Origin of the sequence: Mesorhizobium sp. C120A (assembly GCF_030323105.1) — a bacterium.
Classification (GTDB): Bacteria; Pseudomonadota; Alphaproteobacteria; order Rhizobiales; family Rhizobiaceae; genus Mesorhizobium.
The window spans coordinates 901479-957338 of sequence record NZ_CP100476.1; the positions used below are offsets into that span (position 1 = coordinate 901479).

General features: G+C 64.0%; 59 protein-coding genes and 1 pseudogene (2 of these 60 running past the window's edge). 38 read left to right on the forward strand and 22 right to left on the reverse strand.

What is annotated here, in order from left to right:
- Positions 1-745, forward strand: the 3' portion of a protein-coding gene (gene lpdA, locus NL532_RS04455) for a dihydrolipoyl dehydrogenase (protein WP_023828732.1). Its footprint begins 662 nt before the window's first position; 745 of the gene's 1407 nt are visible here — the last part of the coding sequence; its start codon lies off the left edge, out of view; the stop codon is at positions 743-745.
- Between the two features lie 848 nt (positions 746-1593).
- Here lpdA and NL532_RS04460 read toward each other — a convergent pair.
- Both NL532_RS04460 and NL532_RS04465 read right to left on the reverse strand, forming a co-directional pair.
- A complete protein-coding gene (locus NL532_RS04460) occupies positions 1594-2658 on the reverse strand; it encodes a TraB/GumN family protein (protein WP_023828731.1) in 1065 nt (354 codons plus the stop codon).
- 73 nt (positions 2659-2731) lie between these two features.
- Entirely contained in the window at positions 2732-3670 is a 939-nt protein-coding gene (locus NL532_RS04465) for a tyrosine recombinase XerC (RefSeq protein ID WP_023706731.1), read from the reverse strand.
- 96 nt (positions 3671-3766) lie between these two features.
- Between NL532_RS04465 and rimM the strand changes: the two genes are divergently transcribed.
- Together rimM and trmD are read left to right on the forward strand one after the other, a co-directional pair.
- A complete protein-coding gene (rimM, locus tag NL532_RS04470; protein ID WP_023828730.1) occupies positions 3767-4366 on the forward strand; it encodes a ribosome maturation factor RimM in 600 nt (199 codons plus the stop codon).
- The gene (gene trmD, locus NL532_RS04475; RefSeq protein WP_023726048.1) at positions 4363-5061 is read left to right on the forward strand and encodes a tRNA (guanosine(37)-N1)-methyltransferase TrmD; all 699 of its coding nucleotides are present in this window, start codon (positions 4363-4365) and stop codon (positions 5059-5061) included. The genes rimM and trmD overlap by 4 nt, the downstream gene beginning before the upstream one ends.
- Here the strand turns inward: trmD and NL532_RS04480 are convergent.
- A complete protein-coding gene (locus NL532_RS04480; protein ID WP_023828729.1) occupies positions 5043-5795 on the reverse strand; it encodes a sulfite exporter TauE/SafE family protein in 753 nt (250 codons plus the stop codon). The two genes, trmD and NL532_RS04480, sit on opposite strands and share 19 nt — an antisense overlap.
- Before the next feature lie 326 nt (positions 5796-6121).
- Between NL532_RS04480 and rplS the strand changes: the two genes are divergently transcribed.
- The 8 genes from rplS to leuC all read left to right on the forward strand — a co-directional run bounded on the left by rplS (position 6122) and on the right by leuC (position 12205).
- Complete coding sequence (gene rplS / locus NL532_RS04485; RefSeq protein ID WP_023683875.1) at positions 6122-6661, forward strand: 50S ribosomal protein L19; 540 nt, start codon at positions 6122-6124, stop codon at positions 6659-6661.
- A 154-nt stretch (positions 6662-6815) separates the two neighbouring features.
- Positions 6816-7244, forward strand: coding sequence for an organic hydroperoxide resistance protein (locus NL532_RS04490; protein WP_023683876.1), 429 nt, complete (start codon positions 6816-6818; stop codon positions 7242-7244).
- Entirely contained in the window at positions 7241-7738 is a 498-nt protein-coding gene (locus NL532_RS04495) for a MarR family winged helix-turn-helix transcriptional regulator (RefSeq protein WP_023683877.1), read from the forward strand. Before NL532_RS04490 ends, NL532_RS04495 begins: the two co-directional genes overlap by 4 nt.
- A 237-nt stretch (positions 7739-7975) precedes the next feature.
- The gene (locus tag NL532_RS04500) at positions 7976-8776 is read left to right on the forward strand and encodes a transporter substrate-binding domain-containing protein (protein WP_023687705.1); all 801 of its coding nucleotides are present in this window, start codon (positions 7976-7978) and stop codon (positions 8774-8776) included.
- Between the two features lie 241 nt (positions 8777-9017).
- Entirely contained in the window at positions 9018-9824 is an 807-nt protein-coding gene (locus NL532_RS04505) for an amino acid ABC transporter permease (protein WP_023683878.1), read from the forward strand.
- Between the two features lie 58 nt (positions 9825-9882).
- On the forward strand, positions 9883-10518 hold the full coding sequence (locus NL532_RS04510) for a class I SAM-dependent DNA methyltransferase (protein WP_023828728.1): 636 nt from the start codon (positions 9883-9885) through the stop codon (positions 10516-10518).
- A complete protein-coding gene (locus tag NL532_RS04515) occupies positions 10515-10724 on the forward strand; it encodes a hypothetical protein (RefSeq protein ID WP_196813720.1) in 210 nt (69 codons plus the stop codon). The genes NL532_RS04510 and NL532_RS04515 overlap by 4 nt, the downstream gene beginning before the upstream one ends.
- A gap of 71 nt (positions 10725-10795) precedes the next feature.
- Positions 10796-12205, forward strand: coding sequence for a 3-isopropylmalate dehydratase large subunit (leuC, locus tag NL532_RS04520; RefSeq protein ID WP_023670518.1), 1410 nt, complete (start codon positions 10796-10798; stop codon positions 12203-12205).
- Between the two features lie 108 nt (positions 12206-12313).
- Here leuC and NL532_RS04525 read toward each other — a convergent pair whose 3' ends face one another.
- Positions 12314-12625: a hypothetical protein gene (locus NL532_RS04525; protein ID WP_023706723.1), complete on the reverse strand. Its 312-nt coding sequence runs from the start codon at positions 12623-12625 to the stop codon at positions 12314-12316.
- Positions 12626-12788: 163 nt separating this feature from the next.
- Here NL532_RS04525 and NL532_RS04530 point away from each other — a divergent pair, with 163 nt between their 5' ends.
- Positions 12789-13985, forward strand: a complete 1197-nt coding sequence (locus NL532_RS04530) for a GGDEF domain-containing protein (RefSeq protein WP_023815322.1) — start codon at positions 12789-12791, stop codon at positions 13983-13985.
- A gap of 37 nt (positions 13986-14022) precedes the next feature.
- Here NL532_RS04530 and NL532_RS04535 read toward each other — a convergent pair whose 3' ends face one another.
- Positions 14023-14394 (reverse strand): hypothetical protein, encoded by a 372-nt coding sequence (locus NL532_RS04535; protein WP_023687709.1) that lies wholly within the window; start codon positions 14392-14394, stop codon positions 14023-14025.
- 252 nt (positions 14395-14646) lie between these two features.
- Between NL532_RS04535 and NL532_RS04540 the strand changes: the two genes are divergently transcribed.
- From NL532_RS04540 to NL532_RS04565, 6 genes are all read left to right on the forward strand, one after another.
- Positions 14647-15117, forward strand: coding sequence for a hypothetical protein (locus tag NL532_RS04540; RefSeq protein WP_023828727.1), 471 nt, complete (start codon positions 14647-14649; stop codon positions 15115-15117).
- Between the two features lie 240 nt (positions 15118-15357).
- The gene (gene sdhC, locus NL532_RS04545) at positions 15358-15777 is read left to right on the forward strand and encodes a succinate dehydrogenase, cytochrome b556 subunit (RefSeq protein ID WP_023683884.1); all 420 of its coding nucleotides are present in this window, start codon (positions 15358-15360) and stop codon (positions 15775-15777) included.
- Complete coding sequence (sdhD, locus tag NL532_RS04550; RefSeq protein ID WP_023683885.1) at positions 15777-16175, forward strand: succinate dehydrogenase, hydrophobic membrane anchor protein; 399 nt, start codon at positions 15777-15779, stop codon at positions 16173-16175. Before sdhC ends, sdhD begins: the two co-directional genes overlap by 1 nt.
- A gap of 1 nt (position 16176) precedes the next feature.
- On the forward strand, positions 16177-18006 hold the full coding sequence (gene sdhA / locus NL532_RS04555) for a succinate dehydrogenase flavoprotein subunit (RefSeq protein WP_023828726.1): 1830 nt from the start codon (positions 16177-16179) through the stop codon (positions 18004-18006).
- Positions 18007-18046: 40 nt separating this feature from the next.
- A complete protein-coding gene (locus NL532_RS04560; RefSeq protein ID WP_023670510.1) occupies positions 18047-18826 on the forward strand; it encodes a succinate dehydrogenase iron-sulfur subunit in 780 nt (259 codons plus the stop codon).
- 241 nt (positions 18827-19067) lie between these two features.
- A complete protein-coding gene (locus NL532_RS04565; protein ID WP_023752699.1) occupies positions 19068-19697 on the forward strand; it encodes a YceH family protein in 630 nt (209 codons plus the stop codon).
- A gap of 208 nt (positions 19698-19905) precedes the next feature.
- Here NL532_RS04565 and NL532_RS04570 read toward each other — a convergent pair whose 3' ends face one another.
- The gene (locus NL532_RS04570) at positions 19906-20331 is read right to left on the reverse strand and encodes an OsmC family protein (protein WP_023683888.1); all 426 of its coding nucleotides are present in this window, start codon (positions 20329-20331) and stop codon (positions 19906-19908) included.
- A gap of 219 nt (positions 20332-20550) precedes the next feature.
- On the opposite strand from NL532_RS04570, the gene NL532_RS04575 reads away from it, so the two are divergent.
- Positions 20551-20766, forward strand: a complete 216-nt coding sequence (locus tag NL532_RS04575; protein ID WP_023698372.1) for a hypothetical protein — start codon at positions 20551-20553, stop codon at positions 20764-20766.
- On the forward strand, positions 20763-21119 hold the full coding sequence (locus NL532_RS04580; protein ID WP_023698373.1) for a YciI family protein: 357 nt from the start codon (positions 20763-20765) through the stop codon (positions 21117-21119). Before NL532_RS04575 ends, NL532_RS04580 begins: the two co-directional genes overlap by 4 nt.
- 12 nt (positions 21120-21131) lie before the next feature.
- Here the strand turns inward: NL532_RS04580 and NL532_RS04585 are convergent, their stop codons facing one another.
- Together NL532_RS04585 and NL532_RS04590 are read right to left on the reverse strand one after the other, a co-directional pair.
- A complete protein-coding gene (locus NL532_RS04585; protein ID WP_023828724.1) occupies positions 21132-22739 on the reverse strand; it encodes a GMC family oxidoreductase in 1608 nt (535 codons plus the stop codon).
- Positions 22736-23326 (reverse strand): annotated as a pseudogene (locus NL532_RS04590) (FGGY-family carbohydrate kinase); the annotation flags it as partial. The gene NL532_RS04585 and the pseudogene NL532_RS04590, both read right to left, overlap by 4 nt.
- A 197-nt stretch (positions 23327-23523) precedes the next feature.
- On the opposite strand from NL532_RS04590, the gene NL532_RS04595 reads away from it, so the two are divergent.
- Together NL532_RS04595 and plsY are read left to right on the forward strand one after the other, a co-directional pair.
- Positions 23524-24054, forward strand: coding sequence for a hypothetical protein (locus tag NL532_RS04595; RefSeq protein WP_023698376.1), 531 nt, complete (start codon positions 23524-23526; stop codon positions 24052-24054).
- Positions 24055-24070: 16 nt separating this feature from the next.
- Entirely contained in the window at positions 24071-24709 is a 639-nt protein-coding gene (gene plsY, locus NL532_RS04600; protein ID WP_023670502.1) for a glycerol-3-phosphate 1-O-acyltransferase PlsY, read from the forward strand.
- Positions 24710-24731: 22 nt separating this feature from the next.
- Here plsY and NL532_RS04605 read toward each other — a convergent pair whose 3' ends face one another.
- Complete coding sequence (locus tag NL532_RS04605) at positions 24732-25988, reverse strand: ubiquinone biosynthesis hydroxylase (protein ID WP_023756505.1); 1257 nt, start codon at positions 25986-25988, stop codon at positions 24732-24734.
- Between the two features lie 112 nt (positions 25989-26100).
- On the opposite strand from NL532_RS04605, the gene tesB reads away from it, so the two are divergent.
- The 6 genes from tesB (at position 26101) to xth (ending at position 33836) form a co-directional block, all read left to right on the forward strand.
- The gene (tesB, locus tag NL532_RS04610; protein WP_023755626.1) at positions 26101-26976 is read left to right on the forward strand and encodes an acyl-CoA thioesterase II; all 876 of its coding nucleotides are present in this window, start codon (positions 26101-26103) and stop codon (positions 26974-26976) included.
- 218 nt (positions 26977-27194) lie between these two features.
- Entirely contained in the window at positions 27195-27533 is a 339-nt protein-coding gene (locus NL532_RS04615) for a P-II family nitrogen regulator (RefSeq protein WP_023670499.1), read from the forward strand.
- A 13-nt stretch (positions 27534-27546) separates the two neighbouring features.
- Positions 27547-28995: an ammonium transporter gene (locus NL532_RS04620; RefSeq protein WP_373420142.1), complete on the forward strand. Its 1449-nt coding sequence runs from the start codon at positions 27547-27549 to the stop codon at positions 28993-28995.
- Between the two features lie 347 nt (positions 28996-29342).
- Complete coding sequence (locus NL532_RS04625; protein WP_023755625.1) at positions 29343-32012, forward strand: DNA translocase FtsK; 2670 nt, start codon at positions 29343-29345, stop codon at positions 32010-32012.
- A 138-nt stretch (positions 32013-32150) separates the two neighbouring features.
- Positions 32151-32831 carry an outer-membrane lipoprotein carrier protein LolA gene (locus tag NL532_RS04630; protein WP_023683897.1) on the forward strand — a complete coding sequence of 227 codons (681 nt, stop codon included), beginning with the start codon at positions 32151-32153 and terminating at the stop codon, positions 32829-32831.
- A gap of 198 nt (positions 32832-33029) precedes the next feature.
- The gene (gene xth, locus NL532_RS04635) at positions 33030-33836 is read left to right on the forward strand and encodes an exodeoxyribonuclease III (protein WP_023698380.1); all 807 of its coding nucleotides are present in this window, start codon (positions 33030-33032) and stop codon (positions 33834-33836) included.
- Between the two features lie 159 nt (positions 33837-33995).
- On the opposite strand, the gene NL532_RS04640 is transcribed toward xth, so the two are convergent.
- Positions 33996-34451, reverse strand: coding sequence for a cyclic nucleotide-binding domain-containing protein (locus NL532_RS04640; protein WP_023670494.1), 456 nt, complete (start codon positions 34449-34451; stop codon positions 33996-33998).
- 177 nt (positions 34452-34628) lie between these two features.
- Positions 34629-35312, reverse strand: a complete 684-nt coding sequence (locus tag NL532_RS04645; protein ID WP_023670493.1) for a response regulator transcription factor — start codon at positions 35310-35312, stop codon at positions 34629-34631.
- A 145-nt stretch (positions 35313-35457) separates the two neighbouring features.
- On the opposite strand from NL532_RS04645, the gene NL532_RS04650 reads away from it, so the two are divergent.
- Positions 35458-35994, forward strand: a complete 537-nt coding sequence (locus NL532_RS04650) for a L,D-transpeptidase family protein (protein ID WP_196813612.1) — start codon at positions 35458-35460, stop codon at positions 35992-35994.
- A 127-nt stretch (positions 35995-36121) separates the two neighbouring features.
- Here the strand turns inward: NL532_RS04650 and NL532_RS04655 are convergent, their stop codons facing one another.
- The gene (locus NL532_RS04655) at positions 36122-36361 is read right to left on the reverse strand and encodes a hypothetical protein (protein ID WP_023670491.1); all 240 of its coding nucleotides are present in this window, start codon (positions 36359-36361) and stop codon (positions 36122-36124) included.
- Between the two features lie 135 nt (positions 36362-36496).
- Here NL532_RS04655 and gcvA point away from each other — a divergent pair, with 135 nt between their 5' ends.
- A complete protein-coding gene (gene gcvA, locus NL532_RS04660; RefSeq protein WP_023702380.1) occupies positions 36497-37417 on the forward strand; it encodes a transcriptional regulator GcvA in 921 nt (306 codons plus the stop codon).
- 15 nt (positions 37418-37432) lie between these two features.
- On the opposite strand, the gene NL532_RS04665 is transcribed toward gcvA, so the two are convergent.
- From NL532_RS04665 to tsaD, 6 genes are all read right to left on the reverse strand, one after another.
- A complete protein-coding gene (locus tag NL532_RS04665) occupies positions 37433-37852 on the reverse strand; it encodes a DUF1761 domain-containing protein (RefSeq protein WP_023702381.1) in 420 nt (139 codons plus the stop codon).
- 105 nt (positions 37853-37957) lie between these two features.
- A complete protein-coding gene (locus NL532_RS04670) occupies positions 37958-38656 on the reverse strand; it encodes a class I SAM-dependent methyltransferase (RefSeq protein ID WP_023702382.1) in 699 nt (232 codons plus the stop codon).
- Complete coding sequence (locus NL532_RS04675; RefSeq protein ID WP_023683904.1) at positions 38611-39036, reverse strand: EVE domain-containing protein; 426 nt, start codon at positions 39034-39036, stop codon at positions 38611-38613. The genes NL532_RS04670 and NL532_RS04675 overlap by 46 nt, the downstream gene beginning before the upstream one ends.
- 88 nt (positions 39037-39124) lie before the next feature.
- Positions 39125-39421 carry a YciI-like protein gene (locus NL532_RS04680; RefSeq protein WP_023687732.1) on the reverse strand — a complete coding sequence of 99 codons (297 nt, stop codon included), beginning with the start codon at positions 39419-39421 and terminating at the stop codon, positions 39125-39127.
- Between the two features lie 24 nt (positions 39422-39445).
- Positions 39446-40462: an NAD(P)H-dependent glycerol-3-phosphate dehydrogenase gene (locus tag NL532_RS04685; RefSeq protein WP_023710204.1), complete on the reverse strand. Its 1017-nt coding sequence runs from the start codon at positions 40460-40462 to the stop codon at positions 39446-39448.
- Positions 40459-41544: a tRNA (adenosine(37)-N6)-threonylcarbamoyltransferase complex transferase subunit TsaD gene (tsaD, locus tag NL532_RS04690; RefSeq protein ID WP_196813837.1), complete on the reverse strand. Its 1086-nt coding sequence runs from the start codon at positions 41542-41544 to the stop codon at positions 40459-40461. The genes NL532_RS04685 and tsaD overlap by 4 nt, the downstream gene beginning before the upstream one ends.
- A 101-nt stretch (positions 41545-41645) precedes the next feature.
- Here tsaD and hemC point away from each other — a divergent pair, with 101 nt between their 5' ends.
- The 8 genes from hemC (at position 41646) to NL532_RS04730 (ending at position 48925) form a co-directional block, all read left to right on the forward strand.
- The gene (gene hemC / locus NL532_RS04695) at positions 41646-42569 is read left to right on the forward strand and encodes a hydroxymethylbilane synthase (RefSeq protein ID WP_023710202.1); all 924 of its coding nucleotides are present in this window, start codon (positions 41646-41648) and stop codon (positions 42567-42569) included.
- A gap of 1 nt (position 42570) precedes the next feature.
- Complete coding sequence (locus tag NL532_RS04700; RefSeq protein ID WP_023710201.1) at positions 42571-43284, forward strand: uroporphyrinogen-III synthase; 714 nt, start codon at positions 42571-42573, stop codon at positions 43282-43284.
- A 112-nt stretch (positions 43285-43396) separates the two neighbouring features.
- A complete protein-coding gene (locus NL532_RS04705) occupies positions 43397-44887 on the forward strand; it encodes a COG4223 family protein (RefSeq protein WP_023821973.1) in 1491 nt (496 codons plus the stop codon).
- A gap of 10 nt (positions 44888-44897) precedes the next feature.
- Entirely contained in the window at positions 44898-46496 is a 1599-nt protein-coding gene (locus tag NL532_RS04710; RefSeq protein ID WP_023828723.1) for a heme biosynthesis protein HemY, read from the forward strand.
- 75 nt (positions 46497-46571) lie between these two features.
- A complete protein-coding gene (locus tag NL532_RS04715) occupies positions 46572-47051 on the forward strand; it encodes a tellurite resistance TerB family protein (RefSeq protein ID WP_023702389.1) in 480 nt (159 codons plus the stop codon).
- Positions 47052-47065: 14 nt separating this feature from the next.
- Positions 47066-47782, forward strand: a complete 717-nt coding sequence (locus NL532_RS04720; RefSeq protein WP_286487908.1) for a glutamine amidotransferase — start codon at positions 47066-47068, stop codon at positions 47780-47782.
- A 187-nt stretch (positions 47783-47969) separates the two neighbouring features.
- Positions 47970-48233, forward strand: coding sequence for a YMGG-like glycine zipper-containing protein (locus NL532_RS04725; RefSeq protein ID WP_023670477.1), 264 nt, complete (start codon positions 47970-47972; stop codon positions 48231-48233).
- 56 nt (positions 48234-48289) lie between these two features.
- On the forward strand, positions 48290-48925 hold the full coding sequence (locus NL532_RS04730; protein ID WP_023828722.1) for a LolA family protein: 636 nt from the start codon (positions 48290-48292) through the stop codon (positions 48923-48925).
- A 30-nt stretch (positions 48926-48955) separates the two neighbouring features.
- Here the strand turns inward: NL532_RS04730 and NL532_RS04735 are convergent, their stop codons facing one another.
- The 4 genes from NL532_RS04735 to NL532_RS04750 all read right to left on the reverse strand — a co-directional run.
- The gene (locus tag NL532_RS04735) at positions 48956-52159 is read right to left on the reverse strand and encodes an efflux RND transporter permease subunit (protein ID WP_023732914.1); all 3204 of its coding nucleotides are present in this window, start codon (positions 52157-52159) and stop codon (positions 48956-48958) included.
- On the reverse strand, positions 52156-53262 hold the full coding sequence (locus tag NL532_RS04740; protein WP_050588141.1) for an efflux RND transporter periplasmic adaptor subunit: 1107 nt from the start codon (positions 53260-53262) through the stop codon (positions 52156-52158). Before NL532_RS04740 ends, NL532_RS04735 begins: the two co-directional genes overlap by 4 nt.
- 361 nt (positions 53263-53623) lie before the next feature.
- The gene (locus NL532_RS04745) at positions 53624-54865 is read right to left on the reverse strand and encodes an MFS transporter (protein WP_023730214.1); all 1242 of its coding nucleotides are present in this window, start codon (positions 54863-54865) and stop codon (positions 53624-53626) included.
- Between the two features lie 158 nt (positions 54866-55023).
- A protein-coding gene (locus NL532_RS04750; protein WP_023828721.1) for an aminotransferase class I/II-fold pyridoxal phosphate-dependent enzyme crosses the window boundary here: on the reverse strand, positions 55024-55860 show its 3' portion. Its footprint extends 264 nt past the window's final position; the window shows 837 of its 1101 coding nt (coding positions 265-1101); its start codon lies off the right edge, out of view; the stop codon is at positions 55024-55026.

The following is a 55860-nucleotide window of genomic DNA, read 5'->3' on the forward strand; positions in this document are numbered from 1 at the left end:
GTTCCAGCGCCTGCTTTCCAAGCAGGGTTTCGAGTTCAAGCTCGGCGCCAAGGTGACAGGGGTGACCAAGGCCAAAAAGGGCGCCGCCGTTACCTTCGAGCTGGTCAAGGGTGGTGCGGCCGAGACCATCGAGGCCGACGCGGTGCTGATCTCGACCGGACGCCGGGCCTATTCCGACAGCCTCGGGTTGAAAGAAGCCGGCGTCGAGGTCGACGAGCGCGGCCGGGTCAAGACCGACGGGCATCTCAGGACCAACGTGGCCGGCATCTACGCCATTGGCGACGTCATCGCCGGGCCGATGCTGGCGCACAAGGCCGAGGATGAAGGCGTGGCGGTGGCCGAGACCATTGCCGGCCAGGCCGGCCATGTGAATTACGACGTCATTCCGAGCGTCGTCTACACCAGCCCGGAAATCGCTTCGGTCGGCAAGACAGAGGAAGAGCTGAGGAAGGCCGGCATCGACTACAAGATGGGCAAATTCCCGTTCACCGCCAACGGCCGCGCGCGCGCCATGCTGCACACGGACGGCTTCGTGAAGATCCTCGCCGACAAAGCCAGCGACCGCGTGCTCGGCGTCCACATTGTCGGCTTCGGCGCCGGCGAGATGATCCATGAGGCGGCGGTGCTGATGGAGTTCGGCGGCTCCTCGGAAGACCTCGCCCGCACCTGCCACGCGCATCCGACAATGTCGGAAGCGGTGAAGGAAGCAGCGCTGGCGACGTTCTTCAAGCCGATCCATATTTAAGGAAACGCTGGAGGGACAGCACCCCCCTCTGGCCTGCCGGCCATCTCCCCCTCAAGGGGGGAGATTGGACTTCACCGCCGCGTCGCGAGCTTTCAAGTTTCTCACGTTTCTAACCTGGCGCTGTTCGTGAACTGCCGATCTCCCCTCTCGAGGGGGAGATGTCCGGCAGGACAGAGGGGGCGGTGAAGAATCGCGACGCTCGCCGATAGGTGCCCCAAACAAAACGGCCCGCTTTTCAGCGGGCCGTTCTTGGCTGGAATCAAGATGCCAGATCAGTTGGCCAGATTACGGGCTCGGCGCCGGAGCGGGCGCGGGTGCCGGGGCTGGCGCAGGAGCCGGTGCGGGAGCAGGGGCTGGTGCGGGAGCCGGTTCGGCGGGCTTCATCGGCTCAGCCGGTGCAGGTGCGGGCGCCGGTGTGCTGGCTGCCGGCGGCTCTGCGGGTGCAGGATGTTCGCCGCTTCTGCCGAAAACATAGTACGCGACAATCGCAAGGATGACGACGACCAGCGCAATCAGCCAGCCGCTGCCACCACCCGACCTGGGCGCTGGATCGTTAGGGTTCGCCATAAAAGTGTCCTCCGTGGATGAAAAGCATCAATCAACACCCCTCAACGCGCAACCGTTGAACGGGTTCATACTAGGCCTTCAAATTGACGAACGCAGGAAAATTCTGATTCGCAACCGCTCGTTGGCCTGTATTTCCCCCGCAAAATCAATCACGAACGAGGTAGAACGAGCTTAGCTGGCCTTTTCCGCCAAAAATAGGGCCAACCGCCTCCGCTTTGCGAATCAGTTGCGCACCGCACAGAGCCGGGCTTACGTGATTCGGTATTCAAGACGGGCGCTGCTCAGTCGACGGCGGTGACGGTATAGCCGGCCTTGCGAAAATCCTCGACCAGGCCTTCGGGGCCGGGAAGATGCATGGCGCCGACGGCCATGAAGGCATTGCCCTTGGCCAGGATCGGTGCGGCATGGTCGGCCATGACCTTGTTGCGGCCGGTGATCATCGTCCGGTCGAATTCGGCGTAACCTGCGTCGTCGTCTTCGTCGGGCGAGATCGAACGCAACAGCGGCCAGAAGGTGCCGGTGTCGCCGCGCTGGTAAAGCACGATCATGGTTTCGTTGATGTCGTTTATCTTGTCGCCGAGCTTCAGGGTCTCGACCAGCCCTTTGATGTGGAACGCAATCGGCAGCGAGGCCATGGCGCGCAGCTGGCTGGCAGCGGTCTCCAACCCTTCCACCGGCTTCCCCAAGGCCTTGGCGTCCTGCGCCAGCTTGACGTCCAGAACCGGTGCGCCGCCTGCCTGACGGGCGACCTCACAGACCGGCAGCGCGACCATGGCCGACAGCAGCCACGGCTTCATCTTGGAGACGCTCGCCGGCGGAATGCCGCGCGCATCGAGCCCTTTGTTCACCACCGCCGCATCCTCCGGCGACAACAGCGACGACAACGTCGTGTTGTCGGTGAACATCATCAGCTCGGGTTCCTTGAGCATGGCCTCCATCATCTTCTGCTTGTCGAGCACGTCGGTGGTCTCGATGATGATGGTGCCGGCGGCGTCATAGGCTTTCCTGGCTGCCGGCGGCAGAGTGGTCACGCGCGGGTCGGTCATGTGCATGGTGCCGAACAGGAAGGATGCCTTTTCGCCTGATTTCTCCAGCTTCCACAACAGGCCCTTGCCGTTCAGCGTCGCTGCTGCTTCCGTCTCGATCCTGGCATAGGCGGCGGGGTCTTCCTTCTGCAGGGCCGATAGCAGATCGGCGCCGGCGCAGGCCGGGGCTTCGGCATGCGCCTTGCCCATGGCAAGCAGCAACGCGACGAGAAAAGACAGGAAAAACACTGCGTTGAGCGCGACGAGCAGCTTCAGCGACACAAGGGCCGCGCGGTCGGCGATGGCAAGGGCGCGTTTCATGGTGCGGTTCTAGGACTGAAAAGCGGCGAAACGGTTAACCGGCGTGGGGAAATTGTCCTGGACTTATACAGTGTCACGCGCGGGGATGGGCGGATTCGTAGATCTCGAGCAGCCTTGCCGTGTCGACGCCGGTATAGACCTGCGTCGTCGACAAGCTGGCGTGGCCGAGCAGTTCCTGGATGGTGCGCAGGTCGCCGCCGCGCCCGAGCAGATGGGTGGCGAAGGAATGGCGCAACGCGTGCGGCGTCGCGGTGTCGGGCAGGTTCAGCGCCGAGCGCAGCCTGGCCATGTCGCGCTGGACGATGGCCGGGTTGAGCGGCCCGCCCCGGGCGCCGCGAAACAGCAGGCCCTTGGGATCGAGATGGTAGGGACACAGTTTTCGGTATTCGGCGATGGCCCGCAGCGCCACCGGCAGCACCGGCACCAGCCGTGTCTTGCCACCCTTGCCGGTGACGCGCAGCACGGTGTCGGCTTCCGATGCCAGGTCGGCGGCGCTGAGGCCCAGCGCTTCGGAAATGCGCAGGCCCGATCCATAAAGCAGCGTCAGCACGGCGGCGTTGCGGGCGGCGATCCAGGGCTCTTCAGCCAGCTGGCCTTCCACCGACACGACATGTTTGGCATCGCTGGCGGTCAGCGGCTTGGGCAGCGATTTCGGCTGGCGCGGCGCGCGCAACGCAGCGGCACCGGCGGCATTGGCGAGACCGCGCCGTTCGAGGAAGCGCAGCAGCGAGCGGATGCCGGCGAGGCCGCGTCCGAGCGTGCGGGCGCCGGCGCCGGCGTTGCGCCGCGCGGCAAGAAAGCCGCGCAGATCGGCCGGGCGGAGAGTGGCGATGTCGGAAAGACCAGGCGAGCCGCCGCAATGCCCTGTGAGGAAATGCAGGAACTGGCGCGTGTCGCGCTCATAGGCTTCGACGGTCGCCGGCGACAGCCGGCGCTCGCGCGCCAGCATCTTCAGCCAGCTTTCGCGCGCTGCCTGGAGGTCGGGTTTTGCCGGGATGAGAAATTCCTGCATGCCGCCATTGTCAGGCAGCCGGGTTAGGAAGCGGTGAAGAACCTGTCATTGAAATGACGCCGGTAGGGCGTTAGAGCAGGGCAAAGGATATCAGCCATGTCGAAGCCCCAGAACCCCGTGCAAATGGCCGTGATCGGCGCCGCCCACGGCATCAAGGGCGAATTGCGGGTGAAGACTTTCACTGGCGAGCCGATGGCGCTGGCCGATTATGGGCCGCTCTATGCCAAGGACGGCCGCGTTTTCCAGATCACCGACATAAGGCCCGCCAACACCGTCGTGGTGGTGCGCTTCAAGGGCATTGCCGATCGCAATGCCGCCGAGGCGCTGGCCGGAACCGAGCTGTTCGTCGACCGCTCGAAGCTGCCCGACGATGGCGAGGAGGACGAATTCTACCACGCCGATCTCGTCGGACTTGAAGTCCGCGACGATAAGGGCGCGGTCATCGGCAAGGTGGTGGCGGTGCATAATTTCGGCGGCGGCGACATTCTCGACGTTACCCTCGGCGGGCGCAAAGGCGTGCTGATCCCGTTCACCCAGGCCGCCGTGCCTCAGGTTTCGATCGCCGAAGGTTTTCTCCGCGTCGACCCGGCAGCCGCCGGCCTTGTCGAGGATGAGGATGGCGACGCGCCGCGCGAAGAAGATTTCGACGCGAAGGGCCGACCGCGCGGGCCGCGCGAAGCCGGAGGCAACCGGTGACGTTCAAGGCGTCGGTGCTGACGCTCTATCCCGAGATGTTTCCGGGCGGGCTAGGCCTGTCGCTGGCCGGACGGGCGCTCGAAGTCGGGACATGGTCGCTGGAAGCTATCCAGATCCGCGACTTCGCCAGCGATCGCCATCACACCGTCGACGACACGCCGGCCGGCGGTGGCGCCGGCATGGTGATGCGCGCCGATGTGCTGGCCAAGGCGATCGACCACACGTCGCCGGCGGGCGATCCGCGGCCGCGTTTGCTGATGAGCCCGCGTGGAAAGCCGCTGACGCAGGCGCACGTGCGCGAACTGGCTGGCGGGCCAGGCGCCGTCATCGTTTGCGGCCGGTTCGAGGGCGTCGACCAGCGGCTGATCGAGGCGCGTGGACTGGAAGAGGTCTCCATCGGCGATTTCATCCTGTCGGGCGGCGAGCCGGCGGCGCTCGTACTGCTCGACGCCGTTGTGCGGCTGTTGCCCGGCGTCATGGGCAATGCGGTGTCGGGCGAGGAAGAAAGTTTCGAGAACGGCCTGCTCGAACACCCGCATTACACGCGGCCACAGGAGTTCGAAGGCCGCCCCATCCCCGACGTGCTGGTCTCCGGTAATCACAAGAAGATCGCCGCGTGGCGGCGCGCCGAGTCCGAGAAGCTGACCAGGGAGCGCCGGCCGGATTTGCTCGCCGCTCAGCCCTTGGCAAAATAGTAGACGGCGAGAAACAGGCCGACGGCGATGACGAAGCCGCGTACTGCGTTTTGCGGCACGCGCTTGGCGATCCAGACGCCGGCATAGCCGCCGAGCGCGCCGCCGGGGATCATGATGATTGCCTGCGGCCAGGCGACGACGCCGCCGGAAACGAAGACCAGTATGGCAACGGCGGCGATGACCACGGCCAGCATGTTCTTCAGCGCGTTCAGCCGGTGATAGTCGCCGGATTGCGTCAGGCCGAGCGTCGCCAGCATCATGACGCCCATGCCGGCGCCGAAGAAGCCGCCATAGATGGCGGTGGCGAACTGCGCCAGCGAACCGGTCAGAGAGCCCACCGTGGCTTCATGCCCAGGCTTCGGCGTTGGTTTGAGCCACGGCCCGGCGGCGAACAAGGCGGTTGCCGCCAGCAGCAGCCACGGCACCAGCGCGCGGAACGACGGATTTGAGAGCGCCAGCAGGATGAGCGCACCAGCCAGCGCGCCCAAAGCCGAGATCAGGCAAAGCAGCAGCGCGCCGCGCCAGAAATGCTTGATGTCTGTCCAGTAAGCCAGCGTCGAGGTGATGTAACCGGGAAACTGCGTCACCGAGGACGTGGCGTTGGCGACGATCGGCGGCAGGCCGGCCAGCGTCATGGCGCCGAAGGTTATGAAGGTGCCGCCGCCGGCAACGGCGTTGACGGCGCCTGACAGAAAACCCGCGAGGAAGAGCAGGACTGCGTCGAAAACAGACATTGTGAGGCCGCCGGACAAGTGTGCTGCTCCCGGATTAGGAAGCTTGAAGGGCCGGCGCAACCCTGCACTGGACGATTGCGTGGTGGCATGCGACCAAAAAAGACAGGGCCAAGGCGTGACAAGTCAGTGAAATAGCTGTATGTGCCCGCCCGTACTGGCGAGAAAAATCTCCCGGACCCGTCAACAATGACGGTGTAGTCGCCCCTGCCCAATGTTTCGAAGACAAGATGTCTCGGGGACAAAGGGCATAGCCGAGCGGTCAATGGAACTGCAAGGCGAGTGTCGGACGCTCTGACTGTCGGAAGAACAAGAAGTGGACTATTGAGATGGATATCATCCGTCAGCTCGAGGCCGAACAGGCCGCCAAGATCGAAGCCAAGCGCAAGCTTCCCGAGTTTCAGCCCGGCGACACCGTGCGCGTCCAGGTCCGCGTGACCGAAGGCACCCGCACCCGCGTCCAGGCCTATGAGGGCGTCGTCATCGCCCGCGCCGGCGCCGGCTTCCAGGAAAATTTCACCGTCCGCAAGATCTCCTACGGCGAAGGCGTCGAGCGCGTTTTCCCGGTCTACTCGCCGATGGTCGAAGGCGTCGAGATCGTGCGCCGCGGCAAGGTGCGCCGCGCCAAGCTCTATTATTTGCGCGACCGTCGCGGCAAGTCGGCCCGTATTTCGGAAAACACCGGCGTGCGCGCCCGCAAGCTCAACGATGAAGAACGCGACGCGCTGAACGCCGAGAAGGCCCGCATCGAAGCCGAGAAGGTTGCCGCTGCCCAGGCGCTGGCCGCCGAGACGGCCGCCAAGGAAGCCGCCGAGAAGAAGGCCGCCGACGAGGCTGCAAAGGCGGCTGAAGCGACCCCGGCCGAATAAGATCTCGTCCAAGGATTTTGAAAAGGCGGCTTCGGCCGCCTTTTTTCGTTTCACCAGACTGTGAACGATTGCCGGCCGAGAGTTTGGCCACGGCTGTTGACCCGAATTACATTGTACACTAAATAATCGTTTACAAATCAAATGGAGAACTGACATGGCACTCTACACCACACAGGCTCGCGTCACCGGCGGCCGCGCCGGCCACGGCGAGACCAGCGACGGCCTGCTGAAGGTCGACCTCGCTTTGCCGAAGGAGCTCGGCGGACAGGGTGGCGCCACCAATCCCGAGCAGCTGTTCGCGGTCGGCTATGCCGCCTGCTTCGAAAGCGCCATCCGCTTCGTCGCGCGCAAGCAGAAGCTGCCGCTGGAGGATGCGGCGGTGAGCGCCACCGTCAGCCTGCTTCCCAATGGTGAAGGCTTCAAACTTGGTGTCGCACTCGCCGCGGAGACCAAAGGCCTTGATCAGGCGGCGGCGGAAGCGCTTGTATCGGCAGCGCATCAGATTTGCCCCTATTCCAATGCGATCAAAGGCAATATCGAGGTGGCGCTTTCGACAGTGGCGCTTCCGGCAAAGGCAGCATGACGACGAAGACCGAAACCAGGGCCAGCGAAGTCCCGGCGGACACGGCCGGGAGGATCGCCGTTCCGCGCCTCGACCAACAGCTCTGCTTCGCGCTCTATTCGGCGAGCGGGCTGATGACCAAGCTCTATCGGCCGCTGCTTGACCCGCTCGGCCTGACCTATCCGCAATATTTGGCGATGCTGGCGCTGTGGCAGCATGCGCCGAGCACGGTCGGCGAACTCGGCGAGGCGCTGGGGCTGGATTCGGCGACATTGACGCCGCTGCTCAAGCGGATGGAAGCGGCTGGTCTCGTCACCCGCCGTCGCGATCCGGCCGACGAGCGCCGCGTGCTGGTCGAACCGACTGCCAAGGGCCAGGCGCTGCGCGCCCGCATCAAGGACGTATCCGCAGGCCTTGCCTGCGCCATGCCGCTGGAAGTCGAGGAGCTGAAGTCGCTGCACCGGACCTTGACCGGATTTGTCGCCAAGCTGCGTGAGGCGACGTCACCATCCTGATCCGTCATCTGACGGGTTCCCGTGTCCAGGAGGGGCCTGGTTTGCCGGCGGCGCAATCACGGAATAAATTCCGACCACGGGGCGTTCTAAAACCGCGCTGGTTGAAGGCATTGGAATCCGCTTTCACCGGACGCTGAGCACCGGACCGGCTTGCAAGCCGTCTGCGGACGGCTAAAGTCGCGCCTGGATTTTCATGCGAGCCCGGCTGCAAGCGGGCTTCTCATCCTGGAGCGTGTCATGACCAAATCGAAGCTGCTGCTGGCCGCCCTCGCGGCCTGTTTCCTCGCGCCCGTCGCTGCATGGGCGGCCGATGCGCTGCCCGATCTCGGCGGCAAGAAGGTCGTGGTGGTGACGGAAAACGCCTATCCGCCGCTGCAGTTCATCGACGCCAAGACCGGCAAGCAGATCGGCTGGGAGTATGACGCGATGGACGAAATCGCCAAGCGGCTGAACTTCAAGGTGGAGTACCAGAACACCTCCTGGGACGCGATGATCCAGGCGGTTTCCGACAACCAGTACAACATTGGCATGACCGGCATCACCATCAAGGACGACCGAAAGGAGAAGGTCGATTTCTCCGACCCCTATATGCGTTCGGAGCAGTTCATGCTGGTGCGCGCCGATGAAAGCCGCTTCACCGACGCCAAGACCTTCGCCGCCTTCAAGGACGGGTTGATCGGCGCGCAGGCCGGAACGACGCCGTTCTACACCGCCGTCTACAGCGTGCTCGACGGCAATGAGCAGAACCCGCGCATCAAGCAGTTCGAGACCTTCGGCGCTTCGGTGCAGGCACTGAAATCCGGCGACGTCGATGTCGTCCTGACCGACGGCACCGCCGGCAAAGGCTATGTCGATGCCTCCGGCGGCAAGCTCAAGCTGATCGGCGGCCCGCTCGGCACCGAGGATTTTGGCTTCATCTTCCCGAAGGGCTCGGACCTGGTGAAGCCGGTCAACGCGGCGATCGCGGCGCTGAAGGCCGACGGCACGATCGAGGCGCTGAACAAGAAGTGGTTTCTCGACTACAAGATGGGGCAGTAGGCCGTCTTGGCGCGACGGCCGCTGACCCCCCTTGCGGGGGAGATGCCCGGCAGGGCAGAGGGGGGTGTGAAGGATCGCCTCCCTTTTGTTTTGAGCTTTTCCAAAGAGGCCAAAGGTTGTGACTGTAACCGTTTGACAGGTTGGAGGGACAGCACCCCCTCTGTCCTGCCGGACATCTCCCCCGCAAGGGGGGAGATCGGCAGATCTTGCGAGCGCAGCTGTTCACCAGCGTTGGGCATTGATGCTCGCCTCAACCTCAAAACCCGATTTTCCCTGGTGGCTTGCCGCCGCGATCGCGCTCGCCGTCGTCGCTGCGCTCTCCATTGCCGCCAGCGATCTCTACGCCCAGGTTTTTGCCACCGTCGCCAAGGGCATCGGCATCACCATTCTTGTCACCGTGGTCGCCTTCGCGCTGGCTTCCGCCGTCGGGCTCGGCATTGCGCTGATGGGGTTGTCGGGGTCGCGTTGGCTCAAGCAGATCGCTCGTTTCTATGTCGAGATCATCCGCGGCGTGCCGATCCTGGTGCTGTTGTTCTGGATCGCCTTCGCCGGCGCGCCGGCCTTCGTGGCTGCGTGGAATGCGCTGACCGCGCCGCTGCAAAACGCCGGCTATCTCGGCGAGCTTTTGGTGCGCGACGTGTCGCTGTTGTGGCGTGCGATCATGGCGCTGACCATCGGTTATTCCGCCTTCATCTCCGAGGTCTTCCGCGCCGGCATCCAGTCAGTCGAGAAAGGCCAGATCGAGGCTGCCAAGGCGCTCGGGCTGACGCGCACGCAGCGCTTCCGGCTGATCGTCTTCCCACAGGCGATCCGCACCATCCTGCCGCCGCTCGGCAATGACTTCGTCGCCATGGTCAAGGATTCCTCGCTGGTCTCGGTGCTCGGCGTCGCCGACATCACGCAGATGGGCAAGATCTACGCCGCCGGCTCGTTCCGCTTCTTCGAGACCTATTCGATCGTCGCCTATATCTATCTCATCCTCACCGTCAGCCTGTCGCTGGCGCTGCGGGGGCTGGAGCAACGACTGCGGCGGGCGCAGCAGGAATAGAAGTCCGACGCGGGCACGGCTACGATCGCGGAGGACAGGATTCCGGAGGATGCAGGCGATGACGATCGACAAGGCCAATGCGGCGCTGGGTACCGTCTATTCGGCCGACACGCCGGAAGGGCTGGCCAAGGCCTATGCAGACTGGGCCGCGACCTATGACGGCGAGACCGCTTCGCTCGGCTATCTGCTGCCGTTCCTGATCACCGCCTGGGTGGCGCGCCATGTGAAGGTGGGTGAAGGCCCGCTGCTCGACGCCGGCTGCGGCACCGGCCTGTCAGGCCCGTCATTGAAGGCGCTGGGTTATCACGACATTGCCGGCCTCGACCTCTCCGACGACATGCTGAAGATCGCCGGCAGCCGCAATGCCTATGGCGATCTGAAGCAGGCCATGCTCGGCGGGCCGCTACCCTGGCCGGCCGGGCATTTCCGCGCCTTCTTCTCGACTGGCGTGTTCACCATCGGCCATGCGCCGGCGTCCGGCCTGCACGAGCTTGTCCGCATCACCAGGAAAGGCGGCCACGCCATCTTCACCGTGCGCGACCAGGTTTTCGAAAGCGGCGGCTTCCAGGACGTGTTCGACGGGCTGGAGCGGGCCGGGAAATGGCGGCCGGCCGAGCAAAGCCCATGGTTCCGCTGCTATGCGATCGCCGAGCCGGACGCGCTGGTGAAGACTTTTGTGTTCGAGGTGCTTTGAGCGCCGCCCTCTTCGCCTTCTCTCACAAGGGGAGAAGCGAAAACACGCCGCAATTGCCGAAAAGCCAAAACATTGGTATGAGCCACGCCATGGAAGAGCTTTTTGGCGATCCGGCCTATAAGGGTTTCGTGCTGCAGGACAGAAAACGCCTGCCGTCGCGTTTCTCTTCGCGCATTTCCGGCGCGCTCACCAGCCGACTTAGCTAAGCCGCTTTCGCCGCGCCGAAGGCTTCGCGCGTCTGCCCTTCCCCTTTTTGCAAATCGACGGATTTACGCACATGAGCGCACCGCGCACCCTCTACGACAAGATTTTCGACGACCATGTCGTCGACCGCCAGGATGATGGCACCTGTCTGCTCTACATCGACCGCCATCTCGTCCATGAAGTGACCAGCCCGCAGGCCTTCGAAGGTCTGCGCATGACCGGCAGAAAAGTCCGGCATCCGGAAAAGACGCTGGCCGTGGTCGATCACAATGTCTCGACCTCGCCCGAGCGCAAGTTCGGCATCAAGAACGAGGAAAGCCGCATCCAGGTCGAGGCCTTGGCCAAGAACGCTAGGGATTTCGGCGTCGAATATTACTCCGAAAACGATATCCGCCAGGGCATCGTCCACATCATCGGGCCGGAGCAGGGCTTCACGCTGCCTGGCATGACCATTGTCTGCGGCGACAGCCACACCTCGACGCATGGCGCCTTCGGCGCATTGGCACATGGCATCGGCACCTCCGAGGTCGAGCATGTGCTGGCGACCCAGACGCTGATCCAGCGCAAGGCCAAGAACATGCTGGTGCGTGTCGATGGCCAGTTACCGGAAGGCGTCACCGCCAAGGACATCATCTTGGCCATCATCGGCGAGATCGGCACCGCCGGCGGCACCGGCTATGTCATCGAATATGCCGGCGAGGCGATCCGCGCGCTGTCGATGGAAGGCCGCATGACGATTTGCAACATGTCGATCGAGGGCGGCGCGCGCGCCGGCCTGATCGCGGCCGACGAAACCACCTTCGCCTATGTCAAGGGCAAGCCGCGCGCGCCGAAGGGCGCGTCGTGGGACGCCGCGCTCGAATACTGGAAGACGCTGCAGTCCGACGAGGGCGCGCATTTCGACAAGGTGATCGTGCTCGACGCGGCCAAGCTGCCGCCGATCGTCTCCTGGGGTTCCTCGCCCGAGGACGTCGTTTCGGTGCAGGGCGTCGTTCCCAATCCGGAAGAGATCACGGACGAGAACAAGCGGACGTCAAAGATCCGCGCGCTCGACTATATGGGGCTGACGCCGGGCACGAAGATCACCGACATCACGCTCGACCGCGTCTTCATCGGCTCCTGCACCAATGGCCGCATCGAGGATCTGCGTGCGGTGGCCAAGGTGGTCGAAGGCAAGACGGTGAGTGCGCATGTCGATGCGATGATCGTGCCGGGCTCCGGTCTGGTCAAGGAACAGGCGGAGGCCGAGGGTCTCGACAAGATCTTCATTGCCGCCGGTTTCGACTGGCGCGAGCCGGGCTGCTCGATGTGCCTGGCCATGAACGACGACCGGCTGAAGCCGCATGAGCGCTGCGCCTCGACCTCGAACCGCAATTTCGAAGGCCGGCAGGGCTTCAAGGGCCGCACCCATCTGGTATCGCCGGCAATGGCGGCGGCGGCGGCGATCGCCGGCCATTTCGTCGACATCCGCGACTGGAAATAGCGCAGACTGGTTCAAGCCTGATCTGAGCGTATGCAAAACCCCGAACGGCAAAACCGTTCGGGGTTTTGTTTAAAGCGCGCCGCTCTAAGACCCTTGGGGTATTATGCCCTAGCCGGCACGCCGGATGATTTCATGAAATTCCTCCCGGCTGCCGGGTTCGTCGGTCGCGACCACCAGCGCCAGTTCGCGCTCGTCGAAGATCTTGAACCACTCGTCCCATTCGACCAGCTCGTAGCCGCCTGCGTTGACCGGGCGTTCAGGCTGATCCTGGTCCTGATAGGCGTGCTGGCCGAAGACGAGCCTCAGCAACGGCTGCGTTCCGGTTTCGGGCGATACATCGACGATCGCCGGAAATCCGGCGCGCCCTGCGGCCCATGAGCGAATTGCTTCGTGATCGGTCAGCGTGATCGTGTCGGCCATGAACAACTTCTCCTTGATTGCTGTCAGGAAACGCCGGCCTCAGGTCCCGGTTCCGTGCACCAGCTTCATGAGTGGCGACTTGCATATTCGTCCCGGCTTAACCGCTTGTTGGGGCTTGCGCTCTAAGGTCTTCCCTGACGTCAAGCGGGGAAGTCACCGTCCTTTGGACACCGGCCTGTTCATAGCGCTGCTCAATCCGACGATCGCGCTGGCGCTCGGCGCGGCGTTCCTCCTGCTGTGGTTCTATCAGCGCCACCGGCCCTATCTGGCTGTGCTCGGCACGAGCTATTGCGTGTCCGCGCCCGGCTTCCTGCTGCAGTATTTCACGCTGCCCGGCGGCATGGTGCTGACCAAGCTGGTCTCCAACCTCTGCTTCACGCTCGCCGCCTGTTGCCTCGTCGGTGCAATCATCTCACGCTACGGCAGGCGCGTGCCCTATATCGCGATCGGCATTCTGGCGGGTGGCGGGATGGTGGCATTCTGCTGGTTCCTGTTCGTCCAGCCGGACTTGACTTGGCGCATCCTGTCGATCAATTTCGGCTTTGGCGGCCTCAGCCTGCTGGTCGCTGCCGAGCTGCGCGCCGTGCGCAAGAACGGCCCGACGGAAAAAATCCTGTTCGTGTTGTCGCTGCTGTCCGGGCTGAACTTCATCGGCCGCACGCTGCTCGTCGTCATCTCGCACGGGCCGTTCACCAGCTATGACGGGTTTTATGGCTCGTCCTACTGGACGACGGCGCTTTTGACGCACGCGCTGCTGTCGTTGCTGATCGCGCTCTGCCTGTTCTCGGCAGCTGCGCTCGACGTGATGAAGGCGCTGAAGACCGAGACGCACACCGATCCGCTGTCTGGCCTGCTCAACCGCAGGGGTTTCGAGGAGCGCGCCTTGCTGGTGCTGCAGCATTGCGCTGTTACCAAGGTGCCGGTCGCGCTGGTGCTGGCCGATCTCGATCACTTCAAGGCGCTCAACGACAAATACGGACATGCCGCGGGCGACCAGGTGATCGCCGACTTCGCCGCCAAGCTTCGCGCGGCCGCCGGCACGCGTGCGGTTGCCGGCCGCATCGGCGGCGAGGAGTTCGCCGTGCTTCTGTCGCTGAGCGATCTTGCCACGGCGCGGCTGTTTGCCGAAGCCGTGCGCACGCACTATTCGGCCGGCAGTGTCGACGGGTTGCCGCCGGGCACCAGGGTGACCGCGAGCTTCGGCGTCGCGGCGCGCACCGGCGACGAAGGGCTGGAGCCGCTGATGCGGCGCGCCGACGAAGCGCTCTACAAGGCCAAGAAGAACGGCCGCGACAGCGTGCGATTGTCCTATGAGCGGGCGGAAACGGTGTTCATCCCGGATACAGGCAGCGTCGGTTAGCGTCTCGCTTAAACGGCCTCTCGGCCGTGCCGGATCATCAGCGGCAAGGGCTGAGGTTGGGCATTTCGCCATCGGAGAGGCCGTACATATAGGAGCGGCCCTTCACGAACACCGGCGGCTGGTAGCAGCCACGCCTGGAGATGTGATCCGCCTCGTCTTCATAAAGGACTTCCGGTTCCGCTTCCGGCTGCCCGGCGCTGGTGTAGTCGGACAATTTCTTGGCCAGCCTGCCTTGGCCGACAATGATGCGCTTGTAGCCGGCGGCGCTGTCGATGACGAGATTGCCCAGGGAATCGGCATAGACGCGGTCATGATGGCGCGACCAGGCCATTGCCGGGGCGGCGAAGCCGAGACTGGCTGTCGCCAGCACAAGCGCCGCAAGGCGCGCTCTTCCTGAATTCGAAAGCATGGTGTCCTCTCTGCTGTGGACCCGATCGAATCGGAAATTAACCTTTTCTTAACCTTTGTTAAGAGGGCAGGCGCATCCGGCGGCGATCTCTCGCCAAACATGGTTAATATCCGACGGGATGGAAACCCGGGCGTCATCATTCGGCCATGCTTGCCCGCACCATCGGCCGCGACGCACACAACTACGCTGACGTCGGGTGAGCTTGATCTTGGTGGAACATCGCGGCTAGTTAGCCGCGCAGGAGGACAGCATATGGCGTTACGCCGGACGTGTCGGGTGACGCTGTTGTCGATCCCCTTGCTGACTGCCGCAGCCTGCGTGCCGCAGAACGGCGCGCCGACGGCGATGAATACCGTACCACCCACTGTTGCGCCCGTGCCGGCTCAGCAGTCCGCCGCACCTGTGGCGCCCCCGGCTTCCGCAACGGCTCCGACAGCGCCTGCCGCACCTTCAGCCAAGATCGTCACCGACCTTACCGCGCCGCGGTCTGCTGTCGGCACGGCAACTTACAGATGCGGCAATGGCGGCATGATCACCATCCAGAACCTCGGCACGGCGTTGCGCGTTGTCAGGCCCGATGGCACGACCGAGGAGTTTGCCGCATCACCCGTCAACCAGTCCAGCCGCTACCAGGAAGCCGCGTCGCATGACGCAATCGTGATCGACGCGCGCGAGGCGCTGGTGATGAAGAGGGGCTCGACACCACAGACCTGCAAACGATAGCCTGGCGTCGATGGCAAAGGAAATGCCGCACTGCAGCGAACGGTGCGCCGGCTTTCGACGGTGGCCAAATCGATTGAAGCGAAACAGCAGCCTTTTGTCAGACTAAATGACGTTTTCAAAACGATTTTCCGGCTTTGACGCGGTGCAAAAAGAGCATTAGAAACCGGCTGTCTGAAGTCATATATCGAGGCGGTAAGTGCCGCTTTCCACCGCGGCTCCGGACATCGAACTGGGGCAGCCATGAGCAAATCACCAGCCACCCGAACCGCCAGACGTGAACGGCCGCTCTCGCCGCACCTGACGATTTACCGCCCACCGATCACCATGACGATGTCGATCATTCACCGCATCACTGGCGGGGCGCTGTATTTCGGCACGCTGCTGGTCGCCGCGTGGCTGATGGCGGCGGCGAGTTCGCAAGGCGCTTTCGATTGGATCAACTGGGCCTTCGGCACCTGGCTCGGCCGGCTCATCCTGTTCGGCTACACCTGGGCGCTGATGCACCACATGCTGGGCGGCGTGCGCCATCTCGTCTGGGACACCGGCGCCGGGCTGGAGAAACACACGGCATCGAAGATCGCCTGGGCGACGCTCGCCGGTTCCATCCTGCTCACGCTGCTGATCTGGGTCGCCGGCTACATGGCGCGGGGAACCTTGTGATGAGCGGCACGAACAACAACGATATGCGCACGCCGCTGGCCAAGGTCCGCGGTCTGGGCTCGGCCCGCGAAGGCACCGGGCATTTCTGGCGACAGCGGCTGACGGCCATTGCCAACATCCCGCTGATACTGTTCTTCGTCGGGTTCCTGATCGCGCTCAATGGCGCCGGCTTCGCCGAGGTGCGGGCGGCGCTCGCCAGTCCGTTCGTGGCGCTGGTGTTGGCGCTGGTGCTCGTTTCCGGTCTCACCCATATGCGTGTCGGCATGCAGGTCATTATCGAGGATTACGTGCATGCCGAAGGCATGAAGCTGGCGCTGATCGCACTCAGCACGTTTTTCACCATAGCGGTCGGCGTCGCCTCGATCTTCGCCCTGCTCAAACTGGCATTCGGAGGCTGATTTGTCCAAGGACGCGAAATCGGCCACCGGCTATACCTTTGTCGACCACAAGTTCGACGTGGTGGTCGTCGGCGCCGGCGGCGCCGGCCTGCGCGCCACGCTCGGCATGGCCGAGCAGGGCCTGCGCACGGCCTGCATCACCAAAGTGTTCCCGACCCGCTCGCACACGGTGGCGGCACAAGGCGGCATTGCCGCGTCGCTGTCCAACATGGGTCCGGACTCCTGGCAGTGGCACATGTACGACACCGTCAAGGGTTCGGACTGGCTGGGCGACGTCGACGCCATGGAATATCTGGTGCGCGAGGCACCGGCGGCGGTCTACGAGCTCGAGCATTACGGCGTGCCGTTCTCGCGCACCGAAGAGGGCAAGATCTACCAGCGGCCGTTCGGCGGACACATGATGAATTATGGCGACGGCCCGCCGGTGCAGCGCACCTGTGCTGCCGCCGACCGCACCGGTCACGCCATCCTGCACACGCTCTACGGCCAGTCGCTGAAGAACAATGCACAGTTCTTCATCGAGTATTTTGCGCTCGACCTGATCATGGAACCGGACGGCACCTGCACCGGCGTCGTCGCCTGGAACCTCGACGACGGCACCATCCATCGCTTCTCCGCCAAGATGGTGGTGCTGGCGACCGGCGGATATGGCCGCGCCTATTTCTCGGCGACGTCGGCGCACACCTGTACAGGCGACGGCGGCGGCATGGCGGCACGGGCCGGCTTCCCGCTGCAGGATATGGAGTTCGTGCAGTTTCATCCGACCGGCATCTATGGCGCCGGCTGCCTGATCACCGAAGGCGCGCGCGGCGAGGGCGGCTATCTCGTCAATTCCGAGGGCGAGCGCTTCATGGAACGCTACGCGCCGTCGGCCAAGGACCTGGCCTCGCGCGACGTCGTCTCGCGTTGCATGACGCTGGAGATCCGCGAAGGCCGCGGGGTCGGCAAGAACAAGGACCATATTTTCCTGCATCTCGATCATCTCGATCCGGCCGTGCTGCATGAGCGGCTGCCGGGCATTTCGGAATCGGCCAGGATTTTCGCCGGCGTCGACCTGACCAAGGAGCCGATCCCGGTGCTGCCGACGGTGCACTACAATATGGGCGGCGTGCCGACCAATTACTGGGGCGAGGTGCTGAACCCGACGGTCGAGAATCCTGACCGGGTGTCACCCGGGCTGATGGCGGTCGGCGAGGCCGGCTGTGCCTCCGTGCACGGCGCCAACCGGCTGGGCTCGAACTCGTTGATCGATCTGGTGGTGTTCGGCCGCGCCGCCGCAATCCGCGCCGGCCAGGTCATCGACCGTAATTCGGCGATCCCTTCGCCCAACGAAGCCTCGGTCGAAAAGATCATGGATCGCTTCGACCGGCTGCGCCACGCCAATGGGTCGACGCCAACCGCCGTTCTGCGTGAGAAAATGCAGAAGGCGATGCAGGAAGACGCGGCCGTGTTCCGCACACAGGAGTCACTCGAAAACGGCTGCAAGCGCATTTCGCAGATATGGACCGAGCTCAAGGACCTGAAAGTCTCCGACCGTTCGACGATCTGGAATTCCGATCTGGTCGAGACGCTGGAGCTGGAAAATCTGATGGCCAACGCCATCACCACGGTCTACGGCGCCGAGGCGCGCAAGGAGAGCCGCGGCGCGCATGCGCGCGAAGATTTCTCGGCCCGCGACGACACTATCTGGCGCAAGCATACGCTGGCCCGGCTAAGCGAGGACGGCCAGGTGAGCCTCAGCTATCGTCCGGTGCACACCGAACCGTTGGTGGCGGAAAAGGACGGCGGCATCAGCCTCGCCAAGATCGCGCCCAAGGCCAGGGTGTACTGACCATGGTGCCGAAGCTCGTCATCCGAAAGGACCTGAGGTAATGGTCGAACTCACGCTTCCCAAGAACTCCAAGGTGCAGCCGGGCAAGACCTGGCCGAAGCCGGAGGGCGCCACCAACCTGCGGGAATACCGCATCTACCGCTGGTCGCCCGACGATGACGAGAACCCGCGCATCGACACCTATTTCGTCGACATGGACGATTGTGGGCCGATGGTGCTCGATGCGCTGCTCTGGATCAAGAACAAGATCGATCCGACGCTTGCCTTGCGCCGCTCATGCCGCGAAGGCATTTGCGGCTCCTGCGCCATGAACATCGATGGCTCCAACACGCTGGCCTGCACCAAGGGCTGCGACGACATTTCCGGCGCCGTCAAGGTCTACCCGCTGCCGCATATGCAGGTGGTCAAGGATCTGGTGCCCGACCTCACCAATTTCTACGCCCAGCACGCCTCGATCCAGCCATGGCTGAAGACAGTGTCGCCAGAGCCGGCCAAGGAATGGCTGCAGAGCCATGAGGATCGCGAAAAGCTCGACGGGCTCTACGAGTGCATCCTGTGCGCCTGCTGCTCGACCTCGTGCCCGAGCTATTGGTGGAACGGCGACCGCTATCTCGGCCCGGCGACGTTGCTGCAGGCCTATCGCTGGCTGATCGACAGCCGCGACGAAGCCACGGGCGAACGGCTCGACGATCTCGAAGACCCGTTCCGGCTCTACCGCTGCCACACCATCATGAACTGCGCCCAGACCTGCCCGAAGGGGCTCAACCCGGCCAAGGCGATTGCCGAGATCAAGAAGATGATGGTGGAGCGGCGGGTTTAGTTGAGGCGAGTTCGCTCGCGGCAATCTCGAACGCGGCGATCCTTCGCGCGCCCCTCTGTCCTGCCGGACATCTCCCCCACGGGTGGGGAGACTGGCCGTCATCGCGGCTTTCGCCAATCTCCAAGGTTGAAGGATGGCGCGCTGTCGGCGAAGCTGCCGATCTCCCCCCGCGTGGGGAGATATCCGGTAGGACAGAGAGGTGGGCGCTGTCTCGCCGGCGCTAGAAAGGATACTCAACCCAATGAGCGAAGAGCTTCCAATCCTCAATCCCGTCGAAGCCCGTGTGCTCGGCTGCCTGATCGAGAAGAAGGAGCTGACGCCGGATGTCTATCCGCTGACGCTGAATGCAGCACTTGCAGCCGCCAACCAGAAGACGGCGCGCGAGCCTGTCATGGCGCTCGAGCCGACAGAGGTGCATCGGACGCTGAAGTTGCTCGAGCAGAAGGGGCTGGTGCGGCAGATGTTCGGCTCGCGCGTCGAGCGCTATGAGCATCAGATGGCGCAGCGCTTCTCGCTGACGAGGCCGCAGACCGCGGTGATCGGCCTGCTTTTGCTGCGCGGTCCGCAGACGGTGCATGAGCTGCTGGCGCGAGCTGAGCGCATGGCGCGGGTTTCGTCGATCGAAGACCTGCGCGCTGAACTCGACATGCTGATCGGCCGCCGCCCACCGCTCGTCCAGGAAATACCGCGCGGGCCGGGGCAGCGCGAGGACCGTTTTATGCATCTGCTCGCAGGACCGGTGGACGTCGCGGCGTTATCGATGCAGCGGAGTGTGCCGGCCTTGCCTGCTTCCGACCTGGAAGCAAGATTGGAGGCTCTGGAGCAGGAAGTCGCAGCCCTTCGCGCCCGGCTTGATGCGCTGGGCGCCTAATAGTTATCCGAGACGTCGGCGGGACAGCACCCCCCTCTGGCCTGCCGGCCATCTCCCCTCAAGTGGGGAGATCAGATGTCACGCCAGCCTTCGCCAATTACGAACGTCGAAAGAAGAGTGCCAGCTACCGAGCTTCCAATCTCCCCGGGAGATGCCCGGCAGGGCAGAGGGGGCGCGAAGAATCGCTACCCCGGGCAAAATCGGCGGATCACCCCAGCTTCGCGTCGAGCGACACTGCGATGGCCCCCAGCGCCTTCGAAACCGGGCACTCCGCCTTGGCCTTCTCGGCCAGTTCCTTGAACTTCGCCGCATCGATTCCTGGCACCTTGCCGACCAGGGTGATGGCGCTGCCGGTGATGCCGGTGCCGGGGACCAGCGTCACCACCGCCTTGGCGTCGAGCTCGGTGGCGGGCGTGCCGTTCTCGGCCAGGAAATGCGACAGCTGCATGGCGTAGCATCCGGCGTGTGCCGCGGCGATTAACTCTTCGGGATTGGTGCCGGATTTGCCGCTCTCGTCCTCGAAGCGAGCCTTGAACGAATAGGGCGTGCCTTTCAAAGTGCCGCTCTGGCTGTCGAGCGTGCCCGTGCCCTCCTTCAGATTGCCTTTCCAGACGGCGTTTGCGGTACGGTCCATAGAATTCTCCTTGATTACAGCGACAGCGCCGGCCACGCGGCGTTCCCTCCAACTATAGCGCGGCGGCAGGGGAAGACCACCGCGCTGTTTCGGCCGGATGCGACGCCGGCGTGCCCTGCAAATTTTTCTGAAAAAATGTGCGTGCAAAAATGTCGACTTGCATCGGCGCCGGCCGTCCTGCGAGCGTCCACGGATTCTCGTGGCGGATGGAGATCCAAGATGAACAATCTGTTTTCTGCCCATTGGAACGACGCCGACAAAAGCGCGCGTCTACACGAGATCGAGTGCTCGCGACCTTCCGGCTTCGGCCGGCTGCTTGCTGCGGTCGCCGTGATCGGCATTGCGGTCTGCGTGCTCGACCACGCTGCTGCCGGCAAGGATGCCGCCGGCGCCGTGATCACCTATGGTTCGTCACAGCAAGGGAGCTGGAAATGAAATATGTCTGTCTGGTCTACGGCGAGGAAAAGGACCTCCATGCCATGACGCCTGAGCGTCTGGCCAAGCTCGACGCCGATTCGATGGCCTATGACCGGTCATTGGACCAGCAAGGCAAGCTGATCATCGCGCAGGCGCTGCAATCGGTGAAGACGTCGAAGACGGTGCGGCGGCGCCAAGGCAAGCGGCTGATCACTGACGGTCCGTTTGCCGAAACCAAGGAGCAGTTGCTTGGTTTCGTCATGATCGAAGCCGACACTCTCGACAAGGCGCTGGAGATCGCCGGCAAAATTCCGCTGGCTGAAATCGGCACCGTCGAAGTCAGGGCGATCTACGACGTGCCGGGGTCATAGGCGGCGGTGACGTCATGCAGGCCGGCGGATCATATCCGCCGCCTTCTCGGCGATCATCACCACTGGCGAGGCGGTGTTGCCGGAGACGATGCGCGGCATGATCGACGCGTCGATGATCCGCAGCCCCTCGATACCGGTCACGCGCAGGTCCGGGCTGACGACGGCGCGGTCATCGATGCCCATCCGGCAGGTGCCGACCGGGTGGAAGATGGTCGTGGCGATCGAGCCGATCTGGTGCAGCAGGTCCTCGTCCGACTGGTGGGCGAGACCAGGCAGGATTTCTTCCGGATGGAAGCCGGCAAGAGCCTTGGCGGTCATGATGCTGCGCGCCTGGCGCACCGAACGCAGCGCGATCTCGCGGTCGCGCGCCGTAGAGAGGTAGTTCAGCCGGATCTCCGGCTGCACGGCCAGCTCGCGCGTCGTAGCGTGCACCGAGCCGACGCTCTCGGGCCGCAGATTGCAGACCGACATGGTGATTGCCGGGAACGGGTGCAGCGGGTCGCCCAGCCGGTCGGTAGACAAGGGCTGGACGTGGTACTCCAGGTCCGGCGTCGCCATCGACGGATCGGATTTCGAGAACATGCCGAACTGGCTCGGCGCCATCGACATCGGTCCCGAGCGGCCAAAGGCATATTGCAGCGCGATCTTCGCCTTGCCGCTCAGGCTGTTGGCTAGCGTGTTGAGCGTCAGCGCCGACGACACTTTGTAGACAGTGCGGATCTGCAGATGGTCCTGAAGGTTCTCGCCGACATCGGGGCTGGCGTGAACCACATCGATGCCGAGCGCGGCGAGGCGATCCGGCTCGCCGACCCCGGAAAGCTCCAGCAGTTTCGGCGTGTTGATCGAGCCGGCGGTCAGCAGCACCTCGCTCCTGGCCTTTGCCTCGATGGTTTGGCCGCCGACGCGATAACAAACGCCGATAGCACGCTTGCCCTCGAACAACACCGTCTCGACATGCGCGTTGACGACCAGCCTGAGGTTCGGCCGCCGCAGCGCCGGGCGCAAGAATGCCTTGGCTGTGTTCCAGCGCACGCCCTTGCTCTGGTTGACTTCGAAGAAGCCGGACCCCTCATTGTCGCCGTCGTTAAAATCCTCGCACGGCATGATGCCGAATTCCTTGGCCGCCTCCTGCACGGTGTTCAGGATCGGCCACGACAGGCGTTGCCGCGCCACTTTCCATTCGCCGCGGGAGCCATGCAGCTCGGTCTTGCCGCCATGATGGTCCTCGGATTTGAGGAAGTAGGGCAGCACATCGTCCCAGCCCCAGCCGACATTGCCCATCTGCCGCCAGCCATCGTAGTCCGCCGCCTGGCCGCGCATGTAGATCATGCCGTTGACCGAGGTGCAGCCGCCCAGCACCTTGCCGCGGGGATAGACCAGCGAGCGGCCGTTCAGGCCGGCTTCGGGGGCAGTCTTCATCATCCAGTCGGTGCGCGGATTGCCGATGCAATAGAGATAGCCGACCGGGATATGCACCCAGTGATAATTGTCGCTGCCGCCGGCCTCGAGCAGCAGCACGCGCGTCGCCGGGTTTTCGCTCAGGCGATTGGCCAGCACGCAGCCGGCGGTGCCTGCGCCGACAATGATGTAGTCGTAGTCGCCATCGAGCCGTTGGGTCATTGCGGTGGTTTACTCGGCGGTGTTCTACTCGGTTCTGCGGCGTGTTCGGCCCAGAACGATCGCAGCGTATCGGCAAGGCCGCAATAGGCGCGATAACGCCTGTTGTAATGGTCCTGCATGGCCGGGTTCGGACGGTAGGCGGCGCTTGACCGGGTCATGGCGTCGACGCCGGCCTCATAGTCGGCGAACAGGCCGGCCGCGACCCCGGCGCCGATCGCCGCACCAAGTGCGCCGGTCTCGCGTGCTTCAGGGACGGTGATCGGCACGCCAAGCCCGTCGGCGAAGATCTGCGGCCAGTGCTCGCTGCGCGAACCGCCGCCGGACAGGACCGCTTTGTCGAAGCTGACACCGGCGTCCTTCAGAACATCGATGTGGCGCCGGTGCTCGAACATCACGCCCTCGAACAATGCGCGCAACAAATGGCCTTCCCCGTGCCAGCCGGCGAGGCCGTAGAAGCCGGCGCGGAACTCCGCCCCTTGTCCCGACCCGTAGAGAAACGGGTGGAACATCGGATCGTCCCAGGTTGGCGTCACCGCGCCGACAGCCGCGTTGCAGTGGCCGAACGGATCGTCATAATGGGCACCGCGCTCGATGCGAAGTCAGCGTTATCGCTAAGCGGTTGCATCATTAGTGCCCGTGACGAGCGACCTGAACCCAGGACGCCCGATCTCGGCGTCTGGATGATTAGGGGGCCAGCTCTGTTTTCTCATCAGATACAATTCTTGCGTGTTGAAGCAACGCCGGAGTTCTCCTATCGTCGCCGCAATTTTCGGGGGAATTCGACATGCCTTTCCTGATTGCTATTCTCGGCGTGCTGGGAGCCGGGGCGTTCTGGTGGTATCGCATGAAGGCTATGAACGAAGCCGCGCGCGAGGTCGCCGACGTCGTCGGCCGCGTCCAGGGCAACATAAGGCGCAAGAAGCTGCGCAAGCAGGCGGCGCTGTCGCCGCTGACGGCGATCGACGATCCGGTGGTGGCGGCAGCAACGCTGATCATGGCAATCGCGGCGGAGCATGGTCCGATCCTGCCGAAGCGCGAAACGGTTATCCGCGAGGTGATCTCGCAGATTGCGGACAACCAGAAGAAGACCGATGAAGCCGTCGTCTACGCCAAATGGGCCGCGGCGCAGATCGACGACACGACGATCGTCATCGACAAGCTGGCGCCCTTCCTGCGCGAGCGCCTCGATCCGCATGAGCGCGAAGACCTGCTGCAGATGCTGGATCGTGTTGCCAAGAGCGGCGAGCAGAGTTTCAAGGTCGCCGACCAACGCATGCTGCGACTGCGGCAGAAGCTGGGGTTTGAGGTCAACTGAGAAACAGCCCGGGCGCATGTCATTCTGGATAGCGAGCGTGGTAGGATCGGCTGCCGCTTACCTTATCGGCTCTACGCCTGCCGGCTATCTGGCGGGGAAACTGCTTAAGGGCATCGATATCCGGGAGCACGGCTCCAAGTCCACCGGTGCGACAAATGTATTGCGCACACTCGGGAAATGGCCAGCATTGGTGGTGCTTCTGGTGGACGTGCTGAAAGGGGCGGCAGCGGTCATCTTTGCCCGTTGGTTTTGTTTCTGGTCTTCCGCAACGCCGCCGTCGGCAATATCTGATATGCCCGTTTGGGCTCCTTGGGTTGTATGCTTGGCCGGACTCGCTGTTTTGCTTGGGCATAGCCGTTCGATCTGGCTGAATTTCACCGGCGGCAAATCGGCTGCGACGGGGTTGGGTGTTTTGTTGGCGATGTCCTGGCCTGTGGGTCTAGGCGCGGCGACGGCATTTGCCGTGGTGTTGGCAGTTTCCCGAATTGTGTCCCTGAGTTCGATGCTGGCGGCGCTCACCGCGATCGCCCTCGTCGGCGGCATGGAACAACCATTGCCCTACCGGTTGCTGGTCATCGCCGGCGGCATCTACGTGATCGTGCGCCACCGCGCCAACATTGCGCGGCTGATGTCAGGAGCCGAGCCGCGTCTATGACAAAGCGGCACTCATTCCCGGCCTAAATCGCCTCACCCTTGAGCAGCCGTGGTGTGCCGTTGGACAACCCCGACGCCTGGCGGATGAAGAACTCCTTCAGCCTGGGCATCCGTTCGACAAGGCCGAGGCCTATGTCGCGGAGCTGGCGCAGCGGGCCGATGTCGTTGGAAAACAGCCGGTTCAGCACATCTGTGGTGACGCCCATCTGCACCGTGTCGAAGCGGCGCCATTGCTGGTAGCGCTCGAGCACGTCGAGCGCGCCGATATCCTGTCCCAAGCGATCGGCCTCGACCACCACTTCAGCAAGGGCCGCCACATCCTTGAAGCCGAGATTGAGGCCCTGGCCGGCGATCGGGTGGATGCCGTGCGCGGCGTCGCCGGCAAGTGCTACGCGCGGGGCGACAAAGGCGCGCGCGATGGTCAGGCCGAGCGGCCAGGCGCGCGGCTTGTCGGTGAGGCGGATTTCGCCGAGCTTCAGGCCGAAGCGCAATTCAAGCTCCTGCTCGAAGACGAGGTCGTCGCCCGAGACCAGCTTTTCGGCATCCTCGGAACGTTCGACCCAGACCAGCGACGAACGGTTGGTGCCGTCCTCGGTGGGCTTGAGCGGCAGCGTTGCAAACGGGCCGGCCGGCAGAAAATGCTCTTCGGCGCGGCCATTGTGCGGGCGCTCATGCGCCACCGTGCAGACGATGCCGGACTGGCCATATTCCCATTTCACCGTCTTGATGCCGGCCATGTCGCGCAATTTGGAATTGACGCCGTCGGCGGCGACCAGCAGCCGCGCCTCAATCGCCGCGCCGTCGGCCAGATGCACGGTGATGCCGGCGCCATTGCCGTCGAACGATGCGACCGCGACACCTTCGATGATGTCGATGCCGAGCTTTTGCGCGCGGCGGCGCAAGGCGCCGTTCAGGTCCTTGTTGGCGACCATGTGGGCGAACGGTTCGCCCGGCGCGACCTCGCCATCGAAGGTGAGAAACACCGGACGCACCGGATCGGCGGTGCGCGAATCGGTGACGATCATCTCGGTGATCGCCTGCGATTGCCCGACGATTTCCTGCCAGACGCCGAGCTGGTCGAGCATGCGGCAGGCGGCGGCGGCGATCGCCGAGGCGCGGCGGTCCTTCTGCCAGACGCCGGCGGGGGCAGCATCAACGACCGCCACGGCGAGGCCCGGCCGCGCCTGTTTCAGCGACACGGCGGCGGCGAGGCCGACATAGCCGGCGCCAGCGACCAGCACGTCGAGCGGGTTTTTTGCGTCCGTGTTGCGGTTCGCCATGTCAATTCCTTTCGAAGTCTCGACCATCCCCGCCCACTGGGGCATTCCGGCCTTGACTGCCCGCCATTCCTGTCGGAAACCGCCATAGCATCTTACGGCGAGGTCACGAAGCATGACGGCGGCCATGGACGAGCTTCTCAGCATTCTCGACCTCGAGCAGCTGGAACACAATCTGTACCGTGGTCGCAGCCCCAAGCTCGACTGGCAGCGCGTTTTCGGCGGCCAGACCATTGCCCAGGCGCTGGTCGCCGCGCAGCGCACCGTCGAGCCCGAGCGCCACGTGCATTCGCTGCACGGCTATTTCATGCGGCCCGGCGACACCAAGGTGCCGATCGTCTACGAGGTCGACCGCATCCGCGATGGCGGCTCCTTCACCACGCGGCGCGTGGTGGCGATCCAGCACGGCCAGGCGATCTTTTCGCTGGAAGCCTCGTTCCAGCAGGATGAGGTTGGCCTTGAGCATCAGCTGCCGATGCCGCGCGACGTGCCGCCGCCCGACAGCCTGTTGTCGCAGCGCGAATTGCTGGGCAAGTTCGGCGAGGCGGTGCCGGACGGCATCAAGCGCTATTGGGAGCGTGACCGGCCGATCGAGATGAAGCCGGTGATGCTGAAGCATTACACCAGCCGCGAAAAGCTGGAGCCGCAGCAGAACATCTGGATCCGCACCACCGGCCCGGTGCCGGCCGACCGCGGCATCCAGGCGGCGGTGCTTGCCTACCTCTCCGACATGACGCTGCTCGACACCTCGACCTTTGCGCACGGCCGCGCCATTTTCGACCGCGACATCCAGGCGGCGAGCCTCGACCATGCGATGTGGTTCCATCGCAGCCATCCGCTCGATGACTGGATCCTGTACACGCAGGACAGCCCCTCGACGCAGGGGTCGCGCGGCTTCACCCGCGGCTCGCTGTTTGCCCGCGACGGCACGCTGATCGCCTCGGTTGCCCAAGAAGGCCTGATCCGGCTGAAGCGGCCGCCTGCGGGATAGGCATTTTCGAAAAATTGCCTACTTTTTAATCAGTGACTGTCCGTTGACAGTGCGCACCGTGGCGCCGGGACTCGAGCGATCCGTTTGTTTACAATGAGTTAACACCCTGCTTCGGCAACTGGCACGGAGCTTGAATCCTGTTGGGCACTCTCCGGGCTTTTTGGGATCGGTGAAGGTGTGCAAACGCGGGGGACCGCAACAGCAAAGGGTGAAACCTTATGAAAATCGTGATGGCAATCATCAAGCCGTTCAAGCTCGACGAGGTGCGCGAAGCGCTCACCGCCGTCGGCATCCAGGGCCTGACCGTCACCGAAGTCAAAGGCTACGGGCGTCAGAAGGGACACACGGAAATCTATCGCGGGGCGGAATACGCGGTCAGTTTCCTGCCGAAAATCAAGATCGAAGTCGCGGTTAGCACAGACCTGGTCGACAAGGCCGTCGAAGCCATCACGGCGGCGGCCAAGACCGGCCAGATCGGCGACGGCAAGATCTTCGTCTTCGGCATCGATCAGGCGGTGCGCATCCGTACCGGCGAAACAGACACCGACGCACTTTGAGCGGCGAACACGTATTCCAATGGAGAGTTCAATGAATATACCTTCCACCTTGAAGTCAGTGGCGCGCTCCGCGCTGCTGGGCTCCTTAGCGCTCGGAGCATTGGGCACGGTTGCTGCCTTCGCGCAGGAGGCGGCTCCCGCCGTCGCGGCGGCAGCGCCAGCAGCGCCGGCTTTTACCGTCGACAAGGGCGACACCACGTGGATGATGATTTCCACCGTGCTGGTGCTGTTGATGACCATTCCCGGCCTTGCGCTTTTCTACGGCGGCCTGGTTCGTACCAAGAACATGCTGTCGGTGCTGATGCAGGTCTTCACCATCACCAGCGTGGTCATGATCATCTGGGTCTTCTACGGCTACAGCCTCGCCTTCACCCCGGGCAACGCCTTCGTCGGCGGCCTTTCGAAGATGTTTCTCTCCGGCGTCAACGTATCGACGCTTTCGGAAACCTTCAGCAAGGGCGTCGCCATTCCTGAACTGGTGTTCGTCGTCTTCCAGATGACCTTCGCCTGCATCACGCCCGCCCTGATCGTCGGCGCATTCGCCGAACGCGTCAAATTCTCCGCCTTGATCCTTTTCGTTATCCTATGGGTGACGTTAATCTACTTCCCGATCGCGCACATGGTCTGGTTCTGGGGCGGCCCGAGCGCCTATGCCGACCCGTCCGGCCTGATCTTCAGCTTCGGCGCCATCGACTTCGCCGGCGGCACGGTCGTTCACATCAATGCGGGCATTGCCGGTCTCGTCGGCGCGCTGATGATCGGCAAGCGCATCGGCTACAAGAAGGACATCATGGCGCCGCACTCGATGACGCTGACCATGGTCGGCGCTTCATTGCTGTGGGTCGGCTGGTTCGGCTTCAACGCCGGTTCGAACCTCGAAGCAAACGCCTATGCGGTGCTGGCGATGATCAACACCTTCGTCGCCACGGCGGCGGCGGCAGTGGCCTGGATCGTGCTTGAATCGCTGCTGCGCGGCAAAGCCTCCATGCTCGGCGCTGTTTCGGGCGCGGTCACCGGCCTCGTCGCGATTACGCCGGCTGCAGGTTTTGCCGGCCCGATGGGCGCTATCGTGCTTGGCATCGTCGCCACCTTCGTCTGCTACTTCTTCGTCTCGGTGGTGAAGAACACGTTCGACTATGATGACAGCCTCGATGTCTTCGGCGTCCACTGCGTCGGTGGCATCATCGGTGCGCTCGGCACTGGCATTCTGGTCAATCCCGCCCTCGGCGGCGCCGGCATCGTCGACTATTCGACGGCCGACTTCGCCGCCGGCTATGCCGGCACGGCCACGCAGCTCCTGGCACAGGGCAAAGGCGTCCTGGTAACCCTGCTGTGGTCGGGCATCGGCAGCGCAATCCTCTACAAGGTCGTCGACTTGATCATCGGTCTGCGTCCGACAGCCGACGCCGAGCGCGAAGGCCTCGACCTGACTTCGCATGGCGAAGCGGCCTACCACTCGTAAGCACCGCGGGGCGGCTTCGGCCGCCCCGCATTCTCCCATCCCGTCGTGACGCTCCCGAAAGGAGTTCACGCTTTGAGGCCCGGGTTATTCCGGGCCTCTCTTTTTTGGCAACCGTGCTGGCAGGCCTCGGTCCCCGCGCAATCACGTTCTATGATGGCCGCCGGCGGGGAGACGTCGACCGGATTGGTTCCGAACTGTTGAGACTGCCTACAGTGGAGTGAGCAAGATCGTGGCACCGGCTGCCGTATAGTTAATGCGGCCTTAACCTTCCCCCCGATAGTCTGACATCCGAATCTGCCGGAGTGCGTCATGCGCCCGGCCAGTCCATGACAGACGGGGAACGAAGCATGCGTTCAGGGGCTTCAGCACCGCTCGCGCTGACCGATACGGGGCACGGCATCCAGGCATTCGCGCGGCGCCAGGTCGGGCGGCTGGTCGGCGCCGGCCTGTTTGCGCTGGTCGCCTTTGGCGTCGCGGCGCTGGCGACCTGGAACGTCGCCGATCCCAGCTTCTCGCACGCCACCGACAACATCGTCACCAACGCCATGGGCTATGCGGGCGCGGTATTCTCCGACCTCGCCATGCAGTTCTTCGGCCTTGCCGCGGTCGCCGCCCTGGTGCCGGCGGTGATCTGGGGCTTTCTCCTGTTTTCGGCGCGCGGCGTCGACAGGCTGCCGAAGCGCGGCCTTGCCTGGTTCGGCTTCGCGCTGCTCGCGGCGGCGATGGCCGGCTGCGTGGTGCCGCCCAAGACGTGGCCGTTGCCGACCGGCCTCGGCGGCGTGTTCGGCGACATGGTGCTCAATATTCCGGGCCTGGTCATTGGCGGCTACCCGACCGGCATCGTTGCCAGCGTCATTGCCATGGTGCTCATTGCGCCGGCGCTGTGGCTGTTTGCCTATGGCTCGGCGCTGATTGCGCGCAAGAACGGCTTTGCCGTCATGGAGCGCACCGCGGAGCCCGATCCCCGAGAGGACGACCTGCTCTTCGACGAAGACGAGGACGAGGGCGACGAGGGGATACTGGCGCTCGGCGCCGTTACCCACTGGTGGCTGTCTTTCCGCGCCTGGATGCATCGCCGGGCTGTGCGCCGCCAGCAGGAGCGCGACGAGTTCAAGCCGGAGATGGAGCAGCGCTCCACCGCATGGCGCCGCGCCGCCGAACGGGTCGAATCGGCGGAATTCGCCGAAGCGCGGATGAGCCCGGATGGCCGCGCCCGCGTCGAGCCGGAATTCTTCGCCGCCATGGTCAATGACCGCAGCGTTTCCGTCGATCCGGACGATGACGACGTCCTCGATGCCGGTTTCGACAATGGCGACGAGGAGGTCGAACTCGACGACGAGCCGGTCCCGCGCCGTGCCGCGCCGAACGCCAAGGTGCAAAACTTCCGGTCAGATGCGGCGACCCGCGTCGCCGCACCTGCGCCGCGTCCCGCTCCCGGCGCGCGCGTCCAGCGCGAGGCGCAGACCTCGCTGATCGGCTCGGAAACATTCGAAATGCCGTCGCTGCATTTCCTGTCGGAGCCGAAGAACGTGGTGCGCGACGCCAGCCTGTCCAAGGACGCGCTGGAGCAGAATGCGCGCCTGCTCGAAGGCGTTCTGGAGGATTTCGGCGTCAAGGGCGAGATTATCGCGGTACGGCCCGGCCCGGTGGTCACGCTCTATGAGTTGGAGCCGGCGCCCGGCATCAAATCGTCGCGCGTCATCGGCCTGTCCGACGACATCGCCCGCTCGATGAGCGCCATTGCCTGCCGCGTCGCCGTGGTGCCCGGCCGCAACGCCATCGGCATCGAATTGCCGAATGCCAAGCGCGAGACCGTCTATCTCCGGGAGATCCTGGCCAGCCGCGATTTCGAGACGACCAAGTCCAAGCTGGCGCTGGCGCTGGGCAAGACCATCAATGGCGAGGCGGTGATCGTCGACATCGCCAAGATGCCGCATGTGCTGGTCGCCGGCACCACCGGCTCCGGCAAGTCCGTCGCCATCAACACCATGATCCTGTCGCTGCTCTACAAGCTGACGCCGCAGGACTGCCGGCTGATCATGATCGACCCGAAGATGCTGGAACTTTCGGTCTATGACGGCATCCCGCACCTTCTGACGCCGGTGGTCACCGACCCGAAGAAGGCGGTGGTGGCGTTGAAATGGACCGTGCGCGAGATGGAGGACCGCTACCGCAAGATGTCCAAGGTCGGCGTGCGCAACATCGACGGCTTCAACGCGCGCGTGCAGTTGGCTGAAAAGAAGGGCGAAAAAATCTCGCGCACCGTGCAGACCGGCTTCGACCGCCAGACCGGCGAGGCGATCTACGAGACCGAGAACCTCGATCTCGAGCCAATGCCCTACATAGTGGTCATCATCGACGAGATGGCCGATTTGATGATGGTCGCCGGCAAGGACATCGAAGGCGCGGTGCAGCGCCTGGCACAAATGGCGCGCGCGGCCGGCATCCATGTCATCATGGCGACGCAGCGTCCGTCGGTCGACGTCATCACCGGCACCATCAAGGCCAATTTCCCGACCCGTATCTCCTTCCAGGTGACGTCGAAGATCGACAGCCGCACCATTCTGGGCGAGCAGGGCGCCGAGCAGCTGCTCGGCATGGGCGACATGCTGTACATGGCCGGCGGCGGCCGCATCCAGCGCGTGCACGGCCCGTTCGTCGCCGACGACGAGGTCGAGAAGATCGTCGCCCATCTGAAGCTGCAGGGCGTGCCCGAATATCTCGACGCCATCACCGAGGATGACGGCGAGGACGATGACGAGCCGTCGGGCAAGGGCGGCGCTGGCGGTGGCGGCAACAGCAATTTCGAGGATTCCGACGATCCCTACGACCAGGCGGTCTCGGTCGTGCTGCGCGACGGCAAGGCGTCGACCAGCTATATCCAGCGCCGGCTCGGCATCGGCTACAACCGCGCCGCCTCGATCATCGAGAAGATGGAGAAGGAAGGCATTGTCGGCCCGGCCAACCATGCCGGCAAACGCGAAATCCTGGTGCCGACCGAGGACGACAAGTTCTGATCAGCCGATACGGCCCGGCGGCAACCTTGAACCTTTTGGCGCGTTACAGCGACTGAGCGCTGTCCGGTCCGCCAAACTTAAGTCTAACTGGGGGTCCACGGACTGCAACGAGACACACACCACACGAGAGTGACCGGCATGAAAAACGATCTTTCCGCGATCAGCGATTTCGCTCCAAACCGTCGCCAGTTGCTCGGCCTTGGCCTGATGCTTGCCGGCGCCGCGGCCATCAACGTCGTGCCGGGGTTCCAGCTCTTGGCCTCGGCGCAGGCGGCAGTGCCGCCGACGGCGCAAAAGATCGCCGACCATTTCTCCTCGGTCAAATCGATGAGCGGCGAGTTCGTCCAGTTCGGCCCCAACAACCAGCAGACCGGCGGCAAGTTCTTCCTTGAGCGGCCAGGCAAGATTCGCTTCAACTATGACGGCAAGTCGAATTTCCGGGTGATTTCCGACGGCAAGTCGGTGGTCATCCTCAACAAGCGGCTGAAAACGTCCGATCTCTATCCGTTGTCGAAGACGCCGCTGAAGCTGTTGCTCGACACCAAGATCGACCTCTCGGGCGGCCGCGTCAAATCGATCAAGGAAGAGAGCGACCTCACCACCATCCAGCTTGCCGACAAGTCGGTGTTCGGCAATTCGAAGATCACCATGATGTTCGATCCGAAATCCTATGATCTGCGCCAGTGGACCATCACCGACGCGCAGGGCAAGGACACCACGGTGATGATCTACAACACCAAGGAAGGCGTCAGCTTCCCTGCGGATACGTTCGCCATCGACTATACGGCGAACCGCGAGCTGAACACCAACCACCGCTAGATCCGGTCAGGCCGGCCTGCAAATGGCGATCTCCTGCGCTTCCGGCGCTCACGTGGTTTAAGTACGCTCCGCTCCGGTTCTCTGAGACCACCATTTTCGACTCGGCCTGACCTGAATCAGGGCCGCCGCCCGCAAAGGCTGGCTTGTGTTTGTAGCGCTCGGCTGGCAGTAGATCGGCGACCTTGTTCGGATCGCCGCATGCCCTTCTCCATCGCCACCTGGAACATCAATTCCGTGCGCCTGCGCATGCCGATCGTCGAGCGGCTGCTGACGGAGCAGGCGCCCGATGTGCTTTGCCTGCAGGAGACGAAGGTTCCCGACGAGCTGTTTCCGGAAAAGGCGTTCCGCAAGGCCGGCTACGAGCACATCGCATTCCATGGCCAGAAGGGCTATCACGGCGTTGCGACGGTGGCGCGGCGGCCGATCGAGATTGTCGAGAAACGGCGCTTCTGCGAGATCGATGACAGCCGGCATCTGTCGGTCAAGGTGCAGGCCGGCGGCAAGGCAATCCTGGTCCACAATTTCTACGTGCCGGCCGGCGGCGACGAGCCCGATCCGGAGATCAACCGCAAGTTCCGCCACAAGCTCGATTTCGTTGCCGAGATGAACGCCATCCACGCCGCGCATGACGAGGTGTCGGCTTCGATCCTGGTCGGCGACCTCAACATCGCGCCGCAGGAGCACGATGTCTGGTCGCACAAGCAATTGCTCAACGTCGTCAGCCACACGCCGGTCGAGACGCAAAATTTCGACGCGATGCGGATCGCCGGCGACTGGGTCGACCTGATGCGGCTCGACGTGCCGCCAGAGCAGAAGCTCTACACCTGGTGGAGCTATCGCGCGCGGGACTGGGAAGCCTCGAACCGCGGCCGCCGGCTCGACCATGTCTGGTCGTCACCGAACCTGGTGCCGAGCTTTGCCGGCTATGAGATCCTGCGAGAGGCGCGTGGCTGGGAGCGGCCCTCGGACCATGTGCCGGTGATTGCCCGGTTCGACCTGGATTAGGCGTGCCGATATTCAGGTGAGGCCGGCCTGCAATGGCCGATACCTGCGCTTCCGGTGCGTACTTTGAGTACGCTCCGCTCCGGTTCTGGGTATCAGCCATTTTCGACTCGGCCTGACCTGAATCTCGACACACCCAAGCGTGAGCGCGGTCGCGGGGACCTACCCGCCAAACCTTGGGGCCAACTTCTCGATGCGGGCGATCATGGCCTGAAAATCATCAAGGATTCGCTGGTGCAGTTTCACCGCCACTTCGGGATATTCCTCCAGGATGCGGCGAAACATCTTGCGGCTCAACCTTATCACTTCCGAATCGGTCTCGGCTGAGGCGCTGGTCAGCCGTCTTGAGTCGGCGATCAGCGCCAGTTCGCTGAGGATCGTGCCGGGGCCGGCGGTGCCGATCGGGATGCGGTCGCCGTCATGCTCGCGGTAGAGCACGATGCGGCCACTGACCACGATATAGGCTGAGTCGGCTTCGTCATCCTCGCGGTACAGCTTGCGGTCGGCCTGCAGATGGGTGGCTTCGGCGCCGAAGGCGAGCAGGCGCAGCTGTTCCTGCGTGAAACCCTCAAAGAGCTTCACGGCGGACAGGATGCGGATGTCGTCATCCAGCGCCATCTCTAGCTGCGTCCCCGAACGGTCAGTCCAATCCCTCCCTTAGAGCGCCGCGTGTCCAATTGGACGCGCAAAGGACGCTCTAACACTTCAATCTGCGCAGCGGGCCGATCCAGGCTCCCCCAGCCGGATCCTCCCCGAAACAGTCCCGCCCCGACCGCTTATTGAACAATGAAAAGTTTAAGGAACCAGCTTGTAGCCGCCGCTTTCTGTCACAAGAATTTCAGCATTGGAAGGATCGCGCTCGATCTTCTGGCGCAGCCGGTAGACGTGAGTTTCCAGCGTGTGCGTGGTGACGCCGGAATTGTAGCCCCACACTTCCTCGAGCAGGACGTCGCGCGTCACCACCTTCTGGTCGGCTCGATAGAGATATTTGATGATCGAGGCTTCCTTCTCGGTCAGCCGCACCTTGCCGCCGCGCTGGTCGATCAGAAGCTTCTGGCTGGGCTTGAACGTGTAGGGCCCGACCGAAAAGGTGGCGTCCTCGCTCTGCTCGTGCTGGCGCAGTTGTGCGCGTATGCGGGCGAGCAGCACGGCGAAGCGGAACGGCTTTGTGACATAGTCGTTGGCGCCGGCCTCGAGGCCCAGAATTGTGTCGGAATCGGTATCGTGGCCGGTCAGCATGATGATCGGCGCCTTGTAGCCGCCCTTGCGCAGGATCTTCACCGCCTCGCGGCCATCCATGTCCGGCAGCCCGACATCCATGATGAGCAGGTCGATGAGCCCGCCGCGCGCCGCGGCGACGCCTTTGGCGGCGGTCGCTTCCTGCAAGACGTCGAATTCTTCGTAAAGGGCCAGTTGCTCGACGAGGGTTCCGCGCAGGTCGTCATCGTCGTCAACGATCAGAATGGTACGTGATGTCATGGATCAATCCATTGTTTTGAAAAGAATTTTCAGTTGACCGCCCCCCATTTATGCGGAAGCTGACCGGCGCAACAGTCCGATCACAGTGATTTGTTCCGTGACACGATCATACAAGAAAAAACGCGATCGCAATGCAGCCGGCGCAATTTTGCCGAAAGGGCTGCGTGTGCTGGTGGTTCGGGCGAGGCCGGGCAACCCCAGCCAGGGGATATTGCAGGCCGGCAGCAAGGTGTTTGCCTGTGCGCTCGGACGCGGCGGCATCTCGGCCAACAAGCGCGAAGGCGACGGTGCGACGCCGCTTGGCGAGATGCGGATTTTGTCAGGATATTTTCGGGGCGATCATTTCGCGGCCGGCCGCAAAACCCGGCTGGCGATGGCGCCGATCGGCGCCGATCTCGGCTGGTGCGAGGTGCCGGACGACCGCAACTACAACCGGCCGGTGAAAATCCCCTATGGCGCCAGCCATGAGCGAATGCGGCGCGACGACCGCCTCTATGACGCCTGCCTGGTGCTCGACTGGAACATGGCGCCGCGCCGGCGCGGCCGCGGCAGCGCCATCTTCTTCCATCTGGCGCGCCCAGGCTTCACGCCGACGCAAGGCTGCGTGGCGGTGACAGCGCGGACAATGGCGCGGCTGTTGCCGCTGGTGTCGGACCGGACGGTGGTGAGGGTGGTGAGGTAGGGAGTAGGGAGTAGGGAGTAGGGAGTAGGGAGTAGGGAGTAGGGAGTAGGGAGTAGGGAGTAGGATGGTCTCGGCGTCGTTTCAATCCTTCACTACTCACTACTCACTACTCCCTACTCACCATTGCCTAACGCCTTCTCGGCTTCTGCCACCCAGTGTCCAGCAATCCAAGCCGGCCGAGTTCCCGGTCCACGGCCCGCGTCACGTCCTTGCGCTGCGCGCCGACGTCGCGCAACTGGCGATCCGACAGATCCTCCACGTCCTGGCGCGGCAGGTTGATGGCGACTTTCGCCTGGCGAAGCCAGTCCGTTACGGCATGCAACCAGTTCGAGCGAGCTGCTGGCGAGTTCAAAACGAAGATGGACATGATGCGCTCCCGTGTTCCGCCGGATATCAAATCCGGCTTGATGGTGTTTCGATGGATGCATCATGCCGCATTGAAATCCATGAGAGAAACGAGTAGTTCTTTTCGGATCGTCAAGTTTTATTTGAGGATAAGTTGATGTCCCGTCTGTTGCCCGGAACGCGCGCGCTGAGGACTCTGGAAGCCGCCGCCCGCCACCTCAATTTCACCCGCGCTGCCGACGAGCTCGGGCTGACGCCGGCGGCGGTCAGCCACCAGATCAAGGAAATCGAGGATCAGCTCGGGCTGGTGCTGTTCACGCGAACCAGTCGTACCATCCGGTTGACCGAGGCAGGTACGGTGCTGTTCGAGGCCTCGATCGATGCGCTCGACCTGCTCAACCGGGCGGTGTCGCGGGCGCGCAAGCTGACGCGCGGCACGGCATTGCTGAAGGTAACGCTCGACGCGCAGTTCGCGTCAAAATGGCTGATGCGGCGCGTCGACGATTTTCGCAAACTTCAGCCCAGTATCGAGCTGAGATTCGACATCGGCTACGAAGTGCGCGATTTCGAACTCGACGACGTCGATGTCGGCATCCGGTTCGGGGTCGGCAAGTATCCGGGGCTTCGCGCCCATCGCCTGTTCGACAACATCCTCATTCCGGTGTGCAGCCCGAGCCTGCTGACCTCCGGCCCGTCGCTGCGCGAACCGCGCGACCTCTTCAACCACACGCTTGCCCATATCGAATGGTCGCGCCAAGGCGTGACATGGCCGAACTGGCGCATGTGGATGGCGGCGGCCGGCATCAACGATTTCGACGACAGCCGGACTATCGTGTTTGGAACCTCTACCGATGCCGTGCAGGCGGCGCTCGACGGCAATGCCGTGGCGCTCGCCGAGTTCGCCATGGTGGCAAACGACCTTTCCCAGGGAAGGCTGGTGCAGCCCTTTGAACTCGGTCTGCGCGTGGGGCCGGAGTTCGGCTACTTCCTGGTCTATCCCGAGAGCACTGCCAACGATCCGCGCATCATCGCTTTCCGCGAATGGATCCTCGACGAAGTCGCCAGGACGCAGACCTGACGACTTCTGCAGGCCTCAGCCGGCGACCGGCGTCCCGAACCAGCCGATCACCGCGCCGATGATCAACAGCACGCCGAGCCAGTGGCCGCCGTCGATCAGGGTCAGGTCCCAGCCGAAATTCTCATAGCTATGGTTGGCCGTCAGCGTCGTGGCGACGAAACCCAGCCAGAGGACGAAGCCGAAGACCAGCCCTGCGACAAGGACCGGCTCGCCGCCCGTCATCGCGCCGACGACCAAGGCCAAGACCAGCGCCATGATCAGCTCGGCGATGAAGGAGATGATGAAGGGCAATATTGATTTCTTTGACGTTGACGGATCGATCCTGGCCGCCCTCATCCAAGGCTTGCTGAGGACCGTGTACCAGACCGCGCCAAACAGCCACGCCGCGACGGCCGCGACAACCACCGCCAGCCAGTTCACCACTGAAAAATCCATAAAGTCCTCCCCTCAAGCATGCAGCCCAAAGCCTGACGGTTCTGGGATAACGACATGCGTATTCTTCAAATCAATGCGCGATGGAACGCCTGTTCGGCAATGCCGTCAAGCGAAGCGCCACACCGTGGTGCGCTTGACAAGGGCGTCCTCCAGCGCCCGCGTCACCGCCACTTCGTAGACGGCGAGCGGCTCCAGTCCCGCCTTCGGCATGTAGGAGCGGCCCGGATCGCCGACGAGGATGTCAGCGCCGCGCGCCTTCAGTGTCGAAAACCACGGCATCAGCGTGTCGGCGAAGGATTTGTCGTAGAAGACGTCGCCCGCCAGTACCACGTCCCAGCCGGCGTCGGTGCCGATGCAGTCCGTGCCGCAAAAGTCGATGGCAACGCCATTGGCCTCTGCGTTGAGGCGGATCGCCGTTTCGCAGAACGGGTCGATGTCGGCGGCGATCACGTGCGCCGCACCCGCCTTGGCGGCGGCGATGGCGACAAGGCCGGAGCCGGAGGCGAAGTCGAGCACGCGTTTGCCCCGCACATCCGACGGATTGTCCAGCACGTAGCGGGCAAGGCCCTGACCGCCGGCCCAGGCAAAGGCCCAGAACGGTGGCGGCAGGCCGATTTCGATCAGCTCGTTCTCCGTGCGCTGCCAGAGGTCATGCGCTTCGTCGGCCAGATTGAGGACAATCTCCGGCACATGCGGCGGCGACATAAGCGCCGTGTTGTCGAGAATGAACTTTTTCGCGCTGTTCGGCGTAAGGACCGTCACGGAGCCGGCGTCAGGCCGCCCATGCGGCAGACTTCCTTCCATTCGGCCGGCGTCACCGGCTGTACGGAAAGCCGTCCAAGCCGCACCAGCGCCATCTCGGCAAGCTTCGGATTGGCCTTGACCTGCTCCAGCGTCGGCGGGTTCGGCACGTCCTTGAAGGCGCGGATGTCGACGCATTCCCAGCGCGGATCGTCGGTGGTGCTGTCGGGATGGGCAAGCCCGCAGACTTCGGCAATGCCGACGACGTTCAGCCCTTCATTGGAGTGATAGAAGAAGCCGAGATCGCCGATCTGCATCGCCTTCATGTTGTTGCGCGCTGCATAGTTGCGCACGCCGTCCCACTGCGTGCCGGCCTTGCCCTTGGCCTTCAGCGCCTCGAAGGAGAAGACCGAAGGTTCGGATTTGAACAGCCAGTAGTTCATGTCTTTGCTCCAACTACTATTTTTTGCGCAATTCCGGACGGAAAACCGTTACACAATTTTCCTGGGATCGCTCTAGGCGCCGCCGGAACTAACTAGCCGCCGGCTTGTTGAAGGTCCAGTTCCACTGGCGGATTTCGACACTTTCGAACAGCCCGGCCTTGGCATAGGGGTCGGCAGCCGACAGCGCCTGCGCACCGGCGAGGTCGGGCGCTTCCACGACGACGAGGCTGCCATTGGGCTTGCCCTCGGCGTCGAGGAACGGGCCGGCAAAGGCCAGTTTGTTGTCGGCGTTCAGGCGTTCGAGAAAGGCGACGTGGACCGGCCGCGTATCGACCCGCACCTGCAGGCTGCCCGGCTTGTCCTTGCAAATCAACGCAAACAGCATGTTAAACTCCGGTTTGTTTGGGGATCAGAGGTCGGTTTCGGTTTTCAGGGGTCGCGTCATCAGCGCGGACACAGCCTGCCGAATGGTGATCGTGCCGTCCAGTATCGCCGACACCGCAGCGATGATCGGCGCGTCGATGTGGCGCTCGGTGGCGATGCGGGCGGCGATCGCCGCCGTCGGCACGCCTTCGGCGAGCGGCAGTCCGGCCAAGGGCTTGCCTTGCCCCAGCGCCAGCCCATAGGCGAAATTGCGCGACTGGGCCGAAGAGCAGGTGAGCAAAAGGTCGCCGAGGCCGGAAAGCCCCATCAGCGTCTCCGGCTTGGCGCCGAAGGATGCCCCGATGCGGCGCAGTTCGACGAAGCCGCGTGTCACCATGGCGGCCTGCGCGCTGGCGCCGAGCCCAGCGCCGGTGACGGCGCCAGCGGCAATGGCGAAGACATTCTTCAAAGCGCCACCAATCTCGACGCCGATCAAATCGTCGCTGGAATAGCAGCGCAGATTCTGCGCCGAAAAGCGCGCGGCAAGCTCGGCCGCCAAGGCGTCGTCGGGGGAAGCAACCACGACAGCGGTCGGCAGACCCCTGGCCACATCGGCGGCAAAGCTCGGACCGGACAAGGCCGAAACCGGAGTTTCGGGCAGGATCTCACCAACGATCGCCGACAGCAGCGCGCCGGTGTCGCGCTCGATGCCTTTGGCGCAGAGAACCAGCGGGATGCCTTTCGGCATATGGGGCTTTGCCGTCGTCAGCATGGCGCGCAGCGCCTGCGCCGGCGCCACGGCCAGCGCGCAATCGGCATCGGTCAGGGCCGTGCTGATATCGCTCGTCGCCGCAATGCCTGTTTCAATGGCGATGCCGGGGAGATAACGCGGGTTCTCGCCGCGGCGGATCGCGGAAACCGTCTCTTCGTCGCGGGCGTAGAGCCGGACATCGTGACCGGCGCGCAGCATCGCCAGCGCCAGCGCCGTGCCCCAGGCGCCGCCGCCAAGCACGGCAACGCGCCAGCCGGTCTTGTCCCTGCCGCTTGTCTTGCCGGCGCTCATGCTTTCGCTCCACGCCGGCCGGAGCCGACCATCGGCGCCGAAATGCTGTCCAGCGGCCAGCGCGAACGCGGCACGAAATCGAAGCCGTTCTCTTGCGACAAGCCTGCCCGCAACCGCTCGATCCCGGCCCAGGCGATCATCGCCGCATTGTCGGTGCAAAGCTTCAGCGGCGGCGCGACAAAGGCGAAGCCGGCCTCGGCGCACTGCTTCTGCAGCGTCGCCTTGATCGCTCTGTTGGCGGCGACGCCACCGGCAACGACCAGCGCCGGCTCGGCCTTGTCCGGAAATTCGTCACGGAAGCGGGCCAGCGCGCGGGCCACGCGGTCGCCAAGTGCGTCGGCTACCGCCGCCTGGAACGAGGCGCAGATGTCGGCGACATCCTGCTCGCTTAGCGGCTGGATGGCGGTCGCCGCCTGGCGCACGGCGGTCTTGAGGCCGGAGAAGGAGAAATCGGGCTGCGCCGAGCCCCTCATCGGCCGCGGAAAGGCAAAGCGCGTCGCATCGCCCGACATTGCCGCCTTTTCGACGTTCGGGCCGCCGGGATAGGGCAGGCCGAGCATTTTGGCCGTCTTGTCGAAAGCTTCGCCGAGCGCGTCGTCGATGGTCGTCGCCCAGCGCTGGTAGTCGCCAACGCCGCGCACGGCGACGATCTGGGTGTGGCCGCCGGAAACCAGCAGCAGCAAATAGGGAAAGTCGAGCCCGTCGGTCAGCCTTGCGGTCAGTGCGTGGCCTTCGAGATGGTTGATGGCGATCAGCGGCTTGCCGGCGGCCGCTGCAATCGCCTTGGCCGTCATCAGGCCGACGATCAGCCCGCCGACCAGGCCGGGGCCGCCAGTGGCGGCAATGGCGTCGATGTCGGCCAGGGCTACGCCCGAATCCGCAAGAGCGGCCTCGACAATGCCGTCCAGCGCCTCGACATGGGCGCGCGCGGCGATCTCCGGCACGACGCCGCCGAAGGCGGCGTGCTCCTCGATCTGGCTGAGCACGATGTTGGACGCAATCACCGGCACGGAATCGCCTTCCAGCGTCACCACGCTGGCGGCGGTCTCGTCGCAACTCGTCTCAATGCCCAGAACGCGGATCAATTCGTCGCTGTCTCCAGAGATTGTGTCGCCGGACTTTCCTAGTTAGAGGGAGTGCCGGAAACGCAAAGCCAGCCGGGGGTTATCACGGACCGCGCGCCATGCAAACTTTGAAAATCGGAACACGCGGCAGCCCGCTGGCGCTCGCCCAGGCGCATGAAACGCAGGCGCGGCTGATGGAAGCGCACGGCATGCCGGCGGAAGCCTTCGAGGTCGTCGTCATTTCGACCAGCGGCGACCGCATCCAGGACCGGCCGCTGTCGGAAGCCGGCGGCAAGGGCCTGTTCACCAAGGAAATCGAAGAGGCGCTGCTGGCCGGCACGATCGATATCGCCGTGCATTCCTCCAAGGATATGCCGACAGTGCTGCCGGACGGGCTGGAGCTGTCCGCCTTCCTGCCGCGCGAGGATGCGCGGGACGCCTTCATCGGAAAGGCGGTGAAGCGCATTGTTGATTTGCCGCAAGGCGCCAAGGTCGGGTCGTCTTCGCTCAGGCGCCAGGCGCTGATCCGGCGCATGCGGCCGGACCTAGGCGTGGTCATGTTCCGCGGCAATGTGCAGACCAGGCTGCGCAAGCTGGAGGAAGGCGTCGCCGAAGGCACGATCCTCGCTTATGCCGGGCTGAAGCGGCTCGGGCTCGGCCATGTCGTCACCGATCTGATGCCGCTCGATGCTTTTCCGCCGGCGCCGGGACAAGGCGCAATCGGCATCGAAACCCGCATCGGCGACAGCGAGGTCGAAAAGATGCTGGTGGCCATCCATGATGTGCCGACAGGCCAGGCGCTGGCCTGTGAGCGCGCCTTCCTGGCGGCGCTCGACGGCTCCTGCCGCACGCCGATCGCCGGCTATGCGACGATCTCGGGCGGCAGGCTGGTTTTCGCCGGGCTGATCATTTCGCCCGATGGCACGCAATCGCATGAGGTCAAGGCCGAAGGCTTGGCGCTGGATGCCGCTGACATCGGCACGGACGCGGCCAGGATGGTGCGGGTCAAAGCGGGCGAAACCTTCTTCGACGGCTGGGTCTGACATGCGTGTCCTGGTGACGCGACCGCAGCCCGGGGCGTCGCGAACCATGCGGCGGCTGCAGGAATTGGGATTTGAGCCTCTCCTTCTGCCACTGACCGAAACGGTGACACTGCCGGTTGGCGCCGATGCTGCGTGCGACAATGCCGTGGCCGTCGCTGTGACCAGCGCCAATGCCGTGCGGCATGCGCCGAAAGAACTCATTCGTGCGCTCGCCGCCTTGCCTTGCCATGCCGTCGGACGCAGGACGGCTGAAGCGGCACGTTCGGCAGGGTTCTTGTCGGTCAGCGAAGGGGCGGGCGACGCCGAGCGGCTGGCCGAGGCGATTGCCGCCGGCCTTTCCGGCAAGGCGGTCGTCTATCTCACAGGGCGCGTGCGGTTTCCGCCCTTCGAGGCGCGGCTGCGAAATGCCGGCGTCGAGGTCCGCACCGTCGAAACTTACGACACGATTTCGCTCGATTATTCCGATGCTGAAACCCGTACACGCCTGTCCGACAAGGCGGTCGACGCGGTGCTGCTCTATTCAGCCAAGGCGGCGGCAGCGTTGCAGGCCTTGACCAACAGGGCGGGGCTGCGCGATCTCTTTGAAAACATGCAGGCTTTTGCGCTCTCCGAGCGCGTGGCAGCGGCATTTGACAATGCCGCCGGCAAAAAAATACGCATGGCGCGGGAACCGCAGGAGGAGGCGCTGCTTGAGCTGTTGCACCGCGGCGACTGAGCCCCGTGTCATCACGCCGCCCCTTTTCACCTGATGATGATGTGCTAGACCATTTTTCAAACCATCACGCGCCGTCGGGCGCCCAGACGAAGCAGGATTGCGGAGCCCAGGCATGGTCAAGACGCCGAAGATGCGACATTCGAAAAGCCGCCGCGAGCCGGTGACCATCGAACTCGAACCCGGCGCTGTCTCGCGCATCGCCGATGCGGATGCCGCCAAGACGGATGTCGCCAACTCGGATGACGTCGGGGCCCCGGCAGAATCGGTTGCGGCCGAGGATGCGGCTGCCATGGCCAATGCGCAGCCGGAGACGCCTGACGAGCCCGTTCATGCCGATCAAGCCGATCTCGAGCCGTGGGAGCACTCCGACGCCGCGGCGCAGGCCGCTCCCGAAAGCGCCGATGCCAAGGCGTCCACCCAGGCGGAGCAGCCTTACCCCACCGCTTCGGATGCGCCACCGCGCGCCAGAACCTCCGACTACAGTTTCGAGGATGCCTCGCCCAAGCCGGGTGCACCCAAGGAAACCCCAAGGACAGCCGGGAACCAGCCCATGGCCGCGCAACCGAAGCGCACGAGCGGCATTGCCGCCGGCATCATCGGCGGTGTCATCGCGCTGGCTGCCGCCGGCGGGCTGCAGTTTGCCGGCGTGCTTGGCGCTCCGGGCTCAGGGGCGGGCACGGTCTCGCTCGACGGCGTCAATGGCGAGATCGCTTCGCTGAAGCGCGAAATCGCCGACCTCAGGGAAGCCAGCGGCAATGGCGCCGCAACGGCCAAGGTCGACGGGCTGTCTTCGGCGCTGGATCAGGTCAAGGCCGATGTCGCATCGCTGAAATCGGCGGTCGAAAAGGGCGGCGCCGGCGACAATGCCGGGCTTGCCGCGCTTGGCGACAAGGTCAAGCAGATCGAGACCGCGGTCGCCGCCCTTGGCCAGGCCGGTGGTGCAGCGCCCGTCGATCTCGCGCCGCTCAATGAAAGACTGGCGGGCCTCGACGCACTGGTGAAATCGGCCGGCGAGGCAGCCAAGGCGCAGGAAGGCAAGATCGCCGCGCTGGAGCAGTCGGTGATGCAGCTCGCCGGCAAGGTCGATGCGCAGGCCTCGCAGCCAAAGATCGCGATGGCCATCGCCGCTTCGGCCTTGAAGGCGGCGCTTGACCGCGGCGCGCCGTTCGCCGCCGAGTTGGAGACCTTCGCGGCGATCTCGCCCGATGCACCGCAGATTGCAGCGCTGCGCCCCTACGCTGAAAAGGGCGTCCCGACCCGCACCGAGATCGCCGGCGAGGCCGACGCCGCGGCCAATGCGATGGTCGCGGCGGCGACGCCGGTCGATGAAAATGCCGGCTTCTTCCAGAACCTTTTGTCGAGCGCCGAATCGCTGGTCAAGGTCCGGCCGATCGGCGCCGTCGAAGGCGCCGGCGCGCCGGAAACCGTGGCGCGCATCGAAGTGGCGGTCAACCAGGGCGACTACGCCAAGGCGCTCAGCGAATACGCAACGCTGCCGGATGCGGTCAAGGCTGCCGGCGCCGACTTTGCCGGCAAACTGAAGGCGCGCATCGACGTCGAGACGCAGGTCGACGCGCTGATTGCAGGTGCGATGAAGGCATGAGGACGACACGATGATCCGCATTCTCATCTTTCTCGCCGCCGTCTTCGCGCTCGGCCTCGGCTTTGCCTGGCTGGCCGATCGTCCCGGCGAGATGGTCGTCACCTTCAACGGTTACCAATACCAGGTCAGCCTGATGGTGGCGGCGGTGGCGATCGTTGCCGTCGTCGCCGCGGTGATGATCGTCTGGTGGCTGATCAAGTCGCTGTGGAACAGCCCGTACACGATCTCGCGCTATTTCCGCGTCCGCCGCCGCGACCGCGGCTACCAGGCGCTGTCGACCGGCATGATCGCAGCCGGCGCCGGCGATGGCGCGCTGGCCCGCAAGAAGACCAAGGAAGCCGCCAAGCTGATCCGCTCCGACCAGGAGCCGCTGATCCAGTTGCTCGAAGCGCAAGCCTCGCTGCTCGAAGGCGACCATGGGGGCGCGCGCGAAAAATTCGAAGCCATGCTCGACGACCCCGAAATGCGGCTGCTTGGCCTGCGCGGGCTCTATCTCGAAGCCGAACGGCTCGGCGACCGCAACGCCGCGCGTCACTATGCCGGGCGCGCCGCTTCCGTCGCGCCGCAACTGGCTTGGGCCGCCGAATCGACGCTGGAGGATCTGACCGGGCGCGGCGACTGGGACGGCGCGCTGAAGCTGGTGGAGGCGCAGAAGTCGACCAGGCAGATCGAACGCGACGCCGCCAATCGCCGCCGCGCTGTGCTGTTGACCGCCAAGGCGCAGGCGCTGACAGATAGCGACCCCAATGCAGCCAAGACAGCGGCACTCGAGGCAAACAAGCTCGCGCCCGATTTCGCACCGGCCGCGGTTGCAGCCGCCAATCTTCTGTTCAAACAGAACGATGTGCGCAAAGGCTCGAAGATCCTTGAGGCAGCCTGGAAGGCGGAGCCGCATCCCGAGATCGCCGAGCTCTACACCCATGCAAGGCCGGGAGATGCCGTGGTCGATCGTCTCAACCGGGCGAAGAAGCTGCAGGAGCTGAAGCGCAACAATGCCGAATCGTCGATGACGGTGGCGCGCGCCGCGCTCGATGCGCAGGATTTTTCCACCGCCCGCCGCGAGGCGGAAGCCGCGATCCGCATGGATCGCCGGGAAGGCGCTTACCTGCTGCTGGCCGATATCGAGGAGGCAGAGACCGGCGACCAGGGCAAGATCAGGCAATTGCTGTCCAAGGCGGTCAGGGCGCCGCGCGATCCGGCCTGGGTCGCCGACGGCGTCGTCTCCGAACGCTGGGCGCCGGTATCGCCGGTCAGCGGCAAGCTCGACGCTTTCGCCTGGCGCGCACCGATGGAGCGGCTGGGCCAGCTCATCGACAGCCATGAAGACGAAGCCGATGTGCCGGTGCTTGCGGCACCCGCCAAGCCGACAAAGGAAGCCGAAGTGATCGATCATCCCGCCGTTGCCAGGAGCAGCGAGGCGCCGACCGAGTCGAAGCCCGCTGTGGGCGATGAGCAGGTCACACCGGTCACTTCCGCCGCTTTCGCCGCAATACCGCCCGATGCCGAACCCGTCGAACCTGCCGAGGAACTGGCTCGGCTGCCCGACGACCCTGGCGTCGACCCCGACGACGAAGCGGAGAAGTCACCGCGCCGCTTCCGCCTGTTTTGATCCCTGAAGCATGATCCCAAAAAGTGGATAGCGGTTTTGGAAAAGATCATGCTCCAATAAAGTGAAGTGAGCACCATGTTCGAACGCGTCCTGGCCTTTCTGAAAGACCTGCCCTCCGGGGCTGGGGCTCGCGCCAATGCGGACGATCCGCGCGTTGCGGCGTCGGCTTTGCTCTATCATGTGATGAATGCCGACGGCGTGCGCCAGGATGTCGAGTGGGAGCGGTTCAAGCAGGTGCTGGCGCAGAGCTATTCGATCAGCGGCGACGAGCTCGATGCACTGGCTGCCGCCGGCGAGCGCGCCGACAATGAGGCGATCGACCTCTATGCCTTCACCAGCGTCTTGAAGCGCCATCTCGACGCCGAGGCGCGCAAGGCTTTCATCGGCCTGATGTGGGAAATCGTCTATGCCGACGGCGAACTGCATGAACTGGAGGACAACACCGTCTGGCGCGTCGCCGAGCTAATCGGCGTCGAGCGCCAGGATCGCGTCGAGGCGCGCCGCAAGGCGGCGGCCGCCGCGCCCGGCGCCAGCGGAACGTCGAGCGACGAATAGGATTCCGCCTTTCCATGCCGCCCAGACCGAGCTCGAAACCAAAAATCCTGATCGTGCTGCATCAGGAGACTTCGAGCCCCGGCCGGGTTGGCCACATGCTGCTCGAGGAAGGTTTCGACCTCGACATCCGCCGGCCGCCTCTCGGCGACAGCCTGCCGGAGACGCTGGAGGGACACGCCGGCGCCGTGGTGTTCGGCGGGCCGATGAGCGCCAATGACGAAGATGAGTTCGTCCGCCGCGAGACCAACTGGCTCAATGTTCCGCTAAAGGAGAACCGGCCCTTCCTCGGCATCTGCCTTGGCGCGCAGATGCTGGCCAATCATCTCGGCGGCAAGGTCGAGGGGCATGGCGAGGGGCTGGTCGAGATCGGCTGGTATCCGCTGAAGCCGACCGAAGCCGGCAAAAAGCTGCTGCCCTGGCCCGACATGGTTTACCAGTTTCACCGCGAAGGCTTTTCGCTGCCCAGGGATGCGACGCTGCTGGCCACGGCGGAAACCTACCCCAACCAGGCTTTTCGCTATGGCGACAATGCCTGGGGCATCCAGTTCCATGGCGAACTGACCCAGTTGATGATGCAGCGCTGGGTGGTGCGCGGCGCACACCGTTTCGAATTGCCCGGCGCGCAGCCCGGCCGCGACCATCTCGGCGGCCGGCTGATCTGGGATATGCACCTCAAGCGCTGGCTGAGCGAGTTTTTGAGCCTGATCTTCGGCAAGCCTACTGAGGGATAGAGCAAATCCAACTACTCTGAACGGCCGAGCTTGCCCAAAGACGACTTACCTCTGGGAGGCGTGTACGATGGATCCGGGACCTTAGCCCGTTCCCGCAGATTTGGATTGCGCCCCAAACACTCCGATGGATCGAAAAACTCCGTGGCGCATTTAAGCTTCGGCTAATAACGGCCCCAGGAGAGAACCAATGAAGAAGACGCTGCTCATTTTAAGCCTACTCATTCCGCTCGCGGCATGCTCCCGCACCGAACAAGGCGCTGCCGTCGGTGGTTTGGGTGGCGCAGCTGTAGGCGCAGCAGTGGCCGGCGACCCGGTAAAAGGGGCGGTTGTTGGCGGGGCGGTCGGAGCGCTGGCCGGGGCGGTCATCGGGCACGCCAGCGAAGCCGGCCAGTGCAGATATCGCGGTCGGAACGGTCGAGTTTACGTTGCTCAGTGCCCGGACGGCTACTGATCTCAAAGGCGCGTGATCTCTTTCGATCACGCGCCTGCTCGGGGTAGGATAACTGAATGGCATATAACAGCAAAAGACTGCTGGCTTTCTGGTTCGCCGTTGTCAGCGCTGTCGCGATAAACGCCGAACTTTCGACCGCGGCCTTGGCCGCACCTGTAGAAGCGAAGACGATTGCCGATCACTTCTCATCGGTAAAGTCCATGTCCGGGGACTTTGTCCAGTCGGGCCCAAGAGCGGAAAGGACCAAAGGGAAATTTTTCCTCCAGCGGCCGGGCAAGATCCGGTTCAACTATGCAGGCCAATCAGGGGTCAGCGTAATTGCAGATGGAAAATCCTTGGTGGTCTATAACAAGAAGCTCAAGACATCGCGGCTTTATGCTCTCTCGAAGACGCCGCTCAAGCTGCTCCTCGACAATCAGGTCAACTTTTCCGGCAATCGCCTCAAAAGTATCAGGGACGATGGCGCCCAGGTGATCATCAGGCTGGCCGACAAGTCGGCCTTCGGCAATTCGAATATCACTATGGTGTTTGACAGGGAATCGCTCGATCTACGCAGATGGACCCTGACTGACGAGAGGGGCCTTACCTCGACAGTCACCATATCCAACGTGAAGCAGGGCGTTCGCGCTCCTGCGGGCACCTTCACTATCAACTATGCTGCAAACCGTGAATTCAACACCAAAACGAAATAGTCGGCAGCGCCACGAACTGCCCGTGTAACACTACTCGGCGGCCGTCTCGGACGGCACCTCTGCCGGTGCCGAAGACTCGGCCTCGGCATGCGGCTTGCGCCGTGAGAACAGCGACCTGAGCGTGACGTAGAACACCGGCGTCAGGAACAGGCCGACGAAAGTGACGCCCAGCATGCCGGAGAACACCGCGGTGCCGAGCGACTGGCGCATTTCCGCGCCCGGGCCCGTCGCGATCATCAGCGGCACGACGCCGAGGATGAACGAGAAGGCGGTCATCAGGATCGGCCGCAGCCTGAGCCGGCAGGCTTCGACGGCAGCCTCGGCTGCCGACAGGCCGCGTTCCTGGGCCTGCCGCGCGAACTCGACGATCAGGATCGCGTTCTTGGCGGCAAGCCCGATCAGCACGATGAGGCCGATCTGCACGAGGATGTTGTTGTCCAGCCCTCGGAACGACACGCCGAGCAACGCTGCGAGCACGCCGAGCGGCACCACCAGCACGATGGCGAACGGCAGCACCCAGCTTTCATATTGCGCCGCCAGCGCCAGGAACACGAACAGCACCGACAGTCCGAAGATATAGACAGCGGCATTGCCGGTGTTGCGCTCCTGATAGGCGAGTTCGGTCCATTCGTAGGAGGTACCGGCCGGCAACGTCTGTGCCGTGATCGCTTCCATCTTGGCAAGCGCATCGCCGGTGGAAACACCGGGCGCGGCGTTGCCCTGCAGCGGCACGGAGACGTACATGTTGTAGCGCTGGACCAGCGCCGGGCCGGTGACGTCGCGGATCTCGATCAACGTGCCCAGCGGAACCAGCGCGCCGGTCGCCGAGCGCACCTTCAGTTTCAAGATGTCGGCGCGATCGAGGCGGAACGCCTGGTCGGCCTGCGCGCGCACCTGGTAGACGCGCCCGAAAGCGTTGAAGTCGTTGACGTAGGCGGTGCCCAGATTGATCGACAGCGTCTCGAAGATGTTGGGGATCGGCACGTTCAGGATGCGCGCCTTGTCGCGATCGATCGCCAGGAAGAATTGCGGGCTGGACGCGGAGAAGGTGGTGAACACGCCGGTCAGCCCCGCCGTCTTGTTGGCCTTGCCGGCAATTTCATAGGCAAGCGCCAGGATCTGCCGCATGTCGGCGCTGTTGCGCTCCTGGATCTGCAGCTTGAAGCCGCCGGCATTGCCGACGCCGCGGATCGGCGGCGGCGGCAGTGCGATAATGAAGGCTTCCTTGATGCTTTGCAGGCTGCCGAACAAATTGCCGATGACCTGGGTCGCGGACTGGCCGGCTTCCAGTCGCTCGTCAAACGGCTTGAACCTGGCGAAGATCACGCCCGCGTTGCTGGCATTGGTAAAGGTGGCACCGGAGAAGCCGGCGAAGGCGACCGCGTAGTCGACGCCCGGCGTTTTCTGGATGATCTGCGACGCCTGCTGGATGACGGCATCGGTCCGCGATAGCGAGGCGCCGTCCGGCAACTGGACGACGACGATCGCATAGCCCTGGTCGAGCGACGGAATGAAACCGCGCGGCACCGTCTGAACCATATAGACCGTGGCGTAGATGAGGGCCGCGAAAACGGCCAGCGTGGCGGCGATCGCTATCCGCGAGCCGACCAACACGCGCACGATGCTCGAATACCAATGGGCGACCTTGTCGAAGCCGCGATTGAAGCCGTCGGCGAGCGCCCGTCCGAACCGCGCCAGGAAAAAGCGCGGCGGCGCCGCAGCAGTGTGGTGCGGCTTGAACAGCAGCGCGGCCAAGGCCGGCGAGAGCGTCAGCGAATTGAATGCCGAGATCGCCGTCGACACCGCGATGGTGATCGCAAACTGCAGGTAGAACTGCCCGGAAATGCCGGGAATGAAGGCTGTCGGCACGAACACGGCTATCAGCACCAGCGAGATCGCGATGACCGCCGTTCCGACTTCGTCCATGGTCAGATGCGACGCCGGATTGGGCGCCAACCCCCTGGCGATATTTCGCTCGACGTTCTCGACCACGACGATCGCATCGTCGACGACGATGCCGATGGCCAGAACGAGGCCGAACAGCGTCAGCATGTTGAGGGAGAAGCCGGCGGCGTAAAGCACCGCCAGCGTGCCGATCAGCGACACCGGGATGGCCACGATCGGCACGATCGCCATGCGCCACGATTGCAGGAAGACGATGATGACGATGATGACCAGCACCATCGCCTCGAGGATCGTCTTGTAGACCTCCTGGATCGACTCGGCGACGAACTCGGTCGGATTGTAGACGATGTCGTAGCTCAATCCCTTCGGGAAGTCCTGGGAAAGCTCCTTCATCTTGTCCTGGATCTCCGCGGCTGCGGCGAGCGCATTGGTGCCTGGCCGCTGGAAGATGGCGAGCGCCACCGCCGGTTTGCCGTTGAGATAGGAGTTGGTGACGTAATCCTTGGCGCCGAGCTCGATGCGCGCCACGTCCTGCAGCTGGATCAGGCGGCCGTCTTCGGCCGATTTGACGATCACGTATCGGAAGTCCCGTGCGTCGTTGAAGCGGCCTTGCGTGGTGACCGTGTACTGGAACGCCGTGCCGGTATTGGTCGGCGGCGCGCCGATGGAGCCGCCCGACACCTGGACGTTCTGGTCGCGCAGCGCCTGCACCACATCGCCCGAGGTCATCCCCAGGGCGGACAGTTTTTCCGGATCGAGCCAGATGCGCAGCGAATATTCGCGTTCGCCGAAGATGATGAGGTCGCCGACGCCGTCCAACCTGAGCAGTATGTCGCGCACCCGCGAGCGGGCGTAGTTCGAGACGTAGAGCTGGTCGTAGGTATTGTCGGGCGACAGCATGTGCACGACCATCATCAGGTCGGGCGAGCTCTTGATGGTGGTGATGCCGAGGCGGCGGACTTCTTCGGGCAGGCGCGGCTCGGCGACCGAGACGCGGTTCTGTACCAGCACCTGCGCCTGGTCGAGATCGGTGCCTAGCTTGAAGGTGATGGTCAGCGCCATCGCTCCGTCGCCGGACGAATAGGACGACATGTAAAGCATGCCCTCGACGCCGTTGATCTCCTGCTCGATCGGCGTTGCCACCGTCGCTGCGACCGTCTCGGCGTCGGCGCCCGGGTACTGGGCGCGAACGACGATGGTCGGCGGCGCGATCTCGGGATATTGCGCGATCGGCAGCTGGGTATAAGCAATCCCGCCGAGGATCAGGAGGACGATCGAAACCACCGATGCGAAGATCGGACGGTCGACGAAGAAATGGGCGAACCTCATTGCTGCAACCCGGCGGTCTCGACCTTGGGCGGCAACGTCACCATCTCGACCTTCACCTTGGTGCCGGGCCTGGCGTGCATCAGCCCGTTGACGATGATCGTCTCGTCGCCGGTCAGGCCCGCGCGGATCACCCGGTAGCCGTCGAGAAGCGGGCCGGTGCGCACGGGCTTCGCCGACACCATCCCAGCCTCATCCACTAGGTACACGATGCGGCGATCCTGATCGGCGCCGACCGCCTCGTCGGGCACCAGGACGCCGCTATGCGGCAGCGACCCCGGCACGTTGATGCGCCCGAACATGCCTGGCTGGAGAACGCCGTCGGCGTTGGCAAACCTTGCACGCACCCGCATGGTGCCGGTCGCGTTGTCGATCCGGTTCTCGGCAAAATCGAGCTTGCCCTTGAATACCGCCTCCGCGCGGTCGGCGACGCGAACCACCACCTCGAGCCCGCCGGCGCCTTCCTGCATGCTGCCGCCGCGCTCCTTCGCGTCGCGGGCGTAGCTGAAATACAGGCGCTCATCGACGTCGAAATAGAAGTCGATCGGATCGCGCGTGACGATGGTCGTCAGCAAGGTGGAATCCGGCTGCACGAGGTTGCCGACCGACACCAGCCGGCGGTCGATGCGGCCGGACAAGGGCGCCTTGATCTCGGTGAACTCCAGGTTCAGGTTGGCCGTCGTCAGCGCCGCCGTCGCGCCCTGCATCTGCGCCTGCGCCGAAAGGTATTCCCGCCGGCGGTCGTCGACCGTCGCGGCCGAGATATTGCCGGTCTTGGCGAGCTCATCGGCGCGATCCAGCTGCATCTTGGAGAATTCGAGCAGAGACTTGGCGACGTCCACTTGCGATTTGGCGGCATCGTAGGCCGCCTGGTACGGACGCTGGTCGATGGTGAAGAGCAGGTCGCCCTTGTTGACCAGTGCGCCGTCCTGGAAGCTGATCTTGTCCAGATAGCCGCTGACGCGCGAACGGATGGCGACCTCGTCGACGGCTTCGAAGCGCCCGACGAACTCGTCGTCTTCGACGATTTCACGCACCACCGGCTTGGCCGCCGTCACCACCGGCAGTTGCTGGTCCTGCGAAAACGCGTTGCTGCTGAAAGCCATGCCGAGCAGGAATGCCACTGGGACGGCGGAGCGGGCCAGCCAGCCGACCGATCGGCTGGGTCGCCCGCTTGCGTCGCGATGCGATTGCCGATTCCCTGAAGTGTCCATTTGCGTCCCCGCTAGCTGGACCCGGAGGTCGGGTGGTTCTCTTCTATATTTAAGGTTTCTCGTCGAGACCAGAGCACTGCAGTATTGTGCATGGCAACATGATCATTTTCCATACGGACTGAAATGTCCACCCTGTGGCTGCCCCGCCATCTGGCTAGTTCGCCCAGAACCGGCCCATCCGCTTCCGGCCCATCTCAGCCGTCATCGGCGCAAGCTGATGTGGACCGAGCGCCGGATCCTGCGGCTTACTCGATCAGTTGCGGCTGTTGAGATGCCGCACCCTTCGCAGTTGCGGAAACAGCACCGCCCACAGTCCGGCGACGGCAATCGCACCGACGCCGCCGATCACCACCGCCGGCACGGTGCCGATCAGCGCCGCCATGGTGCCGGCGCGGAACTCGCCGACTTCGTTGGAGGCGCCGACGAAGACCTGGTTGACGGCGTTGACGCGGCCGCGAACCTCGTCGGGTGTCCACAGCTGGATCAGCGTCTCCCGGATATAGACGCTGAACATGTCGGTGGCGCCGAGGCCGGCAAGGGCCAGGATCGACAGCCAGGTGATGGTCGAGACGCCGAACAGCACGGTGAAGGCGCCGAACCCGGCGACGAAGCCGAGCATGATCTTGCCGGCATTGTCGCGCAGCGGATGCCCGGCAAGCCAGACCGCGACACAGATGGCGCCGATGCCGGGCGCCGAGCGCAGCAGGCCGAGGCCCCACGGGCCGAGTTCCAGAATATCGCGGGCATAGACCGGCAGCAGCGCCGAGGCACCGGACAGAAGCACGGCGAAGAGGTCGAGCGAGATGGCGCCCAGGACGATCTTCTCGCTCCAGATGTATCGGAAGCCGGCAAACAGCGTCTCCATCGTCGGCTTGTCGGTGGCGCTCTGCTGGGCCGGTTTCGGAATGGTGAAGATCAGCAGACCGGCCACCAGCATCAGCACGGACGCAACGGCGTAAGCGGCTTCGGCCGAGACGCCATAGAGCAGGCCGCCGGCGACCGGGCCGACAATGGTCGCCGTTTGCCAGGCGGACGAGTTCCAGGCGATCGCATTGCCGAAATCTTCCGGCGGAACAAGGTTGGCGAACAGCGACGACGAGGCCGGCCCATAAAAAGCGCGCGCCAGGCCGAACATAGCCAGCACGATGAAGATCGGCAGCGGGCTGACGAGACCGCGCAGCGTGAAGTACAACAGGACAAGCGCACAACCTGCCTCGACTACCGTCGCCAGCGCCATGATCAGGCGGCGGCCGAAACGGTCGGCGACAACGCCGGTGACCAGCACCAGCAGCAGCGACGGCAGGAACTGGACGATGCCGACAATGCCGAGATCGAAGGGATCGCGCGTCAGATCATAGATCTGCCAGCCGACGGCGACGGACACGATCATGGTGGCGAAGGTGGTCAGGAAACGCGCCGCCCAATAGCTCAGGAAGGAGCGATGGCGGAAGGCGGCGTAACGCCGGTCAGGCGGTGTATGGGAATGGGATGTCATGGATACAGGCCCCGTTGCTTGCATTGGCCGGCGGGGCACTTCCCGGAAATGGGCGCTGTTCCGGCCAATGAAACTTATCAAAGTTCGGGGCGCGTATGCGTGAAAATCGGGCCCGGATCAAGCGGTTTTCAAGCCGCTCGCCCGATTGCACGCGGACGTTACTGCCTCAGCGCGGCGGAAATGGCGTCGAGGCCGCCCTGTAATTCCGCCTCTTTCGGCCAGCCGAAACCGACGCGGAAGAAGCGCTTGGGCATATCAAACCAGTGGCCGGGACCGACATAGGTGCCGTGGTTTTCCAAGAGATTGACGTAGAAACGGTCGAGGTCGAAGTCTGGACTGACAACGAGCCTTGGAAATCCGACGACGCCGCCTTGTGGCCGCACCCAGTCGACCAGCGGCTCGCGGTCGATCCAGGCTTGCACGATGTCGCGGCGTTTCGCCATCTCGGGCAGCAGCGCGGCCAGGAAAGCGTCGCGGCGCTCCAGCATGCCGCGCGCAATGCCTTCGTCGATGACGCTGCCGCAAATGCCGATCTGCTCCTTGGCGGCGAGGAAGCGCTCCTGCAGTTCGGCATCGCTGGTGATCAGCCAGCCAATGCGGATGCCGGGAATGCCGAAGGCTTTCGACAGCGACGAGACGCTGATCGCCTTGGGGCTGAGAGAAGCCGCCGCCGGCAGGCGCTGTCCATAGGAGAGGTCGCGATAGGTCTCGTCGACCAGCAGATGGCAGCCGCTCGCTTCGGCCAGCGCAATCAGCGCGTCGAGATCGGCCCGGCCCATCATCGTGCCGGTCGGGTTGTGCGGGCAGGTGACGCTGATCAGCTTGGTGTTCGGTTGCATGCTGGCGGCGACGCGGCCGAAATCGATGGCAAAGCCTGCGTCGAAATCGAGATCGACATAGGAGATGGCGCAGCCGATCGCCTTGGGGGTCTCGATGTTGGTGGCGTAGTTCGGCCGGACCACGACAAGGTGGTCGCGCTCCGACAGAAGCGAGGT

Coding starts and splice junctions, on each gene's coding strand:
- NL532_RS04580 (WP_023698373.1), top strand. CDS start 20,763: ATGAAATATGTCTGTCTGGTCTACGGCGAGGAAAAGGACCTCCATGCC.
- NL532_RS04460 (WP_023828731.1), bottom strand. CDS start 2,658: ATGAAACGCGCCCTTGCCATCGCCGACCGCGCGGCCCTTGTGTCGCTG.
- NL532_RS04745 (WP_023730214.1), bottom strand. CDS start 54,865: ATGACATCCCATTCCCATACACCGCCTGACCGGCGTTACGCCGCCTTC.
- NL532_RS04665 (WP_023702381.1), bottom strand. CDS start 37,852: ATGGATTTTTCAGTGGTGAACTGGCTGGCGGTGGTTGTCGCGGCCGTC.
- NL532_RS04730 (WP_023828722.1), top strand. CDS start 48,290: ATGGCATATAACAGCAAAAGACTGCTGGCTTTCTGGTTCGCCGTTGTC.
- NL532_RS04655 (WP_023670491.1), bottom strand. CDS start 36,361: ATGTCCATCTTCGTTTTGAACTCGCCAGCAGCTCGCTCGAACTGGTTG.
- NL532_RS04585 (WP_023828724.1), bottom strand. CDS start 22,739: ATGACCCAACGGCTCGATGGCGACTACGACTACATCATTGTCGGCGCA.
- tesB (WP_023755626.1), top strand. CDS start 26,101: ATGACGGCGGCCATGGACGAGCTTCTCAGCATTCTCGACCTCGAGCAG.
- NL532_RS04725 (WP_023670477.1), top strand. CDS start 47,970: ATGAAGAAGACGCTGCTCATTTTAAGCCTACTCATTCCGCTCGCGGCA.
- NL532_RS04490 (WP_023683876.1), top strand. CDS start 6,816: ATGGCACTCTACACCACACAGGCTCGCGTCACCGGCGGCCGCGCCGGC.
- NL532_RS04670 (WP_023702382.1), bottom strand. CDS start 38,656: ATGGAAGGAAGTCTGCCGCATGGGCGGCCTGACGCCGGCTCCGTGACG.
- NL532_RS04540 (WP_023828727.1), top strand. CDS start 14,647: ATGGCGTTACGCCGGACGTGTCGGGTGACGCTGTTGTCGATCCCCTTG.
- NL532_RS04680 (WP_023687732.1), bottom strand. CDS start 39,421: ATGCTGTTTGCGTTGATTTGCAAGGACAAGCCGGGCAGCCTGCAGGTG.
- rimM (WP_023828730.1), top strand. CDS start 3,767: ATGTCGAAGCCCCAGAACCCCGTGCAAATGGCCGTGATCGGCGCCGCC.
- NL532_RS04625 (WP_023755625.1), top strand. CDS start 29,343: ATGCGTTCAGGGGCTTCAGCACCGCTCGCGCTGACCGATACGGGGCAC.
- NL532_RS04630 (WP_023683897.1), top strand. CDS start 32,151: ATGAAAAACGATCTTTCCGCGATCAGCGATTTCGCTCCAAACCGTCGC.
- NL532_RS04525 (WP_023706723.1), bottom strand. CDS start 12,625: ATGGCCGACACGATCACGCTGACCGATCACGAAGCAATTCGCTCATGG.
- NL532_RS04645 (WP_023670493.1), bottom strand. CDS start 35,312: ATGACATCACGTACCATTCTGATCGTTGACGACGATGACGACCTGCGC.
- NL532_RS04565 (WP_023752699.1), top strand. CDS start 19,068: ATGAGCGAAGAGCTTCCAATCCTCAATCCCGTCGAAGCCCGTGTGCTC.
- NL532_RS04740 (WP_050588141.1), bottom strand. CDS start 53,262: ATGGCTTTCAGCAGCAACGCGTTTTCGCAGGACCAGCAACTGCCGGTG.
- NL532_RS04710 (WP_023828723.1), top strand. CDS start 44,898: ATGATCCGCATTCTCATCTTTCTCGCCGCCGTCTTCGCGCTCGGCCTC.
- NL532_RS04465 (WP_023706731.1), bottom strand. CDS start 3,670: ATGCAGGAATTTCTCATCCCGGCAAAACCCGACCTCCAGGCAGCGCGC.
- leuC (WP_023670518.1), top strand. CDS start 10,796: ATGAGCGCACCGCGCACCCTCTACGACAAGATTTTCGACGACCATGTC.
- NL532_RS04510 (WP_023828728.1), top strand. CDS start 9,883: ATGACGATCGACAAGGCCAATGCGGCGCTGGGTACCGTCTATTCGGCC.
- NL532_RS04570 (WP_023683888.1), bottom strand. CDS start 20,331: ATGGACCGTACCGCAAACGCCGTCTGGAAAGGCAATCTGAAGGAGGGC.
- NL532_RS04575 (WP_023698372.1), top strand. CDS start 20,551: ATGAACAATCTGTTTTCTGCCCATTGGAACGACGCCGACAAAAGCGCG.
- NL532_RS04495 (WP_023683877.1), top strand. CDS start 7,241: ATGACGACGAAGACCGAAACCAGGGCCAGCGAAGTCCCGGCGGACACG.
- NL532_RS04500 (WP_023687705.1), top strand. CDS start 7,976: ATGACCAAATCGAAGCTGCTGCTGGCCGCCCTCGCGGCCTGTTTCCTC.
- NL532_RS04705 (WP_023821973.1), top strand. CDS start 43,397: ATGGTCAAGACGCCGAAGATGCGACATTCGAAAAGCCGCCGCGAGCCG.
- sdhC (WP_023683884.1), top strand. CDS start 15,358: ATGAGCAAATCACCAGCCACCCGAACCGCCAGACGTGAACGGCCGCTC.
- NL532_RS04595 (WP_023698376.1), top strand. CDS start 23,524: ATGCCTTTCCTGATTGCTATTCTCGGCGTGCTGGGAGCCGGGGCGTTC.
- hemC (WP_023710202.1), top strand. CDS start 41,646: ATGCAAACTTTGAAAATCGGAACACGCGGCAGCCCGCTGGCGCTCGCC.
- plsY (WP_023670502.1), top strand. CDS start 24,071: ATGTCATTCTGGATAGCGAGCGTGGTAGGATCGGCTGCCGCTTACCTT.
- NL532_RS04735 (WP_023732914.1), bottom strand. CDS start 52,159: ATGAGGTTCGCCCATTTCTTCGTCGACCGTCCGATCTTCGCATCGGTG.
- gcvA (WP_023702380.1), top strand. CDS start 36,497: ATGTCCCGTCTGTTGCCCGGAACGCGCGCGCTGAGGACTCTGGAAGCC.
- NL532_RS04480 (WP_023828729.1), bottom strand. CDS start 5,795: ATGTCTGTTTTCGACGCAGTCCTGCTCTTCCTCGCGGGTTTTCTGTCA.
- NL532_RS04505 (WP_023683878.1), top strand. CDS start 9,018: ATGCTCGCCTCAACCTCAAAACCCGATTTTCCCTGGTGGCTTGCCGCC.
- xth (WP_023698380.1), top strand. CDS start 33,030: ATGCCCTTCTCCATCGCCACCTGGAACATCAATTCCGTGCGCCTGCGC.
- NL532_RS04675 (WP_023683904.1), bottom strand. CDS start 39,036: ATGAACTACTGGCTGTTCAAATCCGAACCTTCGGTCTTCTCCTTCGAG.
- NL532_RS04720 (WP_286487908.1), top strand. CDS start 47,066: ATGCCGCCCAGACCGAGCTCGAAACCAAAAATCCTGATCGTGCTGCAT.
- NL532_RS04700 (WP_023710201.1), top strand. CDS start 42,571: ATGCGTGTCCTGGTGACGCGACCGCAGCCCGGGGCGTCGCGAACCATG.
- NL532_RS04560 (WP_023670510.1), top strand. CDS start 18,047: ATGGTCGAACTCACGCTTCCCAAGAACTCCAAGGTGCAGCCGGGCAAG.
- NL532_RS04640 (WP_023670494.1), bottom strand. CDS start 34,451: ATGGCGCTGGATGACGACATCCGCATCCTGTCCGCCGTGAAGCTCTTT.
- NL532_RS04715 (WP_023702389.1), top strand. CDS start 46,572: ATGTTCGAACGCGTCCTGGCCTTTCTGAAAGACCTGCCCTCCGGGGCT.
- NL532_RS04615 (WP_023670499.1), top strand. CDS start 27,195: ATGAAAATCGTGATGGCAATCATCAAGCCGTTCAAGCTCGACGAGGTG.
- NL532_RS04535 (WP_023687709.1), bottom strand. CDS start 14,394: ATGCTTTCGAATTCAGGAAGAGCGCGCCTTGCGGCGCTTGTGCTGGCG.
- sdhD (WP_023683885.1), top strand. CDS start 15,777: ATGAGCGGCACGAACAACAACGATATGCGCACGCCGCTGGCCAAGGTC.
- rplS (WP_023683875.1), top strand. CDS start 6,122: ATGGATATCATCCGTCAGCTCGAGGCCGAACAGGCCGCCAAGATCGAA.
- NL532_RS04685 (WP_023710204.1), bottom strand. CDS start 40,462: ATGAGCGCCGGCAAGACAAGCGGCAGGGACAAGACCGGCTGGCGCGTT.
- NL532_RS04605 (WP_023756505.1), bottom strand. CDS start 25,988: ATGGCGAACCGCAACACGGACGCAAAAAACCCGCTCGACGTGCTGGTC.